The sequence below is a fragment of the Microbispora sp. H10885 genome (assembly GCF_014161415.1).
Lineage (GTDB): Bacteria > Actinomycetota > Actinomycetes > Streptosporangiales > Streptosporangiaceae > Microbispora > Microbispora triticiradicis.
In genome coordinates, this window is record NZ_JABBWY010000014.1 from 113,463 (window position 1) to 170,899 (window position 57,437).

49 protein-coding genes (1 of these 49 only partly in view) are annotated in these 57,437 nt (G+C 71.6%); 28 read left to right on the forward strand and 21 right to left on the reverse strand.

The window, feature by feature from the left end; all coding sequences use genetic code 11:
* Positions 1–414: 414 nt before the first annotated feature.
* The 4 genes from HHX37_RS31640 to HHX37_RS31655 form a co-directional block, all read right to left on the reverse strand.
* Complete coding sequence (locus HHX37_RS31640) at positions 415–939, reverse strand: hypothetical protein (RefSeq protein WP_182887767.1); 525 nt, start codon at positions 937–939, stop codon at positions 415–417.
* 709 nt (positions 940–1,648) lie between these two features.
* The gene (locus HHX37_RS31645) at positions 1,649–2,116 is read right to left on the reverse strand and encodes a hypothetical protein (RefSeq protein ID WP_182887768.1); all 468 of its coding nucleotides are present in this window, start codon (positions 2,114–2,116) and stop codon (positions 1,649–1,651) included.
* Positions 2,117–2,654: 538 nt separating this feature from the next.
* Positions 2,655–3,263: a hypothetical protein gene (locus tag HHX37_RS31650; RefSeq protein ID WP_182887769.1), complete on the reverse strand. Its 609-nt coding sequence runs from the start codon at positions 3,261–3,263 to the stop codon at positions 2,655–2,657.
* 429 nt (positions 3,264–3,692) lie between these two features.
* Positions 3,693–4,280 (reverse strand): hypothetical protein, encoded by a 588-nt coding sequence (locus tag HHX37_RS31655; protein ID WP_117409099.1) that lies wholly within the window; start codon positions 4,278–4,280, stop codon positions 3,693–3,695.
* Positions 4,281–4,672: 392 nt separating this feature from the next.
* On the opposite strand from HHX37_RS31655, the gene HHX37_RS31660 reads away from it, so the two are divergent.
* Together HHX37_RS31660 and moeZ are read left to right on the forward strand one after the other, a co-directional pair.
* Positions 4,673–5,590, forward strand: a complete 918-nt coding sequence (locus tag HHX37_RS31660; protein WP_182887770.1) for an alpha/beta fold hydrolase — start codon at positions 4,673–4,675, stop codon at positions 5,588–5,590.
* Between the two features lie 112 nt (positions 5,591–5,702).
* Positions 5,703–6,881, forward strand: coding sequence for an adenylyltransferase/sulfurtransferase MoeZ (gene moeZ / locus HHX37_RS31665; RefSeq protein WP_117409097.1), 1,179 nt, complete (start codon positions 5,703–5,705; stop codon positions 6,879–6,881).
* Positions 6,882–6,959: 78 nt separating this feature from the next.
* On the opposite strand, the gene HHX37_RS31670 is transcribed toward moeZ, so the two are convergent.
* Positions 6,960–7,292, reverse strand: coding sequence for a transcriptional regulator (locus tag HHX37_RS31670; RefSeq protein WP_117409096.1), 333 nt, complete (start codon positions 7,290–7,292; stop codon positions 6,960–6,962).
* On the reverse strand, positions 7,292–7,759 hold the full coding sequence (locus tag HHX37_RS31675; RefSeq protein ID WP_182875855.1) for a hypothetical protein: 468 nt from the start codon (positions 7,757–7,759) through the stop codon (positions 7,292–7,294). Before HHX37_RS31675 ends, HHX37_RS31670 begins: the two co-directional genes overlap by 1 nt.
* A gap of 156 nt (positions 7,760–7,915) precedes the next feature.
* Between HHX37_RS31675 and HHX37_RS31680 the strand changes: the two genes are divergently transcribed.
* From HHX37_RS31680 to HHX37_RS31715, 8 genes are all read left to right on the forward strand, one after another.
* The gene (locus tag HHX37_RS31680) at positions 7,916–8,635 is read left to right on the forward strand and encodes a hypothetical protein (RefSeq protein ID WP_117409094.1); all 720 of its coding nucleotides are present in this window, start codon (positions 7,916–7,918) and stop codon (positions 8,633–8,635) included.
* Complete coding sequence (locus HHX37_RS31685; RefSeq protein ID WP_310740623.1) at positions 8,629–9,903, forward strand: S8 family serine peptidase; 1,275 nt, start codon at positions 8,629–8,631, stop codon at positions 9,901–9,903. The genes HHX37_RS31680 and HHX37_RS31685 overlap by 7 nt, the downstream gene beginning before the upstream one ends.
* A 9-nt stretch (positions 9,904–9,912) precedes the next feature.
* The gene (locus HHX37_RS31690; protein ID WP_259404077.1) at positions 9,913–10,785 is read left to right on the forward strand and encodes a hypothetical protein; all 873 of its coding nucleotides are present in this window, start codon (positions 9,913–9,915) and stop codon (positions 10,783–10,785) included.
* Positions 10,779–11,987 carry a S8 family serine peptidase gene (locus HHX37_RS31695; protein ID WP_182887771.1) on the forward strand — a complete coding sequence of 403 codons (1,209 nt, stop codon included), beginning with the start codon at positions 10,779–10,781 and terminating at the stop codon, positions 11,985–11,987. The genes HHX37_RS31690 and HHX37_RS31695 overlap by 7 nt, the downstream gene beginning before the upstream one ends.
* Positions 11,988–12,088: 101 nt before the next feature.
* Positions 12,089–12,457: a hypothetical protein gene (locus HHX37_RS31700; protein ID WP_182887772.1), complete on the forward strand. Its 369-nt coding sequence runs from the start codon at positions 12,089–12,091 to the stop codon at positions 12,455–12,457.
* Positions 12,450–12,761: an MGMT family protein gene (locus tag HHX37_RS31705; RefSeq protein ID WP_117409451.1), complete on the forward strand. Its 312-nt coding sequence runs from the start codon at positions 12,450–12,452 to the stop codon at positions 12,759–12,761. Before HHX37_RS31700 ends, HHX37_RS31705 begins: the two co-directional genes overlap by 8 nt.
* A 163-nt stretch (positions 12,762–12,924) precedes the next feature.
* The gene (locus HHX37_RS31710) at positions 12,925–15,822 is read left to right on the forward strand and encodes a CDP-glycerol glycerophosphotransferase family protein (RefSeq protein WP_182887773.1); all 2,898 of its coding nucleotides are present in this window, start codon (positions 12,925–12,927) and stop codon (positions 15,820–15,822) included.
* Complete coding sequence (locus tag HHX37_RS31715; RefSeq protein WP_220503308.1) at positions 15,819–16,391, forward strand: signal peptidase II; 573 nt, start codon at positions 15,819–15,821, stop codon at positions 16,389–16,391. The genes HHX37_RS31710 and HHX37_RS31715 overlap by 4 nt, the downstream gene beginning before the upstream one ends.
* 313 nt (positions 16,392–16,704) lie before the next feature.
* Here HHX37_RS31715 and HHX37_RS31720 read toward each other — a convergent pair whose 3' ends face one another.
* From HHX37_RS31720 to HHX37_RS31730, 3 genes are read right to left on the reverse strand one after another with little or no spacing between them, the layout of a single operon-like run.
* On the reverse strand, positions 16,705–17,322 hold the full coding sequence (locus tag HHX37_RS31720; RefSeq protein ID WP_182887774.1) for a restriction endonuclease subunit S: 618 nt from the start codon (positions 17,320–17,322) through the stop codon (positions 16,705–16,707).
* Positions 17,316–18,938: an N-6 DNA methylase gene (locus HHX37_RS31725; RefSeq protein WP_182887775.1), complete on the reverse strand. Its 1,623-nt coding sequence runs from the start codon at positions 18,936–18,938 to the stop codon at positions 17,316–17,318. The genes HHX37_RS31720 and HHX37_RS31725 overlap by 7 nt, the downstream gene beginning before the upstream one ends.
* Positions 18,935–19,579, reverse strand: a complete 645-nt coding sequence (locus HHX37_RS31730; protein WP_182887776.1) for a hypothetical protein — start codon at positions 19,577–19,579, stop codon at positions 18,935–18,937. The genes HHX37_RS31725 and HHX37_RS31730 overlap by 4 nt, the downstream gene beginning before the upstream one ends.
* Before the next feature lie 343 nt (positions 19,580–19,922).
* On the opposite strand from HHX37_RS31730, the gene HHX37_RS31735 reads away from it, so the two are divergent.
* On the forward strand, positions 19,923–23,141 hold the full coding sequence (locus HHX37_RS31735; RefSeq protein WP_117409448.1) for an ATP-dependent helicase: 3,219 nt from the start codon (positions 19,923–19,925) through the stop codon (positions 23,139–23,141).
* Entirely contained in the window at positions 23,135–26,410 is a 3,276-nt protein-coding gene (locus tag HHX37_RS31740) for an ATP-dependent helicase (protein WP_182887777.1), read from the forward strand. Before HHX37_RS31735 ends, HHX37_RS31740 begins: the two co-directional genes overlap by 7 nt.
* A gap of 60 nt (positions 26,411–26,470) precedes the next feature.
* On the opposite strand, the gene HHX37_RS31745 is transcribed toward HHX37_RS31740, so the two are convergent.
* The gene (locus tag HHX37_RS31745; RefSeq protein ID WP_182883424.1) at positions 26,471–27,103 is read right to left on the reverse strand and encodes a TetR/AcrR family transcriptional regulator; all 633 of its coding nucleotides are present in this window, start codon (positions 27,101–27,103) and stop codon (positions 26,471–26,473) included.
* Positions 27,104–27,148: 45 nt separating this feature from the next.
* Here HHX37_RS31745 and HHX37_RS31750 point away from each other — a divergent pair, with 45 nt between their 5' ends.
* Together HHX37_RS31750 and HHX37_RS31755 are read left to right on the forward strand one after the other, a co-directional pair.
* The gene (locus tag HHX37_RS31750) at positions 27,149–28,000 is read left to right on the forward strand and encodes an ABC transporter ATP-binding protein (protein WP_182887778.1); all 852 of its coding nucleotides are present in this window, start codon (positions 27,149–27,151) and stop codon (positions 27,998–28,000) included.
* Positions 27,987–28,748, forward strand: a complete 762-nt coding sequence (locus tag HHX37_RS31755) for an ABC transporter permease (protein WP_182887779.1) — start codon at positions 27,987–27,989, stop codon at positions 28,746–28,748. Before HHX37_RS31750 ends, HHX37_RS31755 begins: the two co-directional genes overlap by 14 nt.
* A gap of 34 nt (positions 28,749–28,782) precedes the next feature.
* Here the strand turns inward: HHX37_RS31755 and HHX37_RS31760 are convergent, their stop codons facing one another.
* Positions 28,783–29,475: a Uma2 family endonuclease gene (locus tag HHX37_RS31760; protein WP_182887780.1), complete on the reverse strand. Its 693-nt coding sequence runs from the start codon at positions 29,473–29,475 to the stop codon at positions 28,783–28,785.
* A 1,319-nt stretch (positions 29,476–30,794) separates the two neighbouring features.
* On the opposite strand from HHX37_RS31760, the gene HHX37_RS31765 reads away from it, so the two are divergent.
* From HHX37_RS31765 to HHX37_RS31780, 4 genes are all read left to right on the forward strand, one after another.
* Positions 30,795–32,954 (forward strand): hypothetical protein, encoded by a 2,160-nt coding sequence (locus tag HHX37_RS31765; protein WP_220503309.1) that lies wholly within the window; start codon positions 30,795–30,797, stop codon positions 32,952–32,954.
* A gap of 148 nt (positions 32,955–33,102) precedes the next feature.
* A complete protein-coding gene (locus HHX37_RS31770; protein ID WP_182883419.1) occupies positions 33,103–34,485 on the forward strand; it encodes a multicopper oxidase domain-containing protein in 1,383 nt (460 codons plus the stop codon).
* Positions 34,486–34,582: 97 nt separating this feature from the next.
* A complete protein-coding gene (locus HHX37_RS31775; RefSeq protein WP_182887782.1) occupies positions 34,583–35,362 on the forward strand; it encodes a YcnI family protein in 780 nt (259 codons plus the stop codon).
* Positions 35,359–37,134, forward strand: a complete 1,776-nt coding sequence (locus HHX37_RS31780; protein ID WP_182887783.1) for a copper resistance protein CopC — start codon at positions 35,359–35,361, stop codon at positions 37,132–37,134. The genes HHX37_RS31775 and HHX37_RS31780 overlap by 4 nt, the downstream gene beginning before the upstream one ends.
* Positions 37,135–37,177: 43 nt before the next feature.
* Here the strand turns inward: HHX37_RS31780 and HHX37_RS31785 are convergent, their stop codons facing one another.
* From HHX37_RS31785 to HHX37_RS31795, 3 genes are read right to left on the reverse strand one after another with little or no spacing between them, the layout of a single operon-like run.
* On the reverse strand, positions 37,178–38,392 hold the full coding sequence (locus HHX37_RS31785; protein WP_220503310.1) for a type III PLP-dependent enzyme: 1,215 nt from the start codon (positions 38,390–38,392) through the stop codon (positions 37,178–37,180).
* A 2-nt stretch (positions 38,393–38,394) separates the two neighbouring features.
* On the reverse strand, positions 38,395–41,727 hold the full coding sequence (locus HHX37_RS37335; RefSeq protein WP_259406897.1) for an IucA/IucC family protein: 3,333 nt from the start codon (positions 41,725–41,727) through the stop codon (positions 38,395–38,397).
* Positions 41,712–43,067, reverse strand: coding sequence for a siderophore biosynthesis protein (locus HHX37_RS31795; RefSeq protein WP_182887785.1), 1,356 nt, complete (start codon positions 43,065–43,067; stop codon positions 41,712–41,714). Before HHX37_RS31795 ends, HHX37_RS37335 begins: the two co-directional genes overlap by 16 nt.
* Before the next feature lie 117 nt (positions 43,068–43,184).
* Between HHX37_RS31795 and nudC the strand changes: the two genes are divergently transcribed.
* On the forward strand, positions 43,185–44,099 hold the full coding sequence (nudC, locus tag HHX37_RS31800) for an NAD(+) diphosphatase (protein ID WP_396698595.1): 915 nt from the start codon (positions 43,185–43,187) through the stop codon (positions 44,097–44,099).
* A gap of 4 nt (positions 44,100–44,103) precedes the next feature.
* Here the strand turns inward: nudC and HHX37_RS31805 are convergent, their stop codons facing one another.
* Both HHX37_RS31805 and HHX37_RS31810 read right to left on the reverse strand, forming a co-directional pair.
* Positions 44,104–44,343 carry a mycoredoxin gene (locus HHX37_RS31805; RefSeq protein ID WP_150938033.1) on the reverse strand — a complete coding sequence of 80 codons (240 nt, stop codon included), beginning with the start codon at positions 44,341–44,343 and terminating at the stop codon, positions 44,104–44,106.
* A 105-nt stretch (positions 44,344–44,448) separates the two neighbouring features.
* Positions 44,449–45,483, reverse strand: coding sequence for an alpha/beta hydrolase (locus HHX37_RS31810; RefSeq protein WP_310740624.1), 1,035 nt, complete (start codon positions 45,481–45,483; stop codon positions 44,449–44,451).
* A gap of 139 nt (positions 45,484–45,622) precedes the next feature.
* Between HHX37_RS31810 and HHX37_RS31815 the strand changes: the two genes are divergently transcribed.
* The 6 genes from HHX37_RS31815 to HHX37_RS31840 all read left to right on the forward strand — a co-directional run bounded on the left by HHX37_RS31815 (position 45,623) and on the right by HHX37_RS31840 (position 50,360).
* Positions 45,623–47,689 carry an ATP-dependent DNA helicase UvrD2 gene (locus HHX37_RS31815; RefSeq protein WP_259402642.1) on the forward strand — a complete coding sequence of 689 codons (2,067 nt, stop codon included), beginning with the start codon at positions 45,623–45,625 and terminating at the stop codon, positions 47,687–47,689.
* 14 nt (positions 47,690–47,703) lie between these two features.
* Positions 47,704–48,600, forward strand: a complete 897-nt coding sequence (locus HHX37_RS31820; protein WP_182887786.1) for an acyl-CoA thioesterase — start codon at positions 47,704–47,706, stop codon at positions 48,598–48,600.
* Positions 48,601–48,740: 140 nt separating this feature from the next.
* A complete protein-coding gene (locus HHX37_RS31825) occupies positions 48,741–49,049 on the forward strand; it encodes a hypothetical protein (RefSeq protein WP_182875834.1) in 309 nt (102 codons plus the stop codon).
* Positions 49,050–49,170: 121 nt separating this feature from the next.
* Positions 49,171–49,434 carry a WhiB family transcriptional regulator gene (locus HHX37_RS31830; protein WP_111697892.1) on the forward strand — a complete coding sequence of 88 codons (264 nt, stop codon included), beginning with the start codon at positions 49,171–49,173 and terminating at the stop codon, positions 49,432–49,434.
* A gap of 52 nt (positions 49,435–49,486) precedes the next feature.
* Positions 49,487–49,654, forward strand: a complete 168-nt coding sequence (locus HHX37_RS31835) for a hypothetical protein (RefSeq protein WP_165900460.1) — start codon at positions 49,487–49,489, stop codon at positions 49,652–49,654.
* A 244-nt stretch (positions 49,655–49,898) separates the two neighbouring features.
* Positions 49,899–50,360 (forward strand): hypothetical protein, encoded by a 462-nt coding sequence (locus HHX37_RS31840; protein ID WP_182887787.1) that lies wholly within the window; start codon positions 49,899–49,901, stop codon positions 50,358–50,360.
* On the opposite strand, the gene HHX37_RS31845 is transcribed toward HHX37_RS31840, so the two are convergent.
* Together HHX37_RS31845 and HHX37_RS31850 are read right to left on the reverse strand one after the other, a co-directional pair.
* The gene (locus tag HHX37_RS31845) at positions 50,357–51,700 is read right to left on the reverse strand and encodes an ABC1 kinase family protein (protein WP_111697889.1); all 1,344 of its coding nucleotides are present in this window, start codon (positions 51,698–51,700) and stop codon (positions 50,357–50,359) included. The two genes, HHX37_RS31840 and HHX37_RS31845, sit on opposite strands and share 4 nt — an antisense overlap.
* Positions 51,701–51,819: 119 nt before the next feature.
* Positions 51,820–52,902, reverse strand: a complete 1,083-nt coding sequence (locus HHX37_RS31850) for a ThiF family adenylyltransferase (protein ID WP_220503312.1) — start codon at positions 52,900–52,902, stop codon at positions 51,820–51,822.
* Positions 52,903–53,102: 200 nt separating this feature from the next.
* Here HHX37_RS31850 and HHX37_RS31855 point away from each other — a divergent pair, with 200 nt between their 5' ends.
* Positions 53,103–53,618: a M48 family metallopeptidase gene (locus HHX37_RS31855; protein ID WP_111697887.1), complete on the forward strand. Its 516-nt coding sequence runs from the start codon at positions 53,103–53,105 to the stop codon at positions 53,616–53,618.
* Positions 53,612–54,214, forward strand: coding sequence for a hypothetical protein (locus HHX37_RS31860; protein WP_259406898.1), 603 nt, complete (start codon positions 53,612–53,614; stop codon positions 54,212–54,214). Before HHX37_RS31855 ends, HHX37_RS31860 begins: the two co-directional genes overlap by 7 nt.
* 52 nt (positions 54,215–54,266) lie before the next feature.
* On the opposite strand, the gene HHX37_RS31865 is transcribed toward HHX37_RS31860, so the two are convergent.
* From HHX37_RS31865 to HHX37_RS31875, 3 genes are all read right to left on the reverse strand, one after another.
* Positions 54,267–55,268 (reverse strand): endonuclease/exonuclease/phosphatase family protein, encoded by a 1,002-nt coding sequence (locus HHX37_RS31865; RefSeq protein WP_182887788.1) that lies wholly within the window; start codon positions 55,266–55,268, stop codon positions 54,267–54,269.
* Positions 55,269–55,339: 71 nt separating this feature from the next.
* Positions 55,340–55,882, reverse strand: coding sequence for an NUDIX hydrolase (locus HHX37_RS31870; RefSeq protein ID WP_111697884.1), 543 nt, complete (start codon positions 55,880–55,882; stop codon positions 55,340–55,342).
* 31 nt (positions 55,883–55,913) lie between these two features.
* Positions 55,914–57,215 (reverse strand): zinc-dependent metalloprotease, encoded by a 1,302-nt coding sequence (locus HHX37_RS31875; protein WP_396777347.1) that lies wholly within the window; start codon positions 57,213–57,215, stop codon positions 55,914–55,916.
* 82 nt (positions 57,216–57,297) lie between these two features.
* On the opposite strand from HHX37_RS31875, the gene HHX37_RS31880 reads away from it, so the two are divergent.
* Positions 57,298–57,437, forward strand: partial view of an NAD-dependent epimerase/dehydratase family protein gene (locus tag HHX37_RS31880; protein ID WP_244302363.1) — the 5' end (the start) only. It continues 931 nt past the right edge of the window; the window shows 140 of its 1,071 coding nt (coding positions 1–140); the start codon lies at positions 57,298–57,300; its stop codon lies beyond the right edge, outside the window.

A 57,437-nucleotide genomic window follows, 5' to 3' on the forward strand; every position in this document is an offset into this window, starting at 1 on the left:
CGCGGACGCGGCCCGACGCTCCGTGAGGGGGGTGCCGGCTCAGCTGCGTTCGCCACCAGGGTCGGCGGGCAAGGTCGGGGAGGTCGGGGAGGCGGGGAGCGACCGCGGTCGCGGGCGGAGAAAGGCCGCGGAAGGACGTGGTGGCGCCGACGACCACGGTCGGGGGAAAGAGCAGGGCTCCGGCGGAACCTTCCCGCCGGAGCCCTTGGTTGTCCCTGTAGGAGGATTGACGGCCGTTCCCGTTCAGACCGCCGCCGCTCGGTGAGCGAGCGGCCGGCCGGTCGGGGAGCGTGTCTCTGCACTCAACGGCGCCGGTTCCTCAGCCGGAGCCGGAGACCTCGTGGGAGGTCTTCGGGATCCGTCGTCTTCCCGGAACGGCGCGATCGTCTCGCAGGAGCCGCTGGACCTGCCTTCTCAGTTCACGTGGTCGTTGTTGTTGTTGTTCCACCAGTTGTTGTCGTTGTTGTTCCACCAGTTGTTGTTGTTCCACCAGGCGTTGTTGAACCAGGTGTTGTCCTTGTTCGTCTTGTCCTGGAAGCCGATCGCGACGTCCTTGGCGACGAGACCGAAGCCGGAGAAGTCGTCCCGCTTGTCGGAGAACGCCCCCTGGTTCCAGAACTGCTGGTTGTTCCACCAGCAGTTGTCGTTGTTCTGGTTGAGGTTGTGGTTCTGGTTGTTCCTGTCGACGTTGTTGTTCGGGCTGGAGAAGACAGGGAAGACGTTCTCCTGATCACCGCGCTCGCCGACACCCCTGTTGCCCTGGGCGATGCCGCCCGTGCTGTCGTCGACGCCGTTGGCGAGGCCGTTCCGGACGATGGGACGGTCGACGTCGCCGGTCCTGGTCACGGCGCCGGCGGCACCGGCGCCCAGGGCCAGTGCGCCGCCGACGGTGGCGGTGCCGAGCGCGAGGCCAGCGATGATCTTGTGGAGCTTGGACATGCGTGTCCCCCTTGACAGGATTCAGTATCCCTGAATTTGTTAAGGGCGTTTCTTTGAGAGAAAGGCCCTTCGGGCTCTTAATTGAGCCCTAACTTCCTGTGCTGTGATGATTTCCAGCGTGGTGGGCAGACAAACGGCCATCTAAGCCTTTTGATCACCAGTTAGACTCTTATGGACTGACTTAGAGGTATTGAAAGTGAAATGTCGCGATTGACCGATTTCTGGAAGGGTGTTCACCGGCCTGGCCACGCGGCGGAAACGGAGGCGGCGGCCTGAGTGCGTCGTCGCGGGTGTTCCGGCAGGCGTCGTTCGCCCGCGTACCGCTGACGCACCGCCGCCGCATGGCCGCTGGAAATCCTGCCGGGGCAGGGAAAGGCGACCTGGAGGGCTCCGTGCCGCCCGGAACCCGCCGGTGAGCCTGTCCCTTCGGGCTCCGTGCCTGAGCCCGCCGTACGGGGGAAAAAGTCAGGGCTCCGGCGAGAGTCTCGCCGGAGCCCTTGTTTCTGCTTTCTGCTGAATCGAACGGCCGTTCCCTGAGCGTGAAGTGCTACGGATCTTTCGGCGCTGTGGGAACGTGGCTGCGCTTCAGGGCGCCGTTCTCCTGTCGAGGCGGTGGACGACCGGGTGGCCGGCCGTATCAGTCATCCCTTCACCCGGCAGGATTCCGAGCGGCGCGGTCGTCTCGCAGGCCGCTGCCGGCCCCGCCTTCTCAGTTGACGAAGTTGTTGTTGTTGTTCCAGTTGTTGCAGTTGTTGTTGTTCCACCAGGAGTTGTTCTGGAACCAGCCGTTGTTGAACCAGTTGCTCTCGCGGTTGGTCTTGTCGCTGAAGGCGATCGTCGCGCAGGGCCCGACGATGGCGAAGTTGGAGTCGCTGTCCAGGTTGTCGCAGAACGCGCTCTGGTTCCAGAAGCTCTGGTTGTTCCAGAAGTTGTTGTTCTGGTTGTTGTTGCACCAGTTGTTGTTCGCGAAGTTGTCGTTGTTGTTGTTCCCGCAGTTGTTATTGTTGTTGGTGTTGAAGGGAACGAAGTTGTTGTTGTTGCAGGGCATGCCGCCGCCGAGACCCATGAGGCCGTCTCCACAGCCGGCGCTCGCGGCCGTGGCGCTCATGGCGATCGCGCCCCCGGCGATCGCGGTGCCGAGTGCGAGTCCGGCGAAAAGCTTCGTGAACTTGGGCATTGCTGTCCCCCTTGAAAGGATTGGAATTCCCCGCATCCTTCGGTATTTCTCCGTGGAGATTCGAGAGAAATACCTCTTGGCCCCCGTGGGCCGGGTTCCTGCGATACGTTGATATCCGGCGACATCACCCGACAAACGCGCCCTTATGGCTTTTGGTCAGCTATTAGCAGGCTATGGCACGAATTGGAGATAAAAGGGGCGACTTGTCCCATAATGTCCGATTTGAACGTGGGGTGCTCAGTGACGACCGGAGGCGGGTGGTGGTGTTCCAGAGGGGTTCGAAAGGGCATGGGGCGGGCCGCGGCGGGGGCGGCTGGACGGCGACCCGGAGGTGGCGGCCGGGGGGACCGCGACCCGGATGACGAACCCCCGGGGCGGGCGCGGGGAAAGCGGTCGGGGGAGACGAAGAGTGCCCGTGCTCACGATGGGCGTGTGACTTCACGCTCAGGTGAGCACGGGCACATACATCCGGCACCCGGGCCGGCGGCCCGAGGCTCAGCGCGACCGGTCGTCCCGGTCACGCGAAGGACGCCGCGGATCAGGGAATGGCGTCGTATCCCGGCCGCTCGTAGTCCTTCTTCTTCTCCTCTTCCTTCTTCTTGATGTCGGCGTCGACGTCGATGTCGACGTTCTTGGTCTTGGCCTTCGGGTTGATCTCGGTGGCCGTGTTCGTGCGCGGGTCGGCCTGCGAGGACTGGTCCTGCCAGGGCCGGTTGTGCATCTGGTTCCAGTCGGTGGTGTTGGTGTACGGGTTGGTGGAGTTCTGCGACCACTGGGCGTTCCACGGCACCGCGGCGGAGCCGTTCGACGACTTCTGGAACGGAGTGAGCACGAGCGTGAAGTCACGCATCAGGAACTGGTCCTGGTACTCCGACTGCCGGGCGTGCTGCCACTCGTGGTTCTTGTTCTTGTTCTTGTTCTTGTTGCGGTTCAGCGCCTTGTGCCCCTGGCGCTGCCGGTTGGTGTTGTAGTTGTAGTTGTAGGCCCGCGGGACGTAGCGGGCGCCACCGGACGGAGCGGGAACGTAGCCGCCCATGACGGTCGCCGCGCCGGCTGTGCCGGCGGCGACGCCACCGAGCACGATGGCCGCGCCGCTCAGCGCGGTGCCGAGAGCGAGGGCCCCGGCGATGTTCTTCAACACGGACATTTGGGTGTTTCTCCTCTGAATATCGCGACCCCGGCCCGGTCCGGTGGGGGACCAGGGAGGGTGGTAGTTGGTTCGGCGCCGTCGTGTGTGACGCGGCGCGATGCGTTCACTGGCACCGGCGGCCCTCTCCTCGAAACACGCCTCCGGTGCTCTGCTCTCTCGACTGCTCTCTCGACTGCTCTCGACTGCTCGCACGGCCGCGGACGGAGCGGCGGACGCGGGTGGCGCCGGTGCCGTGTCTCACGGTCATCCGGTCGCCGCCCGTCCCGCCGGGCGGGTGTGCCCGCCGCTCCGCCGCTCGCGTGTGTCTCCCGCCGCTCGCGGGTTCCGGCTCGGGTGAGGCCGCCGGTCACGAGTACGGGTGGCCGTCGGCCGGCGCGTCACCCGTCGTGGCCGGGACGTCTGCCGAGGCCGCTCGTGCCGATCGCGTCAGCGCACGAACTCCGGCTCGCTGCCGTAGTCCTTCTTCTTCTCCTTCTCCACGTCCACGTCGATGTCCGCGTCGATGTCCTTCTTCTTGATGCGCGGGTTGATCTCGGTGGCCGTGTTCGTCTTCGGCTGGGCCTGGGCGTCCTGGCCCTGACGCGGGTTGTTGAACTGGTCGCTGAAGCTGTTCGTGCGGGTGTACGGGTACGACTGCGTGTTTCCGTACTGCCAGTTGTACGGAAGCGCCCGCGCGTCGGTGTCGGTCTTCTGGAACGGCGTGAGGACGAGCGTGAAGTCACGCAGCAGGAACTGGTGCTGGCCCTGGTTCTGCCGCTCGTGCTGCCACTGCTTCGTCTTGTTCTTGTTCTTGTTCTTGTTGCCGTTCAGCGCCTTGTGCTTCTGCCGCTGCGAATTGCGGTTCGCGTTGAAGTTGCCGTAGGGGTACGGGTAGCCACCGCCGCCCACGTAGCCGCCCATGACGGTCGCCGCGTTCGCGCTGCCGGCGGCGACCGCGGTGCCCAGCGTGACGGCACCACCGGTGAGCGCGGCGCTGATCGCGAGGATCCCGACCAGGTTGTTGAACTTGGGCATTTCATGTCCTCCTTGAAGGATTGTTGCCCCGACACTCCGGCGTTTTCCAAGTCGTTCGGAAAATGCCCTTACTGATGACCCTTGGTGGATCATCCCTGCATTGTCTTGATTTCCTCGGTGTCCGAGCGACAAACGGCGATCGGCGGCTTTTGCCTTCTGCTTATCGCTTTATTGGCTCCGTTGAACCGCTAGCGCTCGGTTTGGCGTGGAATGTCATTCATATCCGCATTTCGAAATGTCCGAATGGGGTGGATATTGGGCTTATGTCGCGACCGGCCGATCGGGATGAACCGGATGATCGCTCCCGTCTCGCCTGGGTAGGGGGAGCGCCCGCCGAGGTGTCGCAGGGGCGGGGTTATGGTCGGAAACGCGAGGTGAACGGGGGAGGACACGTGCGAGACGAGCCGATTCCGGTGTGGCCCGGCCGGTTCATCGACGTGGAGGGCGGCGGCCGCCTCCATCTCCGGGCGACTCCGGAGGGGCCGCGGGAGACCGCCGTCTACGTACACGGACTGGCGGGTTCGGCGACGAACTGGACGGACCTGATGGGCGAGCTCGCCGGTGAGGTGCGGGGCGTCGCGGTCGACCTGCCCGGTGCCGGGCACTCCCCGGAGCCGCTGGACGGCGACTACTCCGTCGCGGCCAACGCCACCGCGGTGGTCAGGCTCGTCGAGGCGCTCGGGGACGGCCCGGTCCACCTGTTCGGTCACTCCATGGGCGGCGCGGTCTCGGTCCGGGTCGCGGCCACGCGGCCCGACCTGGTCCGGTCGCTGACGCTGGTCTCGCCGGCGCTGCCCGACCTGCGGCCGAGGTACGGCCCGGCCAGGATCGCCCTGTCGGCCGCCCCGTCCATCGGCGAGCTGGCCGTCCGATGGCTGAGCGCGCTCCCGCCCGAGCGGCGCGTGCTGGCGACGGTGAGCATGTGCTACGCCGACACGGGCCGCGTGCATCCGGACCGGCTGCGCGAGGCGGTGGAGGAACTGCGCCGCCGCGACGCGCTTCCGCACGCGGTGTTGTCCATGGTCGGCTGCACCCGCGCGATCGTGCGGGAGTACTTCAGGTTCGGCGAGGAGAACCTCTGGCGGCAGGCCGGGCGGGTCACCGCGCCCACCCTCGTCGTCTACGGCCTGCGCGACCGCCTGATCCACGCCCGCATGGTGCACCGGTCCGGGCGGGCCTTCCGTGACGTGCGCCTGGTCACACTCCCGCACGCCGGGCACGTGGCGCAGATGGAGTATCCCGAGCTCGTCGCGCGGGAGGCGCGCCGCCTGCTGGCCTACACGAGGATGTCCCCGCGCCGAACAGCGTGATTGGGGAATGCGGGGCCACCCCGGTTAAGTTGTGAGAAGAGCTTGTGATGGGCCCATGGAGCCGAGCGCGACCATTGGCACGAAGACGGACACGCAAAGCAGGAGTGGAACTGTGTCGTTGCCACCGCTGGTAGAGCCGGCAGCAGAGCTGACGGTCGACGAGGTGCGCCGCTACTCGCGCCACCTGATCATCCCCGATGTGGGCATGGCGGGTCAGAAGCGGCTCAAGAACGCCAAGGTGCTGTGTGTGGGCGCGGGCGGCCTGGGCTCTCCCGCCCTGCTGTACCTGGCCGCGGCCGGGGTGGGCACCCTCGGCATCGTCGACTTCGACGTCGTCGACGAGTCGAACCTCCAGCGGCAGGTGATCCACGGCCAGTCGGACGTGGGCCGGCTGAAGGCCGAGTCGGCCGCCGCGAGCGTGCGCGAGGTCAACCCGCTGGTCAACGTCATCATCCACAACGTCGCTCTGACGACCGACAACGTGATGGACATCTTCTCCGGCTACGACCTGATCGTGGACGGCACGGACAACTTCGCCACCCGCTACATGGTCAACGACGCGGCCGTGCTGCTGGGCAAGCCGTACGTGTGGGGGTCCATCTACCGCTTCGACGGCCAGGCGAGCGTCTTCTGGGCCGAGCACGGGCCTTGCTACCGCTGCCTCTACCCCGAGCCCCCGCCGCCGGGCATGGTGCCGAGCTGCGCCGAGGGCGGCGTGCTCGGCGTGCTGTGCGCGTCGATCGGCTCCATCCAGGTGAACGAGGCCATCAAGGTCCTCACTGGCGTCGGCGAGCCCCTCGTCGGCCGCCTGATGATCTACGACGCGCTGGAGATGAAGTACCGGGACGTCAAGGTCCGCAAGGACCCCGAGTGCCCGCTGTGCGGCAAGAACCCCTCGATCACCGAGCTGATCGACTACGAGGCGTTCTGCGGCACGATCTCCGACGAGGCCCAGCAGGCCGCCGCGGGCAGCACGATCACCGCGGCCGAGCTCGAGGCGATGCGCGACCGCGGCGACGACATCATGATCATCGACGTCCGCGAGCCGAACGAGTACGAGATCGTCAACATCCCCGGCGCCGTGCTGATCCCCAAGGGCGAGTTCCTCAACGGCTCGGCCCTGGAGGGGCTCCCGCAGGACCGGAAGATCGTGCTGCACTGCAAGTCGGGCGCCCGCTCGGCGGAGGTCCTCGCGGTGCTGAAGAACGCCGGCTTCTCCGACGCCGTCCACGTGGGCGGCGGCGTGCTGAGCTGGGTCAAGACGGTCGACCCCAGCCTGCCGACCTACTGATCGCCGCCACGGGGCTCCACCACGACGGCCGCCGCCTCCACCCCGGAGGCGGCGGCCGCGTCGTTCCGGCCCGCGCGCTCAGAGGGGCCTGCCCGCGGGCTGCCCGCGTTCCTCCTGCACCACGTTGAGACCGCTGGGCGAGACGATGCGCTGCAGGTTCGCGACGTACGCCGTGAACGCCGCCCGACCCCTGTCCGTGAGCTTGAACCAGGTCTTGGGCCGCTTGCCCACGTACCCCTTGCGTACGTGGACGTATCCCGCGTTCTCCAGCGCGCTGCCCTGCTTGGACAGGACCGAGTCGCTGACGCCCAGGGTGTCGCGGACGAACGCGAACTCCGCCTCCTCGGCCGCGGCGAGCAGCGAGACGATCTGCAGCCGGGTGGGCGCGTGGATGACGGGGTCGAGTTCCATCACGAGCCGCTCTCGATCCGGCGCGCCAGCATCGCCGACATCCACCGGCCGACGAACGGTCCGGTGACCAGCAGGAACGCGGTCATGACCAGGCCGGCGTAGGTCCGCGCGTAGGCCACCTCCGCCGCGTCGAGCCGGAAGGCGACGGCGAGGCAGAGCCCGATGCCCAGCGCGAGCCAGAGCATGAAGAGCGTCATGACGTTCGCCCGCACCAGGCTGCGGTGGGCCGTCATGGTGCGGGTGCGCACCAGCAGGGCGATCAGCGCGCCCATGCCGGCGGCCAGCAGGAGGCCCGTGACCATCATCACCACGACGGGCGTGCCGGGCTCCGTGACGAACTGCACGCCGGTCACGAACAGCCCGACCCCGGCGGCGTACCAGGCCGGGAACCAGGGCTGCGACCTGACCGCCTTGGCCTGAGTCCGCCGGATGAGCGCCAGGCTCCGCTCCGCTTCCTCGACGTTCATGGGGACTCCGTTCGCGCGACAACCACTTTCCACTATGGAAAGTACTTTTCACTTTCCATGGCGTCAAGTACTTTCCGTCGCATTTGGGGGTATGGCGGGCGGTTGGTCGCGTTAAGGTCACGTAGGAGAGGAGGCCGAGACGCGAACGGAGGCGCAGTGGGCGAGACCCGCACCTGGCCGGCCGTCGCCGTGGCCTCCGCGATCACCTTGATCTGCGCGATCGTCGGCGGCATCGCGGCGAGCGCGGCGGTCGCCGAGCTCACCCGGGGGCCCAGCCGGGCCGAGTTGCGCGAGGCGCAGGCGGCCGAGACGGCGCTGCGCTGGGAACGCTGGCCGGTGGGGCGCGTCTTCCCCGCGAGCCTGGCGTACAACAGCGAGCAGGGCGGCCGCGAGCTGGCGCGCCGGGTGGGCGTCTCCACGCGCACCGACTGCCGGTCGGCCGTCGACACCGCCGCCGTCAGGGCGCTGCGCGCGGCCGGGTGCCGGGCGGTCCTGCGGGCCACCTACCTCGACGGCCTGCAGGGCGTCGTGGTCACGATCGGCGTGGCGGCCTTCCCCGACGCGGCCCGGGCGCGCACCGCGCTCGCCGCCTTCCCCCGCGAGGGGGCGCCCGTCCCGGGCCTGCGCGCCCTCCCGTTCCCCGGCACCGTGACCGACCGCTTCACCGCGGGCGGACGGCAGGCCGCGACCGTACGGCAGGCCGGGCCCTACCTCGTGCTGACCACGGCGGGCCAGGTCGACGGGCGGCCGGCCCGCGGGGTCGGGCAGCAGCGGGCGACGATCTTCTCGTTCGCCGGCGACCTGGCCGGGGACGTCGCCGCGATCCTGACCGCACCGGTGTCCCCGGACTGCCGGGCCCGGGAGTGGCAGTGCTGACCCGCCGCGCACGGACGAAGATCCGGAGGTGCCTCCTGGCCGCGCTCACGGCCGGGACGCTCACCCTGCCCGGCGGGGCGTTCCTCCACGCGGCCCGGGCCGACGACGTACGGCTCAGCCAGCAGGACGTGCTGCGGACCCTCGACGTCGACGACGCGTGGCAACTGACGAAGGGCGCGGGCGTCACGGTGGCGGTCCTGGACTCGGGGGTGGACCCCGACCACCGCGACCTCGCCGGTTCGGTCGTCACCGGCAGGGACTTCACCGCCGGCGCCAACCCCCGCGGGGTGCAGCCGGTGCGGCTGCACGGCACGTACATGGCCTCGCTCATCGCCGGGCACGGACACGGACCCGGCGGGGCCGACGGAATCATCGGCGTCGCGCCGGAGGCCAGGGTGCTGTCCGTGCGGGTGATCCTGGAGGACGAGGAGCCCGGGTTCCGCACGTTCAACTCCGACGCGCGTTACGAGGGCGTGGTCGCCAAGGGCATCAGGTACGCCGTGGACCACGGCGCCGAGGTCGTCAACCTGTCGCTGTCGAAGGACATGCCGACGGAGGACGAGCGCGCGGCCATCCGGTACGCGATCTCCAAGGGCGTGGTCCTGGTCGCCGCGGCGGGCAACGACGGCGCGGGCAAGCAGACCGCGCCGTACTCCTACCCCGCGGCGATCCCCGGCGTGATCTCGGTGGCCGCGGTCACCTCCACGCTGCGGCGGGCCTCGTTCTCCAACCGCAACTCCTCGGTCATGGTGGCCGCCCCCGGCGTGGACGTCCTCGGGGCGGGCCCGGGCGACGAGTACTGGGTCGGCCGGGGCACCTCGCAGGCCACCGCGCTCGTCTCCGGGATCGCCGCGCTCATCAAGTCGCGCCATCCGCGGATGTCGCCCGCGCTCGTCGCGCAGGCGCTCACCTCGTCGCCCGCCCGCAAGGGGCCCTACAACACGGGCACCGGCTTCGGGGTGGTCAACGCGTACCGCGCGCTGAGCGTCGCGGCCACCCTCGCGCGGCACCGCGCCGTCGCCTCCGGCGCCGGCGTGCTGAACCCCGCGCGCCCCCTCCGTACGGCGGCGCGCGGCCAGGAGCCCATCGTGGTCGTACGGCGCGACACCGGCGCGATCCTGCTCTACGGCGGCATCGCGCTCGCCGCGTTCGCGGGCTCCGGCGCGGGACTCGCCGTCCTGCTCGTGCTCGCCCGGCGGGCGAGCCGGCGGGAACGAGAGGACGACGCACTGCCTCCGGCTCCTTGGCCGTCGAGCCTGCCGACGTAGCATCGGAGTATGCCGCCCGAGCAGTCCCACAGCCCCAAGAGGGCGCGGATCCCGCAGACGGCCCGGCTGCCGCGCCGGGCGCGGGCGCGGCCCTGGACGGCGTCGCGGGGACGCGCCGCCGCGGCGCTGGCGGCCAGGGAGCGGGCGGAACTGGCGCGTGGGGTGCGGTTCCGGTCGGCCTATCTCACGATCATGGGTGTCGTCCTCGCCGTGGCCGCGGTCAACGTGCTCCTCGGGGCGTTCGGGCTCTTCCGCGAGACCCGGTCGAGGCCGCTCACCGACGCCGAGCGCGCCCGCTACGTCGCGCAGGACGTGGCCCGCCGATGGCAGGCCTGGCCCGCGGGGATGGTCTTCCCCGAGGAACTTCCCTACACCGGGCTCGGCCGGACCCAGCAGTACGCGCGCAGGGTCGGCATCGCGCCCGAGGCGGCGTGCGGGTCGGTGGTCGACGCCACGGTGGCGCCGGTGCTGAGCGAGCACGGCTGCGTGACCCTGCTGCGCGCCACGTACGTCGACCAGACGGCCACCTTCGCCGTCACCGTGGGCGTCGCCGTCATGCCGAGCGAGGAGGCGCGCGCCGACGCGGCGGCCGACCTGCCCGTGGACGACCGGGTGGGGGTGCGGCCGGTGGCCTTCCCCGGCACGGTCACCGACTCGTTCGGCGCGGCCCAGCGGCAGCGCACCGGCTGGGTCGGCGCGGGACCGTACATCGTCTTCCTCACAGTGGGGTACACAGACGGAAGGACACGCGCGTCCGTCCCCCTGGAGGAACAGGTGAACAGCGAGATGTGGCCCCTGGCCCAGACCGTGGCCGGGCGCATCGCGCGTGCCCTCGGCGAGCCCCCGGACGTCCCCCGCTGCACCCAGGGGAACGCGTGCTGAGGGCCGTCTCGCTCCGCGCGGGGCTGGCGGCCCTCCTGCTCGGGACCGGCCCGGCCGTCTCCGCGGCGGCCCTGCCGGACGAGATCCCCGCCGCCGCACGGGTCGCGGCGCCGGGCGGCGGGGAGGAGCGGTGGGCGCTCGACGTCGTCGACGCCGCCGAAGCCTGGAAGGTGACCAAGGGCGCCGGGGTGGTCGTGGCCCTCCTCGGCGAGGGCCAGCCCGACACCGGCCTGCCCGAACTGGCCGGCCGGGTCGAGCGCGGACCGGACATGACGGGCACCGTGATCGGCGACGAGACGCAGCGGCCGGGCGACGACGCGACCGGGCTGGCATCGGTGATCGCGGGGAGCGGAAGCGGGGGCGGGTTCTCCGGGGTCGCGCCGGAGGCGCGGGTGCTGTCCCTTCCCGTCACGGTCGACCGGCCGGAGCGCGACTACGTCGATCCCGAGGAACGGCCGGAGGAGACGCGGGACAGCCCGCTCGCCCGCGGCATCCGGTACGCCACCGCCCAGGGAGCCAAGGTCATCTGCCTGCCCGTCCCGGCGTACGGCGTCGACCGCGTGGAGCGCGACGCCATCTCCTTCGCGCTGGCCAGAGGCGTCGTGCTCGTGGCCGCGGCGGGCGACGCGGGCCAGTCGGCGTACACGCGCCAGAACGGCACCTCCTTCTGGGCGTTCCCGGCGGGATATCCCGGAGTGGTGGGCGTGGGCGCCGTCGACCGGCGGGGCGGCAAGACCTCCGGCAGCAGCGACAACCTCTCGGTCCTGGTCGCCGCGCCCGGAGAGCGGGTGCCGGTCGCGCTTCCCGGCGGACGCAGGGGCACGGCGTCGGGAACGGGAGTGGCCAGCGCGATTGTCGCCGGCACCATCGCGCTAATTAAGGCGAAATATCCGGATTTGCCGCCGGAATTGGTATCACGGGCACTGACCGCGACGTCGCGTCCCCATCCACCCGCCGGTTATGACGACAAAGTCGGATTCGGGGTTGTGGACGCGGCGGCGGCCCTCGCGAAAGCCGGGGAACTGGTCGGATACGGCCACGCGTCGGCGGTGCAGGACGACGCGCACTTCGGCAAGGGCCCGGTCTCACGGGCGCCCGCGCGCCCAGGGCCGGATCCCGTTAGGCTCTGGGTCTACGGCATCGCCGTCGTTCTCGGGATCGGCGGTTTCTGCGCGGCCGCCCTCGCGCTCAGCCGCCGGTGATCACATGTTGGCCGCCGTTCGGCCGCATTTCGGGCGCGGTCTTCCCGTTGTTCGCGTTTCCGGTCACAAAGCCGGGTCAATTTTCGCTAAGGTCGCGGCTCATGGGGTACGAGCTGCGCGTAGAGCGTGATGCACCGCTCGCCTACGCAGAACTCGCGAACGTCACGGCGCAGGCCGGATTCGAGCTGCGGGGGTCGCACGAGGCGGGCGAGGTCCTGGCGCGCCACGGCGACTCCGAGCACCGGATCGCGACCTGGTCCGGGCGGCTCGTGGGCCAGCCGGGGTCGGACTGGCAGGTCGCCCAGCTCGCCCGGCTCACCGATCTCATGGGAGCCCGGCTCGTGGGCGAGGACGGCGAGGCGTACGGCATCAGGAACGGCGTCGTCGAGCAGATCAACGGGGCGGCGACCTACGAGTTCGGCAAGCTCGAAGAGATCATCGCGGCCGGGCCCACCGACTGGGGTGTCTGAGGCCGGCCGCGAGCCCCCGCCGTACGCGGAGCGGGTGCTCGACGTGGTGGAGCGGATCCCGCCCGGCAAGGTCATGTCGTACGGAGACGTCGCCGAGTATCTCGGCGAGGGCGGTCCCCGGCAGGTCGGCCGGGTGATGTCCCTGTGGGGCGGCGCCGTGCCGTGGTGGCGGGTCATCCGCGCCGACGGGACGCCGGCGGCCGGCCTGGAGGCCGAATGCCTGGCGAGATGGCGGGCCGAGGGCACCCCGACCCGGGGCGCGCGGGCCGACATGCGCACGGCCCGCTGGGACGGCCGCGAGTGACGCCCCGGATCCGGCCCGGCCCCTGACGGGTCACCCTTCGCCGTCGGCGCGTCACGCGCCGGATCACACGAAATTCACAGGCTGCGCGGAGTCAGGTCTGGCAGTGTCCTGACAGCATTACCATTTTCTGAACACAGGTCTGGCGAAGGGCGGTGCCTCCCTTATGACACCCGCACCCACGAGCGACGCCGTCGCTGAACGATTGCGGGCTGTCCAGGAGCTTTACGACCGGGGCGAGCCCATCGACGCGTTGGTCGCGCTCGTGCGCGCGGAGGGCCTGAGCCCCGCGCAGCGCAGAGAGCTCGACCGTGAGGCGATCGTCGGCCCCCTGGGCCTGCGCCTCGACGCCGCGGCCAAGCGCGGGGCGGCCCGCCGCCGCCAGGCCGTCGACGTGCTCCGGCCGTACCTGGCGCAGGTCGATCCGAAGGTCAAGCGGGAGCTGCCGGTCGGGCGCCGGGTCGCCTGCCACCTCATCGAGACCCAGGATCCGGGCGCGCTCGCCGAGGGCGACGCGCTGGTCAAGCTGGCCGCCGCCGCGGCCGAGCCGTCCCGCCGGGTCCGCCGGGGCCTGCGGTGGTACGCCGACCTGCCGGTGGAGGTCGGCGACCCCTCGCTGCTGCGCCTGCGGGCGGCCGACCTCGTGCCGGTGACGCAGATCGACGACATCACCTGGGCGGGCAACCGGCTGCGGATCACCGGGCACGCCTACATCGCGGGCCTGTCGGTCCGCGGCCGGCGCTTCAACCACGCCACGGTCGTGCTGCGCGGCCCCCGCTGGCTGCCCCGGGTCACGCTGCGGACCCGGCGGATCTACCGCCCGGAGGCCACCCACGCCGCCCGCGAGCCCGGGTGCAACTACGACTGGGCGGGCTTCACCGCCGAACTGCACCCGTTCTCGCTGCGCTGGCGGGCGGGGGTGCGGGCCCTGGTGCGCGGCGCCAAGCGGCTGCTGCGCCGCCGCCACACCGTCCAGGACACCACCACCTGGCGGGCCGAGATCGTCATCTGGAGCCGCGCCGCCCGGTCCAGGGGCGTGCTGCGCGGCCCCGTGATCGGCCGCACCGAGCGGCCGGCCGGCCTACGGGTGCGCCCGCGCTGGTGGGTGCGCCCGGTGTGGACCTCCGACAAGGCGCTGCAGGTGGTCTACCAGCCCACCCGCGCGGAGCTCACCGGCGTCCGGCTGAACGGCGACAGCGTCGAGCTCACCGGCTTCCTGCCGGGCCGGCCGGTCGCCAGGGGCAAGGCCCGCGTCGGCGGGCACCGGATGTCGGCCGACTTCACCCCGGCCGAGGGCGGCAGCCGCTTCTCGCTCTCGCTCGCGGTCAACACCCTGCTCAGCGCCGAGTCCCGGCGGCTGTGGGTCGAGCCGAAGGGCGACCCGGCGGCGGCGGTGATGCTGGAGGGCGCGGAGGAGACGCGGCTGCTCGTGGGCGACCGCGAGATCACCGTGCAGGGCGACCGGCGCGACCGGGTCGTCATCTCCGGCCACAAGATCCTGCCCGTGATCACCTCCGCCGTGTGGCAGGACGAGTCGATCACGCTGAGCGGGCGCTACCCCGACCCGGACGACGGCCCGCGCGACCTCGTGCTGCGGCACCGGGGCGGGCTCACCATCCGCGTCCCGCTGGAGCGCGACGGCGAGCGGTTCACCGTACGGCTGTCGCCCGGCGCGATGCCGCGCTTCGGCACGGCCGTGCCGCTGGCCGAGGGCACCTGGAACATCTCGGTGGCCCCGCCCGGCAAGTACGGCCCCGCCATGGTGCCCACCCGGTTCGACCACGCGGCGCTCGACGGGCTGGACGAGGGGCCCCGGACGATCGGCGGCCGGGTCTACCGGTTCGTCGCCACCCGGTTCGACGTGCCGGTGCTGGTCACGGCCGAGGACCGGCCGGGCGACGAGCGGAGCGCGGCGGGCGTCTGGGCGCTCAGCCGCACGTTCTACCCCGCCGAGCGGGCCCGGCCGGTGCGTGACGCCACGGTCTACGTCTCCTTCGACGGCCGCGCCTACTCCGACAACCCGCGGGCCATCTACGAGGAGCGGCTGCGCCGCGGCGACGAGAGCGAGCACATCTGGGTCGTCCGGGACGGCGCGTTCGTCCCGCCGGGCTCGCGCGAGCTGGGGCTCGGCGACGGCGTGACGCCCACCGTCGTGCGCGAGGGCAGCCGCGAGCACTACGAGGCGCTGGCCCGGGCGCGGTACGTCGTCTCCAACGGCTTCCTGCCGCAGTGGTTCCGCGCCCGTGACGAGCAGGTGTGCGTGCAGACCTGGCACGGTACGCCGATCAAGCACATCGGCCGCGACCAGGCCCACATGAAGCGGGAGCCCCGGCCCCCGGTCTGGCACCGCCAGGCCGTCGAGGTGCGCGGATGGGACCTGCTGCTGTCGCAGAGCCCCTGGGCGTCGTCGGTGCTCCGCAAGGCGTTCGGCTACGAGGGCGAGATTCTTGAGTCGGGCTACCCGCGCAACGACGTGCTGCTCGCCGGTGACCGCGACGTCATCGCGGCCGAGATCCGGCGCCGCATCGGCGTCCCCGAGGGCAAGCGGGTCGTCCTGTACGCGCCGACCTTCCGGGACTGGGACCGCAGGAACGCGGCGGTCAAGCTCGACCTGGCCGACGCGAGGCAGGCCCTGGGCGACGACCACGTCGTGCTGGTGCGCGGACACATGATGCAGGCCTTCCCGCACGTGCACGCGCACGGCGGGTTCGCGATCGACGTCACGACCTACCCCGACACCGCCGACCTGATGTTGATCGCCGATGTGCTGGTGACCGACTACTCGTCGGTGGTGTTCGACTTCGTGGCGACCGGGCGGCCGGTCGTGCTGTTCACGCCGGACCTGGCCAAGTATCGCTCGTCCCGCGGGCTGTACCTCGACCTGGAGTCGCAGCGGCCGGGGCCGCGCCTGGAGACCTCCGCCGAGGTGGTGGAGACGCTCCGCCACATCGACACGGTCACCGCGAAGCTGCACGACCGCTACGCCGCCTTCGTCCGCACCTACGCCCCCCACGACAACGGCAAGGCCGCCGCCCGCGTCGTCGACCACGTCTTCACGTCTTGACCGGCACCGAGGACGTCGTGGACAGCGGGGAAGAGGTGCCGGACGGACGAGGTTCGCCGGGGACGGGACCACGAACGCGGCCGTACGGGCGGATGCTCGTGCTGGCCGCGGTGGTCCTCCTCGTGGACCAGGCCTCCAAGCTCTGGGCGACCTCCGCGCTCTCCGACGGTGCGGCCATCACGGTGATCCCGCGGCTGCTGCGCTTCCGGCTGCTGCTGAACCCCGGCGCCGCGTTCTCGATCGGCGAGGGGGCGACCTGGGTGTTCACCCTGGCCGCGGCCGGCGCGGTCGGCGGCATCCTCTACGTCGGGCGGCGGCTGCGTTCACCGGCCTGGACCCTGGTGCTGGGCGCGTTGCTGGGAGGCGCCACCTCCCATCTGCTCGACCGCCTCTTCCGTCCGCCCGCCTTCGCCCAGGGCCATGTCGTGGACTTCATCGACTACGGCGGCCTGTTCGTCGGCAACGTGGCGGACATCGCGCTGGTCGGAGGCTGCGCCCTCCTCCTGCTGCTCAACCTGCGCGACGTCCCCCTCGGAGACCCGGCCGACCAGGCCCATCCATCCTCATAAGCGGACCACCCCACTCACCTTACCGATTGTCCGTGGCTACTTGATAACGCTAAGTAACATCGGGCGTATGGCGTTCATGAAGCAGGACGACATCCAGCGCCTGTGCCAGGAGCTCAACGACGCGGGCTATACGGCCGAGATCACCTATGGCCGGGTCGTCGTGAGTCCGAAGGTCAGCCGGGAGCAGTCGAACAACGCTCGCGGGTCGCATAGGCCCAGCAGGGCTCAGAAGGCTTCGTCCGGTGCACCATCTAGTGGACGCATGCGCATGACGAGCTTCTTCTGCCTGTACGAGATCGTTATGGTGGCGACTCTACTGTCCGGGCACGGAGGTTACGCCGGGCATGAGCAACGGGAGGACAGCGTCGCGAAGCTGCGCAGTGGTCCGCCGAATCCGTTCGTGTACCCGAATCTTCTCGTTGAGGGCGTCAAGCACTTGGCCTATCGATCGCTGGGTTTCAAGTGGCGGCAGCGCGACTGGCATGGTAGCCAGGGTGTTCATACTGAGGCTCGGTATGGCAGTGCCTGCAGCGTTCCGCTCCATCCAGTCTTGGACACCCGGGTGGCTCATGTAGTGATTCAGATAGGAGGGGTCGACAGCGTCGCCGGGGCGTAGCCTGATGATCCCGTTGCCGAAAATCCACCCGTCCTGCTCACCGCTCACCATGGCGTGGCGGCCGATTCCGCCTACCCGCACGCAAACAACATCTCCCACCGCCAGTCGATAACGCGACAGGCTGGCGGCGGCTACCTCGCTGATACCATCCGGCTCTTCCGTCAGCCAGCCATCGGCGACGTTGCGCGGCTTGAGCAAGGGCACGGTCCCTTTGGCGGTGACAGAGACACCCGCTCCGGCCCTCAGTTCGCAGACCTCCTTCAACGGGGCTTGCCTCCAGCCAGACGGAAGCTCTCCAACGAGCGACATCACCATTTCAGCTTGCCCAGCAATTCGGTCACACGAGCATCGGCTGCCAGTGCCTCACTGTGAAGATGATCCAGTTCCTGCCGTAGGGCGGTAACCGTTTGGTTGCCGCCTGTTGCACCACCTGTTGGTCGCACCAGGTATCGGCGGGGGTTGAGGTTGTAGTTCTGAAGGCGCACCTCCTCGGGTTGGACGATCTTAGCCAGGGCGTCGTGGCCTTCAGTCCCTCGGCCATGTCGCCATCCTTCAACGATCTGCGCGAGAATTTGATGCTCCTCATCGGCAAGGACTCTACGGGTACGGGTCGTCATCCGTCCCATGCCCGTTGCATCGATGAGGATGATTTCCTGGGGTCGTCGGAGGGGATGCCTGAGGAGCCAGATCGTCACGCCGATCGCTGTGGTGTGGAAAAGGTTGGGCGGCAATGACACCAAACCTTCGAGGCAGCCGTCCTCCACAAGGCCGGCTCGTATCGCACGCTCGCGTGGGTTCTCAGAAAAGGCGGCACCGTTAGGCATCACCACGGTCGCGCGGCCTTCAGGGGCCAACAGGTCGATTGCGCGTTGCAACCAGGCGAAGTTCGCGTTATGCCGAGGCGGTGGCCCATACCGCCAAAACTCAGAATCCGGGTTGTCCACACACCAGTCGCGTACGTTGAAGGGGGGGTTTGAGATGACATAACGAAAACGGTGAGCAGGACCCGGGGCACATAGCGACTCGACCGGGCGGCTGTCGAGCCGTGCGTCCACTCCGTGCAGGTCCAAATTCATGCGTGCCAACGGTAGGGACTCGGGGTCCAATGCGTTACCGTCGACATGTGCAGACGACGCGCCGCTCCTTTCACGGACACGGGAGGCGGTGGCGGCCAGCAGCTCGCCAGCTCTACATGCGGGGTCGTAGACGTCAAGGGGCGCCTCTGGTGCCATGAGGTCGACAAGAGCGCGGGTGACTGAGGCGGGAGTAAAGAACTCGGTGGCCTTGTTTCCCTGCGCCTCGGTAAGGCGGGCCAGGATCATCTGGAAGGTGTCGACCGCCCCGAGCTTCTGCACCCACTGATCGACCGCTCTTGCAATCTCTGCTAGTACACGATCTCCCCGCTCGCCTGCAGGGAGTTCTCGCCACATCGGTGGTCCACCGAGGTCCGCCAAGGTGTGAAGTGCCCTTACCGCCCATCGTGATGCGTCCATCTGCCTGCGCTCTACCGCGGCCCAACCTTCCTCGTCGCGAGCGCGGGCATAGACCAGGGCGAGGACGAGCAGGTTGAACCGCTCGGGGGCTAGATTGCTCCGCAGCCCGTCGAATGCCACCCACAGGCGGTCCTCCGCCTCCCGGGGCGGAGTGTTCACCGTGTGAGAGGGCGTCGGCGGGCGCTCCTGACACTCCCGGAAACGTGCGCCGTAGGTCAGGCCAGGGGCTTCCCCTTCCCTGAGTGCATTCCTCGGGATGACCCGGCCGTCCAGCCACGTCATGATGGCCTGCGTGTCGAAGAACTCATCTCCCTCGATCAGTATTGGGCGAGGGAAGTCCTGATGGCGGCGTTCCCAGTTGCTGACGGCCGCACGACCCACGCCGGCGAGGCGAGCGATGTCAGAGCGGGAAATGTGATCTTCCGGCGTCGGCGTCATCGTCGACCTCCTCCCGGCCGCCGCTTGAGCACGTCTGGCACCCGGTCGAAGTCGCATAACCAGCTCGTGACCGCAGGCTCCATGTAGCTGAGCAGGCGATAGATCTTTCGGTGGTCGGCCGCGAGGTCGCGGTGATGAATCGGTTCATGGTGCATGATCCTGTTGCGGAACAACACCATGGACAGCAGGGCGTCGTGCAGCGACTTCCTGCGCCCGTGATAGTGCGGAAAGGCCCTGTGGAGCGCAGGCACCCACAAGTGCCGGTCGTAGGTGCGGTTCAGCAGCGACACCCAGAAGCCGAAGCCCAACTCCGCCACCACATCGTCAGGTGTCGGGCTGGGGACGCCCTTACGGTCGAGATCGGCATAAGCCTTGTCGACCCTGCTGGCGTCATGCTTCGTCAGGGGGGCCACGTTCCACCAGTCCGGTCGGCCATACCTGGTCCTCAGGAGACGATGTTCGGTGTTCCGCAGGGCGATCTCAATACAGTGCAGAGGACCATAGAAGGCCTCAGAGACCTCCACGTTCCAGCGGTACAGCTCCCAGGCTCCCTCGACGTCTCTGTTCGTGGCGTCGAGGTACGCGCCGAAGCGTGGAACCGATAACACTCGCGCGACCCAGTCGGGCAGCTTGAATTCCATGACGTACCCCTTGAGCATCGGCTGGTAAGGGGCGGAGCCGTGGGGTAAAGTGGTCGCGTACGCCCCGGGTCCGCCTCTGCTCTGCATGCCGCCCGGGGCACGGCTTTTTGGAATGCCGGTTCCCCGGAGACCTCTGCCCGTCATCGCGACGCTGCCTCCGGGAGGTCCCTGCTGCGATCATCAATCTACTCGCGTGATCGGTCGTGTGCAACGTGTATGGCAGTACAAAAAATGTGAACAGCACCCGTTTGGCTGTGTAGGACTGACGCCCTGAAGTAGTGCGAACAGCTGTACTGGGCATTCGGGCACGATCTGCCGCAGGGATCTGGTGGAATGCTGTGTTGTGAGTGGTCAGAACTACCGGCTGGTGCGGCGTGGAGGCGTGGGACGGCGCGCGGCTCCCGTGCTGGACGAGCACCAGAGGGCCGTCGTCGAGCACGAGAGCGGGCCGCTGCTCGTGCTCGCCGGGCCGGGCACCGGAAAGACCACAACGATAGTGGAGACCGTCGTCGACCGGGTCGAACGGCGGGGCGTGGATCCCGAACGGGTGCTGGTGCTCACGTTCAGCCGCAAGGCCGCCGGGGAGCTGCGTGAGCGGATCACCGCGCGGATGCGCCGGACCACCAGGACCCCGCTGGCCCTCACCTTCCACAGCTACGCGTACGCGCTGCTGCGGCGGGAGGCGGTGCTGGCCGGTGAGCCGCCGCCGCGCCTGCTCACCGGCCCAGAGCAGTTGCTGGAGGTCCGGCGGCTGCTGCACGGCGAGCTGGAGGACGGCGCCCGGCACTGGCCGGCGGACATGCGGGAGCTGCTCAAGACCCGGGGGTTCGCCGAGGAGCTGCGCGACTTCCTGTCCCGGGCGGCCGAGCGCGGCCTGTACGGCGACGCGCTGGTGCGGCTGGGCCGCGAGCACGGCAGGCCCGACTGGGAGGCCGCCGGGCTGTTCTCCTTCCGCTACCAGGACCGGTTCGACCTCGATCCCGTGCCGGCGCTGGACTACTCGGAGCTGATCCGGGAGGCGGCCGGCCTGCTGACCGACGGGGAGGTGCGGCGGCGCGAACGGGCGGCCTACGACGTGGTGCTCGTGGACGAGTACCAGGACACCGACCCGGCGCAGGAGTTCCTGCTCAGGCAGCTCGCCGGGGACGGCCGCGACCTCATCGCCGTGGGCGACCCCGACCAGTCCATCTACGGCTTCCGCGGCGCCGACGTGCAGGGCATCCTGCGGTTCCCCGAGCGGTTCCCGGCCCGGGACGGCCGCGACGCGCCGGTGGTCGCGCTGCGCGTGTGCCGCCGCAGCGGCCCGGCCCTGCTGGAGGCCTCCCGCCGCGTGGCCTCCCGCCTGCCCGCCGTACCGGGTCATGACAACAGGGCCGGCGGCCACCGTGACCTGATCCCCGTCGGGGACGCGGACCCGGGCGAGGTCAGGGTCCTGCTGGCCGACAGCGTCAGCCAGGAGGCCGCGGTGGTGGCCGACACGCTCCGCCGGGCCCACCTGCTCGACGGGGTGCCGTGGTCGCGCATGGCGGTGCTGGTGCGCAGCGCCATGCGGCAGGTGCCGCTGCTGCGGCGGGCGCTGGTGTCGGCGGGGGTCCCGGTCGTGGTCGCGGGCGACGAGCTGCCGCTCGTGCAGGAGCCCGGCGTACGGCCGCTGATCACGCTGCTGCGGGTCGCCGTCTCGCCGTCCGCGCTCGACGTGGCGACCGCCGAGGAGCTGCTGACCGGTCCGCTCGGCGGCACCGACATGATCGGCGTACGCCGCCTGCGCCGGGCCCTGCGGATCGCCGAGCACGAGGCGGTCGCCGCGGAGGCCGCCAAGGAGGAGGCGGGCCAGCCGGCGCTGCCCTTCACCTCGCGTTCGTCGGACGAGCTGCTGGTCGCGGCGCTGCGCGACGCCCGGGAGCTGACCGGGGTCGAGCCGCACGTCGCGGCCCCCGCGGAACGCCTCGCCCGGCTCCTCACGACGGCCCGGGACGCAGTACGGCACGGCCGGGGCGCCGAGGAGGCCCTGTGGGAGATCTGGCAGGCCAGCGGGCTCGCGGAGCGCTGGAGCGAGGCCAGCCTCGCGGGCGGGGCGCGGGGCGCCCAGGCCGACCGGGACCTCGACGCCGTCGTCGCCCTGTTCGACCACGTCGCCCGCTTCGCCGACCGGCTGCCCAAGGCCGGCGTCGCGGTCTTCCTCGACGACCTGACGTCCCAGGAGATCGCCGGTGACTCGCTGGCCGAGTCGGCCCCCGAAGGCGACGCCGTACGGATCCTGACCGCGCACCGGTCCAAGGGCCTGGAGTGGGACGTGGTGGTGGTCGCGGGCGTGCAGGAGGGCCTGTGGCCCGACCTGCGGCTGCGCGGCTCGCTCCTCGGCACCGAGGCGCTGGTGGAGTTCGCGGGCGGGTCGGCGCTCGACACCACCCAGGCCGCGGCGGCGGCGCTGGCGTCGAAGCTGCTCGCCGAGGAACGGCGGCTGTTCTACGTGGCGGCGACCCGGGCCCGCCGGAGGCTCGTCGTCACCGCCGTCGGCGGCGAGGACACCGACGAGCGGCCCTCGCGCTTCCTCACCGAACTGCTGCCCCACGGCGTGGAGGCGGCCACCGTGGACGACCGGGCGCGGTGGCTCAGCATGTCGGCGCTGGTCGCGGACCTGCGCGCGGCCGTGTGCGACACGACCAAGGCGGAGGCGGTGCGCCGGGAGGCCGCCGCGCACCTCGCCCGGCTGGCCCAGGCCGGGGTGCCGGGGGCCAACCCCGGCGAGTGGTACGCCCTGACCCCGATCTCCGACGACCGGCCGCTCGGCTGGCCGGACGACATCGTGCAGATCTCGCCGTCGTCGGTGGAGAACTTCACCAAGTGCGGGCTGCGCTGGATGCTGGAGACGGCGGTCGGGGCGGGGTCGAGCAACGTCACCCAGAGCCTCGGCACGGTCGTCCACGCGATCGCCGCGATGGCCACCGAGGACGGGACCGACTACGTCAAGCGGCTCGACGACATCTGGGACCAGTTCGACTTCGGCGGGCTGTGGTTCAACCGCAAGCAGCGCCGCGTCGCCGAGCAGATGGTCGACCGCTTCGTCCGGTGGCAGAAGGACAAGCAGCGTGACCTGGTCGCGGTCGAGGAGGCCTTCACCGTACGGGTGCCGGGTCACGACATCCAGATCACCGGCCGGGTGGACCGGGTGGAGCGGGACGGCGCCGGCCGGGCCGTGATCATCGACATCAAGACCGGCAGCGGCAGGCCCAAGGACACCGAGATCGACCGGCATCCGCAGCTCGGGGTCTACCAGCTCGCCACGACGCTCGGGGCGTTCGAGCGGCACGGCCTCACCCAGCCGGGCGGCGCGTCGCTGCTGCACCTGGGCAAGGCGGCGGGCCAGGGCGCGGACGCGCGGGAGCAGGCGCAGCGGGCGCTCGCCGACGACCACGCTCCCGGGTGGGCGGACGACCTGGTGAAGACGGTGGCGACCGGCATGTCCGCCAACGTGTTCGTCGCCACGGTCAACGACGGCTGCCGCAACTGCGCCGCCAGGATCGCCTGCCCGGTGAACGACAACGGGGGACAGGTGTGCTGACGCCGGGTGAGCTGGCCGGCCGGCTCGGGATCCTCCCGCCCACGCCCGAGCAGGCCGCCGTCATCGAGGCGCCGCTGGAGCCGATGGTGGTCGTGGCGGGCGCGGGCTCGGGCAAGAGCGAGACGATGGCGGGGCGGGTGGTCTGGCTCGTCGCCAACGGCTACGCGCGCCCCGAGCAGATCCTCGGCCTCACCTTCACCCGCAAGGCCGCCGCCGAACTGGCCGAGCGGGTGCGCCGGCGGCTGGCCGGGCTCGCGGAGGCCGGGCTGGTCGAGCCCGAGATGCTCGACTCCGAGCCGACGGTCTCCACCTACCACGCGTACGCCGCGCGGCTGGTGACCGACCACGCGCTGCGCGAAGGGCAGGAGCCCACGATGCGGCTCGTCACGCCCGCCGTGGCCTGGCAGATGGCGGCGCGGGTGGTCGGCCAGTACGACGGGCCGATGGACCGGGTGGACCTGTCCCCGCCCAGCGTCACCGCCGCCGTCCTCGACCTGGCCGGGGAGCTGGCCGAGCACCTGCGCGATCCGGGGGAGGTGCGCGAGGTCGGCGACTGGCTGCGCGAGCGCCTGGCCTCGCTCACCGGGCGGATCACCAAGGACCAGCGCAGACCGGTCGACACCCAGGCCGTGCGCGAGCAGTTGCTGCCGATGGTCGAGGCGTACGGTCGGCTGAAGCGCGGCCGGGAGGTCATCGACTACGGCGACCAGATGGCGCTGGCGGCCCGGATCGCCTCCCGGCATCCGGAGGTCGGCGCGTCCGAGCGGTCGCGGTTCTCGGTCGTGCTGCTCGACGAGTACCAGGACACCAGCCACGCCCAGCTCGTGCTGCTGCGGTCCCTGTACGCGGGGGGCCACCCGGTCACCTCGGTCGGCGACCCCTGCCAGTCGATCTACGGCTGGCGCGGCGCGTCGGCGGGCAACCTGTCCCGCTTCCCGCAGGACTTCCCGGCGGCGTCGGGCGAACCGGCGCAGGTGCGGCGCCTGTCGGTCAGCTTCCGCAACGGCGAACACGTGCTGGATGTCGCGGCCCGGATCCAGGCGCCCCTGCGGCGGGAGGCCCGGGAGGTGCCGGTGCTGGTGCCGGGCGGCAACCGGGCCGGGCGCGGGCGGGTGGTGTGCGCCTTCCACGAGACGGCCGAGGACGAGGCGGAGTGGATCGCCGGTGGCCTGGCCGCGATGCTGCACGGCGAGGGCGCCCCGGACGGCCTGCCCTGGGGTGAGGGCGAGCGGGCCAGACGCGGACCGGCCCTGCAGCCGCAGGACGTCGCGATCCTCGCCCGCAAGAGGTCGCAGTTCCCGGCGCTGCGCCGGGCCCTGGAGGCGCGGGGCATCCCGGTCGAGGTCGTCGGGCTCGGCGGGCTGCTGACCGTGCCCGAGGTGGCCGACATCGTGGCGACGCTGCGGACGCTGTACGACCCGACCGCCGGGGACGCGCTGGTCCGGCTGCTCGCCGGGCCGCGCCGGCGGATCGGCCCGGCCGATCTCAAGGTGCTCGGCGACCTGGCCCGCGAGCTCAACCGCGAGATCAGGGCGGCCAGGGGAGGGCCGCGGCCGGAGGACCCGCTCGACCAGGTCGTCGCCGACCTCGCCGAGGAGCGCGGCAGCCTGGTCGACGCGCTCGACGAACTGCCCGACCGGCCCGACTGGCTCGCGCGGTTCTCCCCGCTCGCCCAGGAGCGGCTGCCCGCCGCCGCCCGCGAGCTGCGTCAGCTGCGCGCCCACGCGGGGCAGCCGCTGCCCGACCTCATCAGCGAGATCGAACGCCGCCTCGGGCTCGACGTCGAGGTGGCCGCCCGGGGCCGCGGCGGCGGCCCGCTGGCCGCCCGCGCCGACCTGGACGCCTTCCTCGACGCGGCGTCCCGGTTCGCCGGCGACTCGGAGGACCCGACGCTCGGCGCGTTCCTGGCGTACCTGAAGGCGGCCGAGAGCGAGGAGTTCGGCCTGGAGGCCGGGCGGGTCGGCGACAGCAACACCGTCAAGCTGATGACCGTCCACGCGTCCAAGGGCCTGGAGTGGCCGGTCGTGGTGGTGCCGGGGCTGTCGCAGCTCACCTCGCAGAAGGGCGGGCTGATCAAGGGCAGCGTGTTCCCGGCGACCCCGGTCACCAACTCCCGCTGGACGGAGAACCCGCGCAAGCTGCCGTACCCGCTGCGGGGGGACAGTTCGGACCTGCCCGAGCTGGCCGGGCTGGACCGGGAGGCGCTCGGCGCGTTCGACGAGCGCTGCCGCGACCGCGACCTGATGGAGGAACGGCGGCTGGCTTACGTCGCCGTCACCCGGGCGCACTACCTGCTCATCGCCTCCGGCTACCGCTGGGGGAGCTCGTCCCGCCCGCTGGAGCCGTCGGACTTCCTGCGGGAGATCCGCGAGGCGGGTGCGGGGGTCGCCCGCTGGGCGGAGGACGAGGACGCGCGGAGCCTGGAGAATCCTCTGCTGGCCGAGCCGTCGGCGGCCGAGTGGCCGTCCGTCACCGTCCACGACGCCATCCGCGACGGCGCCCGCCTCGTGGAGGAGGCGATGACCGGAGCCACGCCCGCGACGGCCTCGGCCGGCGACGGTCCCGCTCTGCTGCGGGACCGGGACCTGGAACGGATGCGGGCCTGGGCCCGAGACACCGACCTGCTGCTGCGCGAGCGCGAGACGAACCGCCAGAGAGCCGGCGCGGTGGTGGAGCTGCCGTCGCGGCTGTCGGTGTCGTCACTGGTGACGCTGGCCCAGGACCCGGCGGCGTTCGCCCGGCAGGTGCGGCGGCCGGTGCCGCGCAGGCCCGCCCCGCTGGCCCGGAGGGGCACCACCTTCCACCGGTGGCTGGAGTCGCGCTGGGGTCAGCAACGCCTGATCGACGACCTGGAGCTGCCGGGCGCCGCCGACGAGCTGTCGGAGAGCGACGTGCAGCTCGCCGAGCTGCAGGAGCGGTTCGAGGAGAGCGAGTGGGCCGTGCGGGAGCCGGTCGACCTGGAGGTCCCGTTCGAGACGATGATCGGCGATCGGCTGGTGCGCGGGCGGATGGACGCGGTCTTCCGCGAGCGCGACGGCTACGTGGTGGTCGACTGGAAGACCGGCGAACGGCCGCACGGCCGGGCCGCCGACACGGCGTCGGTGCAGCTCGCGGCGTACCGGGTGGCCTGGGCCGCACTGGCCGGGGTGCCCCTGGAGCAGGTCGGGGCGGCCTTCCACTACGTCCGCTCGAACGAGACCATCCGTCCCGTGGACCTCCTCGACGCGGACGGCCTCACCATCCTCATCCAGCGCGTTCCCGAGGAGTGACCGAGGGGAGCCGCCGGCCGTCGTCGGATTCAGGAGGCTTTCCCGCCGCAGGGGCTGCGGTCAGTCGCGCCCGCCCGCGACCGCCTTGATCAGACGCAGCAGGTCGTCCAGGTCGGCCTCGAACTCCGTGTCGAGGTCCCAGGGCAGGTCAAGCCACGGCGCGAGCCTGCCGTGGCCGGGAAGCTCGCCCTCCGGCAGCCGGCCGCGCCGGCCGCGCGGATCGAGGGAGCCGGTGCCGAAGCGGCCGGAGGCCTCGGAGGCGGCGAAACCGATCACGAAGGTGGAGATCAGGCGCTCCAGCCGGGGCACCTCGCGGTCCGGAACACCGGCCTCGACGAGCGCGGTGTAGATGAGGTCCACCACCCGCACGGCGTCCGGTGTGACGGCCGGCCGGGAGAACAGCAGTTGCGCCGCCCAGGGATGTCGCCGGGCCATCCCGCGGACGGCGTACCCGAGGGCGGCGAGTCGTTCGTGCCACGCCCGGCCCTTCCCCGCGTCCGGTGGCAGGAGCCCGGTGAGAAGCCGGCCGACCATGCCGTCCAGGAGTTCGGCCTTGTCGCTGACGTGCCGATACAGCGCCATCGGCGTCACTCCGACCCGCTCGGCCAGCGCGCGCATCGAAACCTTGCCGATGCCGTGCTCGTCGGCGATCGCCAGCGCCGCGTCCAGGATCTCTTCTCTCCGGCCACTCACACGTATACAGTGTAGACGTATACGCCGTAGACCAGAGGGGGCGGGATGCTCGTCGCGGAGGGGTTGGTGAAGCGCTACGGCCGGCGCAGCGCGCTCGACGGCTTCGACCTCGCGGTCGCGTCCGGCGAGATCGTCGGCCTGATCGGGCACAACGGAGCGGGCAAGACGACCTTTGTCGAAGTCGTCACCGGCCTCGTACGCCCCGATGCGGGCCGTGTACGCATAGCAGGTGGCTCCGGTCGTGCCCTACGTCGGCTGCTCGGCGTCGCCCCGCAGGAGTTCGCGCTCTACAACGGCGTCAGCGTGCGCGAGAACCTGCGGCTGTTCGCCGGACTGGCCGGGCTGCGCGGGCGGCGCCGGGACACGGAGATCACTCGCGTCCTGGACGAGCTTCACCTCGCCCCGATCGCGGATCGGCCCGTCGGCGTCCTGTCCGGCGGCCAGCGCCGCCGCGTCCAGGCGGCCACCGCCATGGTGGGCTCGCCACCGCTGCTGCTGCTGGACGAGCCGACCGCGGGCGCCGACCCGGAGACCCGCTCGGCCCTGCTGGCAGCGGTCAGAGCCCGCGCGGAGGCGGGGGCCGCGGTTCTCTACACCACGCACTACCTGCCGGAACTCGTGGATCTCGACGCGACCGTGGCGCTCGCCCGAGCCGGTCGGGTCGTCGCGCGCGGCACCCAGCGGGAGCTGACCCGAGGGCTGCCGGGCGAGCTCAGGGTGACCTTCGCCGATCCCGCCGAGCCCGAACTGCGTCTGCCGACCACCGATCCCGGCGCCGACCTCGCCGCGTTGCTCGCCTCGGGCCGCACGCCCACGTCCGTCGACGTACGCCGCCCCAGCCTGGACGACCTCTACCGCGCGCTGGAAGCCGGGAAGGCTCGTGATGTCGCCGCGTGAGTCCGTGTTCCGTACGGGTGTCCTGGTCCGTCACAACCTGCTGCTGATGCTCCGAGAGCCCGGCCCGCTGCTGAGCAGGATGATCCTGCCGCTCGCCTTCCTCACCCTGCTGCGCCCGCTCTACGTCGCCGCACAGGGACGGGCCGCGGGCACGGAACAGGCCGTCGTCGGCACCCTGGTCACCTTCTCGCTGCTCGCCCTCAGCATCTCCGGCAACTCGATTCTCACCGAACGGCTCGGCCGGACCTGGGACCGCATGCGCGGAACGGCCCTCCACCCGGCGGAGATGCTCGTCGGCAAGGCCGTGCCCGTCTTCGCCGCTCTACTCGCCCAGCAACTGCTCATCGTCGGATTCGGCGTGTGCGTCCTGGACGTGAGCGTTCCCCATCCGCTCCCGCTGCTGGGCGTCCTGCTCTGCTGGAGTTGCACCCTGCTCGGCATCGGCGCGCTGCTCGGCGTGCTCGTGCGGAGCATGGGCGAACTGTCGGCGGCCTACGACATCGGCGGCATGCTGCTCAGCAGCCTGGGCGGCGCGCTCGTCCCGCTCGGCGCCATGCCGGGGTGGATCGCCGCCGCGGCACCGGTCTCTCCCGGGTACTGGGCCGTCCAGGGCCTGCGCGCCGCCGTCACCGGTGACACGCACACCGTGGCGACGGCCTGCGGCCTGCTGCTCGTGGTGGCGTCGGCCTCCGGCGCACTGGCCGCTGTCCGTCTCCAGGGGCGCGGCGGACGCCTGGTCGCGCTGTGATCCGTCCGCCTCCAACCATCTCCGGGCAGGGTTCCTAGTCGAACAGCACGCTTGTCTCGATCTTGATCCCGAACGGTTCCGGCAGTTCCAGGACCTCGCCCTCCTCGGCCGTGACGATCTGCCGGTACGCCTGCCGGTGGTAGTCGAGGGGCTTCAGATCGGAGAGAGGATCGCTCATAAGCGTCACTCTGCGCGGAGACGTCACGGGGTCCACGATCAGATAGAGCGGTACGCCCGCTCGCGCGTAGTCGAGCGGCTTCTCCTGCCAGTCGGCCACTTGGGTGCCAGGCGAGCAGGCCTCCACGACCAGCAGGACGCTGTGCCCGTGTACGCGCATCGGATCGAGGCTCTCGACTTTGGGTGGTACGACGATCATGTCGGGCAGTCGATGGTCGAGTAGCGGTGGAATGTGCACCCCCCAGTGGTAGTGAAAGCGCCAGCGGTTAGCCAGCTTCAAGGGGAACAGAAGCTCGGTGAGCCGGTCGAGAACGTCGCCGTGCTGCATGGTTGCCGGCGGCGTCACGACGACCTGCCCGAGACGAATCTCCGCCCGATAACCGGCGTCGTTGAGTTGCATGAACAGTTGCTGCACCTCGTCCGGGAGCTCTTGGGGCTCTTCGGGCTTCCCGGTCTCCTGGGGCTCGTGCTCGTCGGGGACGGGACCGTCCTGCCTGTGCGGGACGGGGTGGTCGTGCCTGCCGCGACGGCTCGGCTTCGTGACGGCCATGTCGCCATCCTCTCCTACTCCTCCATGCCGATGGTACGGAACGCTCTTGTGTCGACACGGAAGGTAACCGATACGTGATGGCGTGCGTGCCTCAGGAGGCGGGCGAAGTGGAGGAAGCTTCACTCGGGGGAGGAAACCACTCCGGTGATCCGGTCATTGGTCGTGAATGTCATACCGGCAGTTGGGTGATCTTTTCTGAAAGGGATTGTCCTTTTTGTCGGTCATGATCGGCTATGAATGGCTTATGTCTGTTTTGCGGATGGTGTTCGTGATGGCCGGTGTCGTGGCGGCGGCCGGGTGCTCGGCGCCAGCAGCGGGTCATCGACCGCGATCGTGCCCGGCTCGACGTCATCAGGTCGCTCAACGAGGCCCGCCTCGCCAACTCCGCGAAGGTTCTCGGCCCTCAGCGCAGGTAGTGGCGTAAGCGAACGCAGGGAAGCGACGACCACGCACGGGACACTCCAGATAAGGGGGACGGCTGCAGCGTTTTCAGTATGGGATGAGGTGATCAACCGGGACAGGTACATTCCTGAGGCCGCGAGGACAGGAAATGGGCAGCACGGCGGGGCCGGCACCGGGAGCTCCGGAAAGACGGAGCGCGTGCCGCACCTGTGACGGGCACGTCGAGGTCGACCCGCAGCAGCACGTCCGCGGGGCCGCGCAGGCGCCGCAGTTCGGCCGGACTCTCGACGTGCCACCGGTGTGCTGAGGGGTGCTCACCGGCCCATCGCCTCTTTCACCCATAAGACCACTGAGCGCTTGAGAACATTCGCTCGTTTTTCCAGCTCAGCGCGGTCCTTCTCCCACGCGGCCTTTGGCGTCTCATGAGTTGTGAAGGGTGCCGGTGTGTGTCACGCCGTGCGTCCCGTCGCCGGCAGTGGAGTAATCGGTGGACCCTGGCCGTCGGGTCACCTGACGCCGCTTGTTTCGGGGTTGTTGCGTCTGTTGTATTCGTCCATCAGCCGCCTGAGCGGCGCAAATCCCGCTCTGGTCGGTTCGACCTGAGCTTGGCACTGAACCAACCCCATTCACGGACCCCGCCGCGCCACGTTGAGGCGTTCGTAACCGTGTTGCGCGTGAGCGCCCGTTCACAGCGAGTTAACTGCGCCTAGCCGCGCGTGAAACATCCGGCTGGCGTCATCAATTCCACCCCACTTCAGGAGGAGTGCATGCATTCTCCCCCACGCGGCATTCTCGCCGCCCGACGCCGGGCCAATCGACGACGACTGGCTTGGCTGCTGACCCCCATCCTTGCTCTCGTAACAATTGGGGTCAGTCCTTCCTCATCCCAGGCGCTTCCGATCGGTGTAGGAACGCCGGTGCAATTCACGCTAACCGACAATCAGGGTGCGTGGTTCGACACCGGTGCGACGCTGTTCGGCACGCGGTCGCTCGGCGTCGCCGTGACGCCGAGGACCAAGCTGGCGTCGCTGCCGCTGAACACCGACACGCTGCTCAACGGCGATCTCGGCGGTGGCCTGCTCAACCTGCCGCTGCTCAACGGCGACGCACCGCTGATCGGCCAGCTCGGTGTGAACGTCAACAGCCTGCTCAACCTCGACCAGCTCAACTCGGCGGTCGACGCGGCGGGCGGCGCGCTCGGATTCCTGAACCCGACGATCCAGCGTGCCAAGACGCAGATCAACCAGCTCAGCCAGCAGCTGTCGACGGTGCCGGACAGCAGCGCCACCCCGCTCGGCAGCCTGCCCGTGGGACTCGACCTGATGCGCACGCTCAAGGAGGTCGCCGCGCTGGCGCCCTCGGACCTGAGCCTCGCGCCGAAGGCGAAGTTCGCGGTGGCGGCACCGGCGGCCGCCTCGGCCCACTCGGTGACCAGCCTGATCTGGCCGGTCGGCGCGCAGCCGATCGACCAGAACAGTGCGTTCATCGGCAACGTCGAGGCCAACCTGACCGAACCGGGCCTGTACGCGTGGGCCTGCAAGATCCACCCGTACATGCTCGGCGCTGTGGTCGTGGACGACCCGCTCACGCCCGGCCTGGACTTCGGCAAGAAGCTCAACGTCAACGTCAAGGGCGGCATCGTCGTGCCCAGCTCGGCCGACGTGGTGCAGCAGCTCGTGCAGAAGTTCTTCCGGATCACCACGCCCGACAACTGGCAGGTCTTCAGCAACACGCAGACCAAGAACTGGAACCCCTACTACCCGCCCGCGCCGATCCTGGAGTACGACGCGAACGAGCAGCCGGTGATCATCCCGAGCCTCGACGCGTACTACAACAGCAAGTTCAACGAGGGCGTCACGCTGCCCGCGCTGACCCAGCGGCCGAGCACGCCCGGCGTCGGTGAGCTCTGGGTCGACACCCAGATGGAGCAGTACGCCGGCAAGGTCAAGTCCGGCGCGGCGACCAAGGTCGACGTGCAGAACTGGACCGTAGACCGGAAGGTGGCGCTGCCACAGATCAACCTCAACAACCCGCACAATATGTGGTCGGACCGCAACGGAAAGTACATCTATCAGACGGAATGGTTCTCCGACCGCCTGACCGTGTTCGACCGGACCACGGGCAAGCTCGTGCGAACTATCCAGGTCGGCCCGGACCCATCCCATGTGATGACCCGGACCGATACCGACCAGCTCCACGTCGCCATCAACGCCGGCAACGCGGTGGTCGAACTGAGTCCGGGTGCCACGCAGATCGACAGACGCATCCTGGTGCAGGGTCCCGGCCAGACACCGGCCCACCCGCACGCGCACTGGATGAGCGCCGACGGGCACACCATGGTCACGCCGAACGTCAACCACAACAACTCGACGATCGTCGACGTGCCGTCGGGCTCGATCCAGGAGGTGCAGACCGAGCAGCTGCCCATCGCGACCGGCATGATGCCGGACTCCTCGAAGTACTACGTGGCCAACTTCCTCGGCCAGAGCGTCTCCTGCATCTCGCTGGACGGGCCGGCGTGCCACTCCGACAGCGGCACGAACGTCGGCTACAAGGCCATCAACCTGTGGGCGAACTACGACATGGTGACCGGGGCGACGACCGGGGGCTTCGGCGGCCTGCCGATCCAGATCCCGGTCAGCCCTGACGGCAACGTGGCGTTCGTGGCGAACACGCTCACGAGCAACATCGCCGTCATCGACACCAAGACCGACAAGGTCATCAAGTACCTGCCGTGCGACTCCGGCTGTCACGGCATCAACTTCGGTGCCAAGCGCGGCGGCGGCTACTACGCCTACGTGTCGAGCAAGTTCGCCAACACCCTCGCCGTGATCGACCCCGACCCCAACGGCGACGGCAGCCCCGCCGACTCCACAATCGTCGGCAAGATGGTTCTCGACTCGGCCGCGGGCACCAGCGTGGACGACGTCGTGACCGGCTACAACGGCATGGGCGGGCAGGGCGTCTTCCCCTACCCGATCGTCTACAACGGCTGGGTGCAGAACGCCACGCCGGAGATGGCGGACAAGCTCACGTGTGCCCAGCTCAACCCCATCAACCAGGGGGTCTGCGAGTAACTGCGGGCCCGCACTAGCGGGGGAGGGACCGTAAAGCGGACGGTCCCTCCCCCTGACCAGGGCCCCCGATCGCGCACCACCCACGCCGGTCCATTCGGCCGCCGACACGTGGGCGCGTGCATTCCACAGTAGACGAGGAAGTACACCCATGTCTGATACGACCGCGCCGGAGCCCTTCGCGGCCCTCCGGCGTGCCCTCTCCGACGCCTCGCCACCGGTACGGCGGCTGATGCTGATCGGCGTGATCGCGCTCTCGATCCTGGTCCCCGGCGCGGCACTGTTCGCGCCGAAGGCCGCGGGCGCGACGAACCACACGATCGCGATCAAGAACTTCGCGTTCACGCCGGACGTGCTCTCGGTGGCACCCGGCGACACGGTCACGTTCGTCAACCAGGAGACAGACGGTACCGTCCACGCCATCCGCGGCGACTTCACGTCCCCGGACCTGCCGCCCGGGGCGAGCTTCATGGTCACCGTCGCCACCGCCGGCTCGTACAACTACTACTGCAGTTTCCACCCGTACATGACCGGCATCATCAACGCCGGAACGGCACCGCCGTCGCCGTCGCCGTCCCGGTCACCGAGCGCAAGCCCGTCGCCGTCCCGCTCACCGAGCGTGAGCCCGTCGCCGAGCGGCAGCCCGGGCACGAGCCCGAGCCCGAGCGTCACTCCGACGACGACGCCGCCGCCCGGCTCCGCGCCCTGCGACAACCCGGCCCTCGGCGCCGATCAGGGCGATGGCACCCGGCTGGCCGCCTACAACCTGGTCGGCACCGTCAAGGTGTTCAAGCTGTGCATGTCGCAGACCGACTGGGAGGTCTCGCCCGGGGTGGTGAAGCAGGCGTACACGTTCAACGGCATAGTGCCCGGCCCCACCATCAAGGTCAACGAGGGCGACCAGGTGCGGGTCATCGTGCAGAACGACCTGCCGGAGCACACGGCGGTGCACTGGCACGGCATGCAACTGCCGAACGCGCAGGACGGCGTGCCGGACATCACGCAGCCGCACATCATGCCCGGCAACACCTACACGTACGAGTGGACCGCCAAGTCGACCGGCACGCACTGGTACCACTCGCACATGGGTGGCGGCCAGGTCGGCCGGGGCCTCTACGGCGCGCTCCTGGTGACCCCGACGCTGGGCGACATCGCCGCCGACAAGCACTACACCATCGAGATCGGCGACGGTTCCAACGGGTTCACCTTCAACGGCAAGTCGTACCCGGCGACCGTGCCGCTGACGGCGGCGGTCAACCAGAAGGTCCACGTCCGGCTGATCGGCACGGGCCCCGAGATGATCCACCCGATGCACCTGCACGGGGTGCCGTTCCAGGTCGTGGCCCAAGACGGCAACAAGCTCGCCTCACCGTACACCGTGGACACGCTCAACGTCGGCGTCGGACAGACGTACGACATCGTGTTCCAGCCCAAAGAGCCCGGGAAGTGGTTGCTGCACTGCCACATCTTCTCCCACTCCGAGGGACCCAACGGCATGATCGGCCTCGTGACGATCATCAATGTAACGCCGTAATCGCCGGCTGAACCCGCCTCCGAACCCGTGCCGGTCAGCCGTGAGCGCACCTGACCGGCACGGGCTCCACATACCGATACGCGCAAGGAGTCCGCGCATGAAGCCCATCCGTGTCGTCGCCGCGACGCTCGTCGCCGGCGTCGCCGTCCTGCTCGCCCCCACCTCGCCGGCGTGGGCCCACGTCACCGTTTCCCCCTCGGTCGCCACCACCGGCGGCTACGGCACGTTCGCGTTCAAGGTGCCCGACGAGCGCGCGGACGCGAAAACGACCCGCGTCGAGGTCGTCTTCCCGGAGAACGCCCAGCTCACCAGCGTCTCCCTGCGTCCCGTCCCGGGCTGGAAGGCCACTGTCGCCACCCGGCAACTGCCGAACGCCGCGTCCGCCGGGCACGACGACGACGAGGAGGCCGCCAACAAGGCCGTCACGGGCATCGTGTGGGAGGGCGGCGCCATCAAGCCCGGCGAGTTCCAGCTCTTCGAGGTGTCCCTCGGTCCGCTGCCCACCACGCCCGGCCGGCTCGTGTTCAAAGCGCTGCAGACCTACAGCGACGGTGAGGTCGTCCGCTGGATCGACATCCCGGAGGCCGGCGCGCCACGGCCCGAACACCCGGCGCCGATGATCGACGTCAAGCCGGTGGACGCGCAGGCCAACGCGCCCGCCGCGCCCGCCGCGCCCGCCGCGCCTGCTGCGCCCGCCGCGGCCGCCGCGGCCACCCCCACCGGCGACGGCGTCGCTCGCCTGCTCGGCTGGGCCGGCCTCGCGCTCGGCGCCCTCGCGCTGCTGACGGCGGCCGCGACCGGGCTGCGCCGGCGCACCCCGGCGCCGGCCTCGGCGCCGCTCGCGGAGGCGGACACCGCGGCGCGGCTCTCGCGATGACCCTCACCAGGACGCGCGGCGCGGGGCTCGCCGTCCTCCTCGCAGGGTTCGCCACCGCCGTGTCCCTCGTGGTGGCGAGCCCTGCCTGGGCGCACGCGGAACTGGTCGACGCCGCGCCGGCCAACGGCCAGATCTACCAGGACTCCCCTCGGACGCTGCTGCTGCAGTTCACCGACCCGGTGACCGTGCCGCCGGACGGCCTGCGGCTGTTCGGCCCAGACGGCGCCCGCATCGGCATCGGCGCACCGGTCCACCGCGTGGGCGACGACACGTCGGTGGAGGCCCCGCTGAACGGGAAACTCGCCGACGGCGTCTACACCGTCTCGTGGCGGGTGGTGTCCTCCGACAGCCACCCGGTGCAGGGCGCCTACACGTTCACCGTCGGTACGCCGGGCAGCCGCCCGGCCGCCGTCACGCCCTCGGGCGATCGCTCCGGCGATGCCGCGACGGCGTACGGCGCCGCCCGGTGGGCCGCGTTCGCAGGGTTCGCCGTGCTGCTCGGCACCGCGTTCTACCTGGCGTGGTGCTGGCCGGCCGGTGCGCGGCGACGGCCGGCCCGGCGGGTGTTGTGGGCCGGCTGGGGCGCCAGCCTCGCCGCCGCGATCGCCTCCGGCCTGTTGTACGGGCCGTACGTGGCCGACGGCGATGTGGCGGGCGTCTTCGACCCGCGGCTGCTGTCCACGACGTGGGCCACCGGCCTGGGCCGTGCCCTCGGGATTCGCGTCGCTCTGCTGCTCGCCGCGGCGCCCGCGCTCGTCTGGCTGCTGAACCGCTACCCGGACGCGCCGGACCGCCGCACACGGTGGACGGCCGCGGCGGCGGTGCTCGCGGCCGCCGCGGCGCTCGCCGTGACCTGGAGCATCGCGAACCACAGCGTGTCGGGCGAGGCCGGCGGGTTCGCCGTGCCGGTCGACGTCGTGCACCTCGTCGCCGGCTCGGTCTGGCTCGGGGGGCTCGTCGCGCTCGCCCTGACGCACGTGCCGACCCGCGACGCCGTCACCCTGCGCGTGGCGGTGCCCCGGTTCTCGCACACGGCGCTGGTGTGTGTGGCGCTCATGGTCGCCACCGGCCTGTTCCAGGCATGGCGGCAGGTCGGGTCGCCGCCGACGCTGTTCGCCACCGCGTACGGCCGGGTTCTGCTGGCGAAGGTCGCCCTTGTGGTCGTGCTGGTCGCGTTCGGCGCCGCCGCCCGGGGATGGGTCGCCCGCCACTACGGCGCGGGCGGCAACCGGCGCCGCGGCGGCCCTGACCCGCACCAGCTCTACGCGTTCTACCGGCGGCTGCTGACCGAGACGGCGGTGGGCGCCGTCGTGCTGGGCCTGTCCGCCGCGTTGGTCGCCATGGAGCCGGCCCGCGTGGCGTACGCCGAGCACCGCTCGACGGCGGCGCCCGCGAATACGGCGGTGCCCGCGAATCGAGTGGCGCCGGTGCCGGCCGTGCCCACACCCGTGCCGTTCTCGGCCGGCTCCGGCCCCCACTCGCGCGGTGCGGTGCTGCTCGTGGTGTTTCCGCCCAAGGTGGGGCCGGCGCAGCTGCACCTGTCGGTGCTCGACCCGAACGGCGCGCCGCTCAACGTGCCGGAGGTGCACGCCGCCATGACCCTCCCGGACCGGGACCTCGGGCCGATCCCGGTGGAGCTCCAGGGCGCCGGCGGGCACTACATCGGCCAGCTGAACCTGCCGTTCCCGGGTCGCTGGCAGGCCGTTCTCACGGTCCGCACCACGGAGACGGACCAGGCCACGGTTCGCGTCGTGGTCGACGTGAGCGCCTGAAGAACGCGGCCCGCCTCGCCGACTCCGCGAAGGTTCTCGGCCCTCAGCGCAGGTAGTGGAACTCGGGCTTCGGGTGCATGAGGAAGTCGTGGTGGGAGATGTTCCAGGCGTACGCGCCGGCCATTGCGAAGGCGACGACGTCGCCGACGGCGAGTGCGGCGGTGACGCGGCGGGCGAAGACGTCCTTGGGGGTGCAGAGCCGTCCCACGAGTGTTACCGGGCCGTCCTCGCCCTCCCCGCTTCGGGGCAGCACGGCGAACGGCTGGTCGTGTCCCTTCGTCACCGGGGTCCGCAGGTGGTGGGTGCCGCCGGAGAGCACGGCGAAGCGTTCCCCGTGGACTCGCTTCACGTCGAGCACGGTCGTCAGGTACCACCCGCAGTAGGCGGTCAGGGCCCGTCCCGGCTCCACGCGCAGCGTCTCGCCCGGGCGGGCGAGCGCCCGCAGGCCCGCGCCGTACGCCGCCCAGTCGAACCGCTCCTCGGGACGGGTGTAGGAGACGGCCATTCCGCCGCCGAGGTTGAACTCCCGCAGGCCCAGGCTCCTGCCGTACGCGAGCACGGCCTCGGCGAGGGTGAGCAGGCCGGGGGCGGCCAGGCCGCTCGCGAGGTGGGCGTGGACGCCCCGCAGCCGCAGCGCCCCCCGCCCCTCCGGCTCGCCCGGGAGGTCGGCTGAGACGTGGCCTGGCCGCGGCTCCGGAAGGCCGTTCGAGAGCCGCCCTGGAAGCGCGCCTCCATTCTGGCCTGAGGTGGCGTCGGCGGGGGTGGGACGGCCGAGCAGGGCGAGGCATTCGGCGATCCCGTCCGGGTCCATGCCGAACGGCGTGGCGCCGCCGCCCATCGCGAGGGCCGCGCCGGTGACGGGCATGTCGAGGTTGACCCGCAGCAGCACGTCCGCCGGTCCGCGCAGGCGGCGCAGTTCGGCCGGGCTCTCGACGTGCCACCGGTGTGCCGAGGGGGCCAGGGCCAGCTCGGCGCCGGTCTTGCCCGGCCCGCCGAAGCTCAGCCGGGCGTCCGGCAGCAGCCCCCTGACGTGCTCGAACTCGCCGCCGGAGGAGACCTCGAACCCGTCCGCGTACGGCGCGAGCGCACGCAGCACCTCGGGGTCGGGGTTGGCCTTGACGGCGTAGCAGAGCTCGGTCCCGGCCAGGGCGGCGCGTACGGCCGCCGCGTGGCGGGCGAGCCCGGCGAGGTCGTAGACGTAGGCGGGCACGTCGTCCAGGGCCTCGGCGATCTGCCGCACGCTCGATGGGATGTCCATGCTCATCCGCGCCCCCTGGCGTGGGTCGGCTCGGGCCAGAGCGGGCCGAGGCGGGGCCCGGGCGGCGCGAGCGGGTTGGCGACGTGTACGTATCCGGCCTCCCGGTCGGCTGCCCTCGCCCACCGTACGGTGAGGTTCGCCTTGGCGGGCAGCGGCGCCCCCGCCAGCAGCCGGGTCAGCGGCGCGAGGGCGTCGAAACCGGCAGCGTGACCGGCAGCATGGTCGGGCGCGTGGCCGGCGACGTAGCGCTCCAGGGACGCGCGGGCGGCGGCCCACAGGTCCCGCAGGAGACGGCCGTCCCCCGCGTCCGCCGCCCTGTCCGTCGCCGCGTCGGTCGCCGCGTCGGCCACTGTGGCGGCGACCTCCGCCAGGTGGTTGACGAAGAGGCAGTAGGCCACCCGGTCCCAGCCGCGCCCGGCGTCGTACGACAGGGAGCCGGCGACCTCGTCCGGCAGGCCGGTCAGGTCGTGGTGGCCGGTGACCAGCTTGGTGCCCTCCAGGTCGCGGAAGACGACCTCGGCGGGCAGGCCGTCCGCGTCGAACCCGACGAGCACGTTCTGCACGTGCGGTTCGAGCACGACGCCGTGCCGGACGTACGCGTCGAGCACCGGGTATGCCACACGCTCGACGTATGCCTCGAACCAGGCGACCGGATCGGCCGCCCGGCGGGCCAGGACGGCCTCCGGCACCCCTTCGCCGCCCGCGGCCAGGGCCGCGGCGAGGACCGGGGTGACTCCCGGTCCGCACACGGCCCACGGCCCGGTACGGACGATCACCGAGAGCCCTTCGAGCAGCCGCGTGCCGAGTGCGGCCGATCGATAGCCGGGCTCGGGTAGCCAGCGCGTGCCGGGAAAGCGTCTGTCCAGCAGTTCGAAGACGGGGGCGAGCCGCCGGGTCAGCTCCACCGCGCCGGCCAGCTCGTACCACGCGTTCTTGCGCACGCAGTTGGTGATCCGCACGTCCAGGCTGAACTTCAGGCACACGCCGGCCCCGGGGTCGTACACGGTCCTGACCGAGGACGTGGGCACGACCGTGCGAGGGCCGGGGCCGAGGTCCACGAGCCGCCCGTCCGCGAGCGGCTCCCGCAGCTCGGCGGCCAGCAGGCGGAGCTGCCACGGATGGGCGGGCAGCGGCAGGTAGCCCGGCGGCGCCTCGCCGAAGCCGTCCAGCGCCGTCGTGTCACCCTCCTGGGCCACCAGGTCGGCGCGCACTCCGAGCAGCCGCGGCGCGAACCGCGCGTGCGCCTCGGGCGCGTGGTCCAGCCAGCCGTCGCCCGCGCGGGCCTTCGGCGCGGGGTGGAACGGATGCCCGGCCACGAGGGCCTGCTCGGAGGCGAGCCAGGGGTCGGCGGGCGGGGCGGCCCGCTCGCGGGCGGCCAGGATCGCGGCCGTCGCGTCACGCCCGGCGCGGACCTGGTCGGCGAACTCCTCGTTGCCGCCGTCGAGATCGTCTTCCACGAGGGTGAGGAGGGAGGGCAGGCCGAGGGGCCGCCACCGCCCCTCCGCCAGGTATTCGGGCGGGCCGTCGAATCGCAGGGCGATGCCCCCGCGTGCGCGGACGCGCACCGGCGTCCCGGCCAATCGGAGCGTCAGATGCGGTCCGGCGGCGCGCACGTCGCCGCGTGGGCCGCCGACCTCACGCAGCCAGCAGCGCAGCAGCGCCCCCAGCGCGGTCTCCTCGGCTGCGAGATCCGAAGCCGTGAGCTCCGCAGCTGTGGGGTCGACGGAGCGGGCGCCTCTCAGATAGTTGGGGCCGGTCGTGCCGTAGAACTTGTTGACGTCCCGGGCCCCGGTGCGTTCCTTGGCGACGAGCGTCCCGGCGACCACCATCGACTTGCCGGTGAGGCGGGCGGCGTCGAGCGTGCGGGCCCGCAGCAGCCGGGCCATCGGGTCGTCCCCGTACGGCTCCAGCGCCGCAGTGAGCGCCCGCCGGACCGGCGCGGCGCCGGAGTGGGGCAGCAGGCCGTGGGCCACCGCCATGGCGGCCAGGTGCAGCGTGATCGTCACGAAGACGTCGGCGAGCGCGTAGGGGTCGTCGGTCAGCATGCGCGCGTCGTCGAACTCCGGCGCGTCCAGCCCGGCGGCCCGCAGCCGCCCGGGGGAGGCGAGCAGCCCGTCGTTGTCCTTGACCAGCAGCCGCATGGGCCCGTCGCCGAACAGCAGGGCCAGGTTCTGCTGGTGGGCCTCCAACGCGACGCCGTACCGCACGAAGAGTGTGACGTTCCAGGCGAACAGCGCCGCGAGGTAGTCGTCGAGCAACGCGCGCACGTCGCCGCCGTAGTGCCGCCCGGCCACCTCGTGCGCGACGAGCCGGCCGTCCCCGTCCGGCAGCGGCGCGAGGAGGGCGGCGACCGGGACGATCTCCCCCTCGGGCAGTCCGCGGACCAGCCAGCCCAGGTATTCGTGCCCCGCGTGCCCGTACGTCTGCTCGTCGGCGAGCGTGGCGCGCAGGGCGGGCTCGCGCAGCAGGATCCGGCGCAGCAGCGACTGGGCCAGCGCCCCGTCGAGCAATGTTCCCGGCTTGATCGACCTGCGGTTGCGCAGGCCGAGCGTGCTGGTGGGCAGCGGCACCTTGAGATGGACGCGCGGGCCGGCCTCGACCGTCCGCATCGACAGGGTCGGCCGCACGACCAGGTACGGACGCCGCCCCGGCACCAGCCCGGAAAGCCCAGGCACCGCCCCCGGAAGCCCCGCCACGAGCGGCTCAGCCAGGGGATGCACGGGGAACAGCACGTGCGTACGAGCGAGGCCGGGCGGCAGCCCCACGTCGCCGGGCCGGGGCCACCACGCGGGCGGCTCTGGCCGCGACAGCGTCGCGAGCTCCCGGGGCACCGCCGTCCAGCGCATCGCGAACTCGGGGGCGAACTCCGGCGCGTACGACGGGAGGTCGCCGGGGGAGACGCCGAGGCGGCAGCGGGCCGTCGGATAGAGCGGATGGTCCACCGAGGCGGCCAGCGACTCGTAGCGGATCAGCCCGTCCCGCCCGCGCAGCCGCCGGTCCACCTCGCCGCGCAGCCGGTGCCGGGCCGCCAGGGCCGCGAGCGTCTCGCGGCACTCCCGCGCGAAGGCGGCGACCCCCTCGGCGTCGGCCGGGTCGGCGACCTCCCGCAGCGTGTCCAGCACCTCGGCCAGGCTCAGGCGCTCGTCCGGGGCCGTCGAGAAGTCCTGGAACGGGCTGCCCGGCGTGAGGCCGGCCCGCCGCCCCGAGGCGAGGACGATCGCGACGCCGTCCCGGTCGCGGGTCACCCGGGAGGAGACGCCGCCGTAGTCCTCCCGCAGCAGCGCGTCGAGCACCCGGGCGGCGAGATAGTGCTCCGCGGTCATGCGAGCACCCAAGGGTGCTCCTTCCGGAACGCGTCCACGGCGGCGTCGACGCGCTCCCGGTCCGGGCCGACGGCGCGGAGCAGGCCGAGGTAGTCGCGGTTTGTCCCGGTCACCTCCACGTGATCGCCGACCTCGCGCAGCGCCCGGTGCCACAGCCGTACGCCGTCCCCGGCGTCCGGCGCGGAAAGGCCCGGCGCGGAGAGGTTCGGCGCGGAAAGGCTCAGCGCGGGAAGATCCGGCGCGGGAAGGTCCGGCGGCGCGGCGGTGACCGTGCCGGAGCGCTCGGCCACGAGGCTCACCACGGACCCGTACGCCGGGCGCGGGCCGTCAGTGCCGAACGCGTCGGCGTCGAACGCGTCGAGGTCGAACGCGGAGAGGGGTTCGCCGGCGTGGATCCGCAGGACCCACTCGTGCAGGGGCACACCGAGGAGGTCGGCCAGCAGGAAGTCGCAGTTGTCGCCGATGAGCCGATAGTTGATCTCGATGATCCGCGGGCCGTCGCGGGTGACGGCGTACTCGGTGTGGCACACGCCGAAGCCGACGCCCACGGCGTCCAGCGCGGCGTTCAGGTGGGGGAGATGCCCGGCGTCGGGGGGCCGCCAGTCCAGGCGTTCCTCGATGAATCGCGGCGGCGGGCCGAGCGTGGTGGCGAACCCGCCGAGGACCCGCCGCGCACCCCCGCCGCCGCTGTGCCGGCCGCCGCCGGCCTCACGACCGGCGCCACGACCGGCGCCACGACCGGCGCCACGACCGGCGTCACGGACGCCGCCACCGTCGCCGAGGGTTTCCAGCGTGCGCACCGGCCCGTCCAGGAACTCCTCGGCCACCAGGACCTCGGCCGGGCGGCGCTCCCGGATCTCCGCCACCGCCGCGCGCAGCGCGTCCGGGCCGTCGACGAGCACGACGTCCTCGCTCGCCACGCCGAGCGCGGGTTTGACCACCACCGGGTACGGCAGGTCGAGCGGGAGGTCGCCGCCGGGAGGGATCCGTACGGACCTGACCGGTTCCACGGCGGCGAGGGCGCGGCGGGTCAGCGCCTTGTTCTTGGCGGTGACGCAGGCCCGCCAGTCCTTGCCCGGCAGGCCGAAGTACTCGGCGGCGAGCGCGGCGGGGGCCTGGAGGTGGTCGGAGTTCGAGAAGATCACGCCGGGCGGGTGATGGGCGGCGACGGCGTCGATCACGGCCCTGGCGTCGCGGACGTCGGCCGCGACGACCTCGCATCCCGGGTACCCGGCATACCGATCAGGTTGGTCGGTGAGTATCGTCACGTCCCAGCCCAGCGCGGCCGCGGCGGGAAGGAAACCGCCGGTCACCGAGTCGGTCGGGTTGAGCGTGGTGAGGTACAGCCGCACCGGCCCTCCGATAGGTAAGGCTAACCTAAGTGAGTGCATCCTAGCGCGGTGGCGCGGGGAACGGGCTTGACGGGGAGATTGCCGCGGCGGCGCCAGTGGAAGGATGACGGGGTGGAAATCGCGGACGGACTGCTCGGCCCCCTGCTCCTCGCGCGGAGCGCCATCGACCGGTCGGCGGCCCTGCGCGGCGACGAGGAGTGGCTGCGGCAGGCCTGGGAGGCGGAGAAGACGAGGGTCCTCCTCGTCCAGGACGGCCGCACGCTGATCCGCCGTTTCACCGACGGCGCGGCGCTGGTGCTCACCTCTCCGGCGGAGGCGCCGGAAGGCACGCGTTATCTCCTCGGCGTGGACGAGGACGGCGTGCCCTACTTCGCGGTGAACGCGCCGCTGCCCGAGCCCGCCCAGGGCGCCGGCGACGCGGTGGGCCTGCGGGAGGCCGCGGTGCTGCTCGACGACCGCGACGCGGGGCTGCTCGTCTACGCGGTGGCCCTGGAGGCCTGGCACGCCACCCACGAGTTCTGCCCCAGGTGCGGTGGCCCCACGAACGTGACGGCCTCTGGGCACATGCGGGTGTGCCCGCGTGACGGCAGTCAGCACTTCCCCCGCGTGGACCCCGCAGTGATCATGCTGGTCCACGACGACGAGGGCCGCGTACTGCTGGCGCGCGGCCCGGCGTGGCCGGCGAACCGGATGTCGGTGCTCGCCGGGTTCGTCGAACCCGGCGAGTCGCTGGAGCACGCGGTGGTGCGCGAGGTCCTGGAGGAGGTCGGCATCGCCGTCGTCACCCCCCGCTACCTGGGCAGCCAGCCCTGGCCGTTCCCGCGCAGCCTGATGCTCGGCTTCTTCGCCCGCGCCGTCACGACCGACCTGCGCCCCGACCTGGACGAGATCGCCGAGGCCCGCTGGCTGTCCCGGGAGGAGCTCGCGGCCCAGGTGCGGTCGGGTGAGCTGCTCCTGCCGACCGAGGTCTCGATCGCCCGGCGGATGATCGAGACCTGGTACGGAGGGCCGATCCCCGACACCGGCTGGTAGGTCGTCAGCAGGCGCCCTGGAGGTGCCGCTTGACCTCGGCGACCGAGGGGTTCGTCATTGTGTGGCAGTCGGTGACCACGGTCGGCACGACCTGGTTGCCGTTGTTCACGCTCATCACGAACTCGGCGGCGTCCGGGTGGCGCTCGATGTCGACCTCGCTGTAGGCGATGCCCTCCCGCGTGAGCTGGCTCTTCAGTCGCTTACAGGGGCCGCACCAGCTCGTGGTGTAAACCGTGAGCGCCATCTTCGTCCCTTTCCCGGGCAGCTTCGTGGGGCAACGCGTTGCTTGAGCAGTCATGGCAACATCGCGGACGCCCCGGCTGTTCCCGGTTCTGCGCCGGTCCTCCGGTCAGCGGGCCGGCTGCGCCAGCCGGGCGGCGATCCACGCCCGGACGGTCTCGGGGACCCCGGGCTCACGGTAGAGCGGCGCGCTGTGGAAGGTGCCGGCCATCGTCTTGACGGTCATCGGGACCCCGACGTTCTCCAGCGACTCCTTGAGCACCTCGCTCTGGTACGGCGGCACGAACTCGTCGGCCGAGTGGACCGCGAGCATCGGCGCGTCGCCGGGGGTGGCGTGGAACGGCACCTCCATGCTCGACCAGACACGCGGGCACCGGGCCGGGGAGCAGCCTCCGGCCAGCCGTACCGCGGCCCGGCGGAGTTTGCGCTGGTCGAACGTGCCGGCCGCGGTGCCGTCCTCGTACGCCGAGAGCGGCGAGACGGGCGGGGAGATCCCGACGACCCCGCGCAGGCCCGGCCGGCCGTCGCCGTAGGTGCCGACGGCGGCGGCGAGGTGGCCCCCGGCGGAGAACCCGAGGAGCACGTAGCGCCCGGGGTCGGTGTTGAAGAGGGCCGGGTGCCTGCGGACGGCGGCGACCGCGGACAGGACGTCGGTGCGCTGGGCCGGCCACGGCGCGTCGCCGGACAGCCGGTAGTCGAGGTTGACGACGGTATAGCCCTGCTGGACGTAGTAGCGGGTGACCGACGTCATGTACTTCTTGTCGCCCCCCGACCACCAGCCGCCATGGATGACGAACACGGCGGGACGCCGCGGGCCGGTGGGATGCCACCACACGTCCATGATCTGGCGGGGGTGCGGGCCGTACGAGTAGGTGTGCATCCTCGCGCCGGCGGGCGGCGTGGGAGACGCCGAAGGCGAGGCGCTCGCGGAGGGCGTGGGCGGCGCCGACGGCGTGGCCGACGCGGACGACACCGGGGAGGCGGACGGAACCGGAGTGGCCGACGGCTGGGGTGCGGGGTTGCCGGCGGGGGCGGCGGCCACGGTGGCGGCCACGGTGGCGGCCCGCGCGCCGGGCGAGGTGAGCATCAGCGCGGCGAGGGCGGCGGCGCCCATGCCCATGGCAGTTCGGACCGCGGTTCCCACGGCGTCATCCTCCCCGATGTCGCGTCCATGTCGCGTCGCTGTCGCGTCGTGCCCCGACCGGTCAATGGGACACGCTCGGTCTGCTGCTGCAAGGATGATGCCAGTAACAACGTCCGCCACGCATGTTGGGAGCGGCTCCTTGGACGTCCTCGACGGTCTGGATCCCGAGCAGCGCGAGGTCGCCCAGGCGGTGCGCGGACCGGTGTGCGTGCTCGCGGGCGCGGGCACCGGCAAGACCCGTGCCATCACCCACCGCATCGCGTACGCCGTGCACACGGGGGTCGTCGATCCGCAGGGGGTGCTCGCGGTCACCTTCACGACCCGTGCAGCGGGCGAGTTGAAGCAGCGGCTGCGCCGGCTCGGCGCGCCGGGGGTGCAGGCCCGCACGTTCCACGCGGCGGCCCTGCGCCAGCTCAGCTACTTCTGGCCCCGGGTGATCGGCGGCGACCCGCCGCAGGTGGTCGAGTCGAAGCTGCCGCTGCTGATCGAGGCGGCCCGGCGGCTGCGCAGGAACCCCGAGCGCGGCGAGTTGCGCGACGTCGCGAGCGAGATCGAGTGGGCGAAGGTCACCCAGGTCGCCCCGGAGGACTACCCGGCCGCCGCCGTCAAGGCGCGGCGCACCCCGCCGATCGCGCCCGAGGAGGTCGCGCGGCTGTACGAGGGCTACGAGAGCGTGCGCCGCCAGCGGAACCTGATCGACTTCGAGACGATCCTGGAGCTCACCGCGGCCGTGATGACCGAGCACCGGGAGGTCGCGGCGCAGATCCGCCAGCAGTACCGCTACTTCGTGGTCGACGAGTTCCAGGACGTCAACCCGCTGCAGAAGCTGCTGCTCGACACGTGGCTCGGCGGGCGCGACGACGTGTGCGTGGTGGGCGACCCCAACCAGACGATCTACTCGTTCACCGGCGCCACGCCCCACTACCTGACGAACTTCGCCGTAGAGCACCCCTCGGCGGCGGTGATCCGGTTGGTGCGCGACTACCGGTCGACGCCGCAGGTGGTCACGCTGGCCAACCGGGTCATGGCCCGCTCGCGGCACCGGCTGGAACTGGTCGCCCAGCGGCCGGACGGCCCCGAACCGGTCTTCACCGAGTACGACGACGAGCAGGCCGAGGCGCTCGGCGTCGCGCTCACCGTCAAGAAGCTGATGGCCGACGGCGTGCCCACCCGCGAGATCGCGGTGCTGTTCCGGGTGAACGCCCAGTCGGAGGCGTACGAGCAGGCGTTCAACGACTCCGGCGTGCCCTACCTGCTGCGCGGGGCGGAGCGGTTCTTCGAGCGCCCCGAGGTGCGCCAGGCCGTGGTGCTGCTGCGCGGCGCCGCGCGGTCGGCGGGAGAGGAGCCGCTGGCGCCCGCCGTGCACGCCATCCTCTCGGGCATCGGGCTCACCGCGGAAGCGCCCGGAGGCGGCAAGGCGAGGGAGAAGTGGGAGTCGCTCAAGGCCCTCGCCGACCTCGCCGAGGACATGGCGGCCGAGGGCGCCGACCTGCCTCGCTTCGTCGGCGAACTGGAGCGCAGGGCGGCCGAGCAGCACGCGCCGCCGGTCGAGGGCGTGACGCTCGCCTCGCTGCACGCCGCCAAGGGCCTGGAGTGGGACGCGGTCTTCCTCGTCGGCCTCACCGACGGCATGGTCCCGATCGTCTACGCGGAGACGCCGGACCAGGTCGAGGAGGAACGGCGGCTGCTCTACGTCGGGGTCACCCGGGCCCGCGAGCACCTGCACCTGTCGTGGGCCCTCGCCAGGTCGCCCGGCGGGCGGCGCGCCCGCAGGCCGTCCCGGTTCCTCGACGGACTCTCCCCGCGTACGGCGAGCGTGAGCCGGGCCGAGCGGCCCAGCGGCGGGGGGAAGGGCAGGCGCGCGGCGGCGGTGCCGCTGCACTGCCGGATCTGCGGCAAGACGCTGTCCGTCGCGGCCGAGCAGAAGCTGGGCCGGTGCGCGACCTGCCCGGCCGACTACGACGAGGCGCTGCTCGAACGGCTCAAGGCGTGGCGGACGACGGCGGCGAAGGAGGCCAAGGTCCCCGCGTACGTCGTCTTCACGGACGTCACCCTGCAGGCCATCGCGGAGCGGGTGCCCACCGCCGAGGAGGACCTGCTCGCGATCGCGGGAATCGGGCGCGTCAAACTTGAGCGGTACGGCGACGCGGTCCTGGGGCTGTGCCGCGGCGACGGTAGTGTTACCGGCGAGTATTCCCCCGCCTGAGCTGGAGGCCTCCCGTGAACTCGGCCCTGAAGGAGCTGCTGGACCTGCTCGACCTGGAGCAGATCGAGCTCGACATCTTCCGGGGGCGCAGCCCGGAGGAGCGGTTCCAGCGGGTCTTCGGCGGCCAGGTGGCCGCGCAGGCGCTCGTGGCGGCCGGGCGCACGGTGCCGGGCGACCGGATGGTGCACTCGCTGCACGCCTACTTCATCCGGCCGGGCGACCCCGCCGTGCCGATCGTCTACAACGTGGAGCGGGTGCGGGACGGCCGGTCGTTCACCACCCGGCGCATCACGGCCATCCAGCACGGCAAGGCGATCTTCTCGATGTCGGCGTCGTTCCACGTCGAGGAGCAGGGGGTGAGCCACCAGGCCGCCCGGATGCCGGAGGCGCCGGCCCCTGAGACGCTGCCGACCTTCCAGGAGCGGATGCGCGACGTCTTCGGCGACGAGCCGGGGTGGCGCGACCTGCTGTCGAAGCCGCGCCCGGTCGACGTCCGGTACGTCAACGCGCTGCCCTGGGAGGCGGCCAAGGACCCGAGCCTGGTCACCCCCGAGAACCGCGTCTGGTTCCGGTACGACGCCGACCTGCCCGACGACCCGCTGCTGCACATCGTGCTCGCGGCGTACGCCAGTGACTTCACGCTGGTGGACACCGTGCTGCTGGCGCACGGGCTGGCCTGGGGGTCCTCCGCCGTGTCCGGCGCGTCGCTGGACCACGCCATGTGGTTCCACCGGCCCTTCCGGGCCGACGACTGGCTGCTGTACGCCCAGGAGTCGCCCTGGTCCGGGGCGGCGCGCGGGCTCGCCCGCGGGCAGATGTTCAGCCCCTCGGGGGAGCTCGTCGTCTCGGTGGTCCAGGAGTGCCTGATCCGGGTGTCGCCGGAGTCACATCCTCGTGTCACGAAGTCGTGAAAATCGCAGGTAGAAAATAGGTTGCCCGGTCTGCCGCGGCGGTTTAGGGTCTTGGACAAGTCAGCCGGACGCTCCTGCCCGGCCGAGACGCACGACGAACAGTAGAGCGCAGAGAAATGGAGGTGAGTCCAGTGAGGAACATGACGACGTCCCGTGTGCTGTGGCTCGTCTCCGCGCGCCCGGCCGCCGTTGTCGCGTCGACTGTCACGCCGGCTGGAACGCCGGTGAAACTGCGGCGTGACGAGGCCGTCGCCGCCCTGGCTCCGGTGAGCGGAGTCGCGGGCTCGGCCGCCTTCGGCGCGTTCGCCGGCCGGACCGGCCACAGCACCCCCACCCACCTTCCGGTGTACGTGAACCGGCCGATGGGTGATGAGCAGATCCGCGCCGCCGCTCGCGGCGGCGCCGCCCAGGGTCCGCACCACGCCTGGAGAGAACCAGTCATACCCTGACCGGTCTCCCTCTCCGGGCCGCGGATCCGCACCAGGATCCGCGGCCCTTTTGTTTGTCGGCCACGAATCCACACCCCGCAACGAGGACACCAGACCAGAAACACTCGAAGAGGTGACGCAGATGGCGGCCCCGGTCATGGACCTGATCGAAGCCGAAATCCCCTGCCGTACCGAGCCCGACCTGTGGTTCGCCGAGTCTCCCGAGGACGTGGAGTTCGCCAAGGCGCTCTGCGGCGGCTGCCCGATCCAGAAGGCCTGCCTGGCCCGCGCGCTGGAGCGCGAGGAGCCGTGGGGCGTCTGGGGCGGAGAGCTCATCCTGCGGGGGGTCGTCGTACCCCGCAAGCGTCCCCGTGGGCGCCCGCGCAAGACCCCTGTCGCCGCCTGAACCGCACGACATCGCATCCGGAAGGAAACCGACCGAAATGAACATCGCCCCCATGACGACCATGTATCTGAATCAAGAACTGGTACACGAGCGAATACGGACCCTCCACCGCGAGGCGGAGCAGGAGCGGCTCGCCGGCCGGGTCAGGAGCGTCGAGAAGGCGCGCCGGGAAGTAGAGCGCGCGTCCCGCCGGCTGCGGTCCGCGCTGGCGCGCGTCTGACGCCGTGACCGGAGCAGAGTGAACAGAGAAGGCCCGGGCCGGGGTGACCGGCCCGGGCCTTCGCCCATATCGGGCATCTAACCCGGCCTGCCGCAAAGGATGGGTCATCGGCCGCGCAGCAGAGCGCCTTCCGCGGGAGGTGCCCCGCGCCGCGGGGTATGAGCCGGACGGCCGCTGACGACGCCGGGCGGAAGCGACGGCATGTGGCGGCCAAGTGGGCAGACGAGCGGCGGACGGGATGCGGATGAGCGACAGAGCGAGACATTTCCGCGGCCCGAGCACCGGTCTGGTCGCCGCTGGTCTGATCGTCGCCGGCCTGCCGTTTCTCGCCGTGCCGCCGGCCGGCGCCGCGCAGCTCCCTCCGGGCCTGCGGACGGTTCGGCACGCCCATGCTCATGCCCGCGCCAACGGAAATGATCACGGCGGTGGGCACGGGCGCGGGGCGACCCAGAGCACCGGCGGCACCGGCACCTCGAGCTCGCCCAGCATCGGGAGCCCCGCACGGCAGGTCGCGACCGGGCGGCGCAACGTGAACGCTCCGGCTGCCAACAGCGCCGTCACGTTCGCCGGTGTCCAGCAGGTGTCGAGCGTCAGCGTCTTCACCAACACCGTCAACGGCAACTGCAGGCGGGGCATCAACCGCTGCGTCATCAACCAGACGCTGCGGGCCGTCGAGGGCCGCGGCGGCCGGGCCCACGCCGGCTAGCCGAGGGCGAGAGGGGTGGTTTCAGGGGCTCCGGGGTCGTCGGCGAAGCCGGGGACCCAGCGGACGACCTCGTCCCGGAACCTGGCGGTCGCGCCGAGCTGGCACAGCACGCCGACGCCGGCGGCGTGAACGCGGTGGATCAGCACATAGGACGCGGGGAGGTTGAGCTGGCGGACCACGTTGTTCGGCCGTAGGTCGGCCACGTTGGCCGCCTGCTCGCGCAGCCACTCCCTGCTGAAGGTGAACTCCTCGACGCGGGTGGGCTCGACGTACGGTGCGAGGAACGCCCGCAGGGCGTCGACGTCCACCTCGATGTGCGGGCGGATGAAGCCCTCCGCGCGGAGGCCGTGCACGACGGCGTCCATGTCGCCCTGGTTGAAGATGCGGGTGAGCCTGCCGAAGGCGACCGGGTGGCCGCCGGGCATCCGGTTGACGGCGCCGAAGTCCAGCACGCCGAGCCGCCCGTCCTCCATCAGCCGGAAGTTGCCGGGGTGCGGGTCGGCGTGCAGCATCCCCACCCGGGCCGGAGAGCAGAACAGGAAGCGGACGAACAGCAGGCCCGCGTGGTTGCGCTCCTCCTGCGTGCCGTCGGTGATGATCTTCGACAGCGGGGTCCCGGTCATCCACTCGGTGACCAGCACCTGCTCGTTGGCGGCGATGACCGCCGGGACCCGGAAGTCGGGGTCGTCGCGGAACTCCTCGGCGAAGGCCTGCTGGGCCTCGGCCTCCTTGAAGTAGTCGAGCTCCTCGGCCACCCGCTCCTTGAGCTCGGCCAGCACCGGTTTGAGGTCCAGGCCCGGCAGCAGCGCGCCGAACAGCTTGCCCAGCCGCGAGAGCTGGTTGAAGTCGGAGATCAGGGCCTTGCCCGCGCCGGGATACTGGATCTTCACGGCGACCTGGCGGCCGTCGTGCCACACCGCGCGGTGGACCTGCCCGATGGACGCCGCGGCGCTCGGCCTGTCGTCGAACTCCAGGAAGTTCTCCCGCCAGTCGTCGCCGAGCTGTTCGGTCAGAACCCGGTGTACGACGGAGGCGGGCAGCGGCGGCGCGGCGTCCTGCAGCTTCGTCAGTGTCGCCCGGTACGGGCCGGCGATCTCCGGCGGCAGCGCCGCCTCGAAGATCGACAGAGCCTGGCCGAGCTTCATGGCGCCGCCCTTGAGCTCGCCGAGGACCTTGAAGACCTGGTCGGCCGTGCGTCGCTGGATCTCCTGGGCGACGATCTCCGCGGAGGCGCCGCCGATCCGCCTGCCCAGTCCGAGCGCGGTACGGCCGGCGAACCCGAGGGGAAGCGTCGCGAGCTTGGCCGAGCGTGTCACGGCACCGTGGGGAACGTCACTCACTCAACCATTCTTAGCGATGGCGGGGCCTTTCGACCACAATTCCCTGTTCGTATCACCCACAGGAGCCCACGGACGCCAACGGCGGGCGAGGATTCCGTCAGCTGTGTCTTTCATCACATTCATGGCCGATCTTCCTTGTGGAGGCCGGCGACGTCGTCGCCGAGGCAGCCGCAGCCGGGGTGGGCGGCGAGGCGGCGGTGCCGCCAGCGCCAGGCGGGCGACACCTCCGTCAGGCCGCCCGGCACGCTCCCCTCGTCGAGATACGCCAGTGCCTGGCCGGCGGCCTGCGCCGCGACCAGGCAGGACAGGGCGACGTCGCAGGCGATCTCACCGGCGGGGTAACCGCCGAGCCGGGCGCCCACCACCGGCCAGGACGGGTCCCGGTCACGGCGGGCGAGGTCGAGACACCGCAGGCAGGGCGTGAGGCCGGGGACGACGAAAGGGCCCGTCGAGCCGTACCCCTCGAAGGCGCAGGCGAGCAGGTGCGGCACGCCCGACGCGACGATCTCGCCGACCAGCGTGGCGCTGAGCGGGGTGGTCGGGGCGAGGACCACGAGGTGGGGGCGCGCGCCGCCGTCCGCCAGGCGGGAGGCGGTCCGGCCGGGCCAGGCGTTGACGCCGGGGGAGATCCGCCGGGCCGCCAGCACCGCGGCGTCCTCCCGGGACATGCCGGTGTCGCTCCGGCCGAGACCGCCCGGGACCACGTCGCCCGGCCCGGCCACGGCGGGATCGACCACACAGATGTGGCCGACGCCGGCGGCGGCGAGCAGGGTGACGATCTGGGCGCCCACCCGGCCGGCGCCGTACACGCGGACCCGGGCCGCTCTCCTCGCGGCGAGACCGCTCATGCCGCCGTCGGAGCAGGTGAGCGAGAGCCTGTCCAGGTCGGGGCGGAGCCGGTCCCGCTCGGCCGGCGGCAGGTCGGCGAGCGGGCCGGGCCGGGTCGCGGCGTCCTCGATGAGGCCGTGGGCTGTGAGCCGGGCGACCACCTCGTGGGCGGACGCCTCGTCCAGCCCGCTGCCGGCCACCGCCTGCCCGAGCGTGCGGGTGCCGTCGAGCCCGTCGATCAGGCGGCGCACCGGTGGTTCGACACCGGTGAGGACGACGGCACGCAGCGGGTGGACGCCGAACTGCAGCGTGCGGCCGTCCCGCTCGACCCTGCGCAGGACGGGCTTGAGGCGTGGTCGAATGGTGTGTCCCATAGTCGGCAGACCTTGGCACAGCCGGGCGCGGCCCGGCGCCGGAACGGTCGGGGCTGTGGATAATTACCGGGGTGATCGTGGTTGGTGAACATCCGCAACCCCGTAACTTCCACGCCCGCAAGGTAACGTTCGCCCGATTGACCAGGGAGAACGTGTACCACCCCCTGTGGAAATCGGCGTCTGTCGGCTACCTTTCATATGTGCCCCCCGAGACAGTCGAGGTTCGTCGGAGCGCACGACGGCGGCGAACCGTTTCCGCGTACCGCGATGGCGACAAGACCATCGTGCTGCTTCCGGCCGGTCTGAGCACGACCGACGAGGAGCAGTGGGTACGCCGCATGCTCGACCGGCTTGCGGCCAAGGAGCAGCGAAGACGTCCGAGCGACGACGACCTCCTGGAACGGGCGAGCGAGCTGTCCGCGCGCTACCTGGACGGCAAGGCCGTCCCGGCGAGTGTGCGGTGGGTGGAGAACCAGCTCCACCGGTGGGGTTCGTGCACGCCCGACCACGGCACGATCAGGCTCTCGGTGCGGCTGCGGGGGATGCCGGCCTGGGTCGTCGACTACGTCATCATGCACGAGCTCGTCCATCTGCTCGTGCCGAGCCACGGCCCGCGCTTCTGGGCGCTGGTCGAGCGCTACCCTCGCGCGGAACGTGCCAGGGGGTTCCTCGAGGGTTTCTCGATGGCGGCCAACGGTTCGACGGAGGAATGTTGACCCGCGTGGCCGCGGTGCTGGTCACCCCCGGCATGGCCGGCGCGGCTCCGCCCGGCGTGGACCCGGCCGAGTTCCTGACGGCGATGGCCGAGGACACCTACGAGATGATCGCCGGGCTCGAACTCGTGCGGCCGGTGATCCTGTCGGCCGGAGTGCCGGGGCTCGCCGAGATCGCCTGGCCGGGCACGCCGGTCCTGACGATCGGCTCGCCGGCCGGCGCGTTCACGGCGCTGGCCGCGCTGTACGAGGCCGGGGCGGAGAGAGCGGACGAGGCGGTCGTCGTCAGCGGCGACGCCCCCGACCTGCCGCCGCTGCTGATCGGCAAGCTGTTCCGCGAGCTGGGCCGGGCGGACCTCGCCGTCTGCCCGGCCGAGGGCGGCGGAGCCGTGGCCGTCGCGGCTCGCCTGCCGGTCCCCGGCTGGGCCGCGCCCGATCTCGACGAGCCGGACGTCGTCGCCGCGATGCGCCGCCGGGCGCCGGGGCCGCGCATGGTCGCCACCGGTCCCGGCTGGCACCGCCTGCGGAAGCCGGAGGACGTGGCCCGCCTCGACCCCGGCCTCGAAGGCTGGGACAACACCCGCGCCCTGCTCATGTGACCGCCGGCCGGCCGGGGACCGGTAGTCCGGGCCCGGCCGGAGACCAATGCCGTCAGAGGCGTCCAGGCAGGCGGATCTCGGCGAAGAACGCGCGGTGGTCGCTCCCCGGGACGGCGTGGACGCCGGTGTCCACGGCCACCGCCCTCCGGTCGTACAGCACGTGGTCGATCGTGATCAGCGGCGGGAACCGCCTGTTCGCGGGCCAGGTGGCCGCCAGGCCGTTCCCGGTCGCGCCGGCCGCGTCCACGTACCCGCGCGCGAGGACCGCGCGCAGCGCCGCGTGGTCGAGGCTCGCGTTGAAGTCGCCGGCCAGCACGCGTACGACGCCGGGGGAGGCGGCCGGCAGCGCCGCCAGGTCGGCGGCCCACAGGGCCACGTCGCGGACGACCGGCGAGAGGGTGTGCACGTCGACGATCTCGACGGGCGGCCCGGACGGCAGGGCGATCCGGGCCCGCGGCATGTTGTGGCTGCCCTCGGGCGCGAAATCCGGCAGCCTGGTCAGCGGGTGCCGCGAGTAGACGCCGCTGCCGGACGCCCCGGGAGCATCCTCCAGATGCCGGTACGGCAGCAGCCTCCCCAGGCCCGCGTCGTCGAGCGCCTCGACGGCCGCGGGCGTGAGCTCCTGCGTGGTGAGCACGTCCGGCTTGAGCCTGCGGACCAGGCCGACCACGGCCTCGGCGTCGCCGACCCCGTAGAAGAGGTTGGCGGTGAGGATCCGCAGCACCGGCCCGGTGGCGGAGGTGGCCGCCGGCGCCGTTCCGATCGCCCGGGGCAGGACCACGGCGGCCAGCGCGGCCGTCGTCGCGACCGCGGTCACGATCACGGCCCGGCGGCGGCCGGCCAGCGCGGCCAGCACCGCCACCGTCGACGCGGCGGCGACGTACGGCGTGCCGGTCATGAGCGCGACTCCCGCACCGGCGGCGTCGAGACCGGCCAGCCGGGCCACCGCCCACAGGGCGAACGGCGTCACCGTGAGCCACGCCAGCGGAGGGGAGACCCGCAGCCTCCGGCGGGGCGGAACGACGATCTCACCGCCCACGTCCACCTTGGTCATGAACCCGACCCTAATGAACGCCGTCGAAAGCGGGCGTAACGATGACGTGCGCGTACGGTGCGGAACGGTGCTCAGGCGCGCAGCAGGGCCAGGGAGCGGCGGACCAGCCGCCGGGTGGCCTCGTCGCTCAGCTCCGGGATCTCGTCCACCGGGAACCAGCGCAGGTCGAGCGACTCGTCGCTGATCACCGCCTCGGCTCCCGGCGGCGCGACCGCGCCGTACTCGACGTCCAGGTGCCAGCTGTGCGGCGGGTGGCACCACACCTTGTGCCGGTCGACGGCGAGCGGGCCGTCCAGCAGCACCAGCCCGGGGATGCCCGACTCCTCGGTGGCCTCGCGCAGGGCGGCCTCACCAAGCGTGGCGTCGGACGCCTCGCAGTGCCCGCCCATCGGCAGCCACATTCCGGCCTTGGCGTGCAGGGTCAGCAGCACCCGCGCGCCGTCGTGCGAGAGGACGGCCGTCGTCGCCGTCAGGTGCGCCGGCACGCACTCGCGCCACATCGCGTCCTCGTGGGCGTCCAGGTGCGCGAGGAAGTCCGCGCGGAGCCGTTCCTCTTCCGGGGTGGGGGCCGTCCACCCGGTCAGCACGGCCCACGCGTCACGGTTCAGGCTCACCGGCGCAGCCTACCGGCCGCCGCCGGTCCCTCTATCGGTCGCGCTCCGGGCCGGGACCGGGTTCGCCGGACCCACCGGACCCGCCGGGCTCACCCGGCTCCCCGGGCTCTTCCAGGGCGGACAGGTCGAAGGCGGCGCCGCCCTTCACGAACGGCTCGGGGTTGTCGAGGTCGTCGGCCGTGGGCATCAGGTCGGGGTGGCCCCAGACGGCGTCCCGGCCGTCGACGCCGCGCTCGTCGCCGAGCGCCCTCCACAGGGCGGCCGCCTCACGGAGCCGCCTCGGCCGCAGTTCCAGGCCCACCAGCGTCGCGAAGGTCCGCTCGGCCGGTCCGCCCGTGGCGCGGCGGCGCCGTACGGTCTCGGCCAGCGCCGCGGCGGACGGGAGCTTGCCCTCGGCGGCGGCGTCCACCACCGTGGCCACCCAGCCCTCGACCAGCGCCAGCGCGGTCTCCAGGCGGGTGAGGGCGGCCTTCTGCCGCTCGGTCTCCTCGGGCTTGAGCAACTCGCCGCCGCCCAGGACCTCCTGGATCCGCTCGGGGTTGCTGATGTCCAGCCCCTGGAGCTTCTCCTCCAGCGCGGACACGTCGACCGTGATGCCCCGGGCGTACTCCTCGACCGTGCCGAGCAGGTGCGCCCGCAGCCACGGCACGTGCTGGAACAGCCGGTGGTGCGCGGCCTCGCGCAGCGCCAGGTAGAGCCGGATCTCGTCCGAGGGCGTCTCCAGGCCCTTGCTGAAGGCGGCCACGCCGCCCGGCAGCAGGGCGGCGGTGTCGGAGAGCGGCAGGCCGATGTCGGAGGAGCCGACGACCTCCCGGGCGAGCGAGCCGAGGGCCTGGCCGATCTGCTGGCCGACCATCATGCTGCCCATCTGCTTCAGCATGCCCATCAGCGGCCCGGCCACGGCCTGCGCCTCCGGCGGCAGACCGGCGGCGCCGAGCGTGCCGCCCATCGTCTCCACCATCTGGGCGGCGACGGGATCGCACAGCTGCTTCCACACCGGGATCGTCTTCTCGATCCACTCCGACCGGCTCCAGGCCTGGGGCGCCGTCACACCGCCGGGCAGCGGGGTCACCTCGTTCAGCCACAGATCGGCCAGGTTGAGGGCCTCGGCGATCTGCCGCCGCTCGCCCTCCATGACACTCGGATCACCCTCGGCGACCACGGCGTGCCGTGCGATGTTCTTCGCCATGTCCCAGTTGACGGGCCCGGCCTCCGGCGAGGCCGACAGCATGTCGGCGAACTGCCGCATGGCCGCGGCCATCTGCTCCGGGCTGCCGAACATGGCGAACGGATTGTCGTTGGGGTCGTTTTCGCGACCTGGCAGGTCAGTCACCGCGCCACCTCGTGCAGGATGGAGGAGTCCACATCCGCCACGTTAGCCGCCGTGGGGCGGATCAGTGCAAAGTGAGGACCTCGTGCCTACCTCGAAACGCCTGCGTCCCCCCGTCGTCGCGGTCACGGGCGCCGCCTCCGGTCTCGGCCGTGCGTTCCTCGCGAAAGTGGCCTCGTCTGCGGATTTCCGCCGCGTCGTGGCCATCGACGAGCAGCGCGGAGA

Bases quoted from the DNA above. Each gene is read 5' to 3' on its own strand.
- HHX37_RS31640 (WP_182887767.1), bottom strand. From the start codon at position 939: ATGTCCAAGCTCCACAAGATCATCGCTGGCCTCGCGCTCGGCACCGCC.
- HHX37_RS31645 (WP_182887768.1), bottom strand. From the start codon at position 2,116: ATGCCCAAGTTCACGAAGCTTTTCGCCGGACTCGCACTCGGCACCGCG.
- HHX37_RS31650 (WP_182887769.1), bottom strand. From the start codon at position 3,263: ATGTCCGTGTTGAAGAACATCGCCGGGGCCCTCGCTCTCGGCACCGCG.
- HHX37_RS31655 (WP_117409099.1), bottom strand. From the start codon at position 4,280: ATGCCCAAGTTCAACAACCTGGTCGGGATCCTCGCGATCAGCGCCGCG.
- HHX37_RS31670 (WP_117409096.1), bottom strand. From the start codon at position 7,292: ATGGAACTCGACCCCGTCATCCACGCGCCCACCCGGCTGCAGATCGTC.
- HHX37_RS31675 (WP_182875855.1), bottom strand. From the start codon at position 7,759: ATGAACGTCGAGGAAGCGGAGCGGAGCCTGGCGCTCATCCGGCGGACT.
- HHX37_RS31690 (WP_259404077.1), top strand. From the start codon at position 9,913: ATGCCGCCCGAGCAGTCCCACAGCCCCAAGAGGGCGCGGATCCCGCAG.
- HHX37_RS31700 (WP_182887772.1), top strand. From the start codon at position 12,089: ATGGGGTACGAGCTGCGCGTAGAGCGTGATGCACCGCTCGCCTACGCA.
- HHX37_RS31710 (WP_182887773.1), top strand. From the start codon at position 12,925: ATGACACCCGCACCCACGAGCGACGCCGTCGCTGAACGATTGCGGGCT.
- HHX37_RS31720 (WP_182887774.1), bottom strand. From the start codon at position 17,322: ATGGTGATGTCGCTCGTTGGAGAGCTTCCGTCTGGCTGGAGGCAAGCC.
- HHX37_RS31725 (WP_182887775.1), bottom strand. From the start codon at position 18,938: ATGACGCCGACGCCGGAAGATCACATTTCCCGCTCTGACATCGCTCGC.
- HHX37_RS31730 (WP_182887776.1), bottom strand. From the start codon at position 19,579: ATGGAATTCAAGCTGCCCGACTGGGTCGCGCGAGTGTTATCGGTTCCA.
- HHX37_RS31750 (WP_182887778.1), top strand. From the start codon at position 27,149: ATGCTCGTCGCGGAGGGGTTGGTGAAGCGCTACGGCCGGCGCAGCGCG.
- HHX37_RS31755 (WP_182887779.1), top strand. From the start codon at position 27,987: ATGTCGCCGCGTGAGTCCGTGTTCCGTACGGGTGTCCTGGTCCGTCAC.
- HHX37_RS31760 (WP_182887780.1), bottom strand. From the start codon at position 29,475: ATGGCCGTCACGAAGCCGAGCCGTCGCGGCAGGCACGACCACCCCGTC.
- HHX37_RS31770 (WP_182883419.1), top strand. From the start codon at position 33,103: ATGTCTGATACGACCGCGCCGGAGCCCTTCGCGGCCCTCCGGCGTGCC.
- HHX37_RS31775 (WP_182887782.1), top strand. From the start codon at position 34,583: ATGAAGCCCATCCGTGTCGTCGCCGCGACGCTCGTCGCCGGCGTCGCC.
- HHX37_RS31780 (WP_182887783.1), top strand. From the start codon at position 35,359: ATGACCCTCACCAGGACGCGCGGCGCGGGGCTCGCCGTCCTCCTCGCA.
- HHX37_RS31785 (WP_220503310.1), bottom strand. From the start codon at position 38,392: ATGGACATCCCATCGAGCGTGCGGCAGATCGCCGAGGCCCTGGACGAC.
- HHX37_RS31805 (WP_150938033.1), bottom strand. From the start codon at position 44,343: ATGGCGCTCACGGTTTACACCACGAGCTGGTGCGGCCCCTGTAAGCGA.
- HHX37_RS31825 (WP_182875834.1), top strand. From the start codon at position 48,741: ATGACGACGTCCCGTGTGCTGTGGCTCGTCTCCGCGCGCCCGGCCGCC.
- HHX37_RS31830 (WP_111697892.1), top strand. From the start codon at position 49,171: ATGGCGGCCCCGGTCATGGACCTGATCGAAGCCGAAATCCCCTGCCGT.
- HHX37_RS31835 (WP_165900460.1), top strand. From the start codon at position 49,487: ATGACGACCATGTATCTGAATCAAGAACTGGTACACGAGCGAATACGG.
- HHX37_RS31840 (WP_182887787.1), top strand. From the start codon at position 49,899: ATGAGCGACAGAGCGAGACATTTCCGCGGCCCGAGCACCGGTCTGGTC.
- HHX37_RS31850 (WP_220503312.1), bottom strand. From the start codon at position 52,902: ATGGGACACACCATTCGACCACGCCTCAAGCCCGTCCTGCGCAGGGTC.
- HHX37_RS31860 (WP_259406898.1), top strand. From the start codon at position 53,612: ATGTTGACCCGCGTGGCCGCGGTGCTGGTCACCCCCGGCATGGCCGGC.
- HHX37_RS31865 (WP_182887788.1), bottom strand. From the start codon at position 55,268: ATGACCAAGGTGGACGTGGGCGGTGAGATCGTCGTTCCGCCCCGCCGG.